General features: G+C 49.5%; 48 protein-coding genes, 2 tRNA genes, 3 rRNA genes, 1 other RNA gene and 1 pseudogene (2 of these 55 only partly in view). 34 read left to right on the top strand and 21 right to left on the bottom strand.

What is annotated here, in order from left to right; all coding sequences use genetic code 11:
- From topA to JTE88_RS08330, 14 genes are all read left to right on the top strand, one after another.
- Positions 1–1978 carry the 3' portion of a type I DNA topoisomerase gene (gene topA / locus JTE88_RS08395; protein ID WP_204424299.1) on the top strand. It extends 782 nt beyond the left edge of the window, so the window shows 1978 of its 2760 coding nt (coding positions 783–2760); its start codon lies off the left edge, out of view; the stop codon is at positions 1976–1978.
- 3 nt (positions 1979–1981) lie between these two features.
- The gene (gene tmk / locus JTE88_RS08390) at positions 1982–2650 is read left to right on the top strand and encodes a dTMP kinase (protein WP_204424297.1); all 669 of its coding nucleotides are present in this window, start codon (positions 1982–1984) and stop codon (positions 2648–2650) included.
- Positions 2647–3834, top strand: a complete 1188-nt coding sequence (locus JTE88_RS08385; RefSeq protein ID WP_204424295.1) for a DNA polymerase III subunit delta' — start codon at positions 2647–2649, stop codon at positions 3832–3834. Before tmk ends, JTE88_RS08385 begins: the two co-directional genes overlap by 4 nt.
- Before the next feature lie 27 nt (positions 3835–3861).
- The gene (locus tag JTE88_RS08380) at positions 3862–5436 is read left to right on the top strand and encodes an alpha/beta hydrolase (protein WP_204424293.1); all 1575 of its coding nucleotides are present in this window, start codon (positions 3862–3864) and stop codon (positions 5434–5436) included.
- 222 nt (positions 5437–5658) lie between these two features.
- Positions 5659–5731 (top strand) — tRNA-Thr (locus JTE88_RS08375).
- Positions 5732–6118: 387 nt separating this feature from the next.
- Entirely contained in the window at positions 6119–6340 is a 222-nt protein-coding gene (locus JTE88_RS08370) for a helix-turn-helix domain-containing protein (protein WP_204424291.1), read from the top strand.
- Positions 6341–6342: 2 nt separating this feature from the next.
- Positions 6343–7320, top strand: coding sequence for a hypothetical protein (locus JTE88_RS08365; protein ID WP_204424289.1), 978 nt, complete (start codon positions 6343–6345; stop codon positions 7318–7320).
- Positions 7320–8060: a hypothetical protein gene (locus tag JTE88_RS08360; RefSeq protein ID WP_204424287.1), complete on the top strand. Its 741-nt coding sequence runs from the start codon at positions 7320–7322 to the stop codon at positions 8058–8060. Before JTE88_RS08365 ends, JTE88_RS08360 begins: the two co-directional genes overlap by 1 nt.
- A 181-nt stretch (positions 8061–8241) precedes the next feature.
- Entirely contained in the window at positions 8242–8439 is a 198-nt protein-coding gene (locus JTE88_RS08355) for a hypothetical protein (RefSeq protein WP_204424285.1), read from the top strand.
- A gap of 10 nt (positions 8440–8449) precedes the next feature.
- Positions 8450–8815 carry a PrgI family protein gene (locus JTE88_RS08350; RefSeq protein ID WP_168918438.1) on the top strand — a complete coding sequence of 122 codons (366 nt, stop codon included), beginning with the start codon at positions 8450–8452 and terminating at the stop codon, positions 8813–8815.
- Positions 8763–11165 carry a VirB4-like conjugal transfer ATPase, CD1110 family gene (locus tag JTE88_RS08345; protein ID WP_204424284.1) on the top strand — a complete coding sequence of 801 codons (2403 nt, stop codon included), beginning with the start codon at positions 8763–8765 and terminating at the stop codon, positions 11163–11165. Before JTE88_RS08350 ends, JTE88_RS08345 begins: the two co-directional genes overlap by 53 nt.
- 54 nt (positions 11166–11219) lie before the next feature.
- Positions 11220–12863: a lytic transglycosylase domain-containing protein gene (locus tag JTE88_RS08340; RefSeq protein WP_204424282.1), complete on the top strand. Its 1644-nt coding sequence runs from the start codon at positions 11220–11222 to the stop codon at positions 12861–12863.
- A gap of 4 nt (positions 12864–12867) precedes the next feature.
- The gene (locus JTE88_RS08335; protein ID WP_204424280.1) at positions 12868–13680 is read left to right on the top strand and encodes a VirB6/TrbL-like conjugal transfer protein, CD1112 family; all 813 of its coding nucleotides are present in this window, start codon (positions 12868–12870) and stop codon (positions 13678–13680) included.
- A 39-nt stretch (positions 13681–13719) separates the two neighbouring features.
- On the top strand, positions 13720–14781 hold the full coding sequence (locus JTE88_RS08330) for a hypothetical protein (RefSeq protein ID WP_204424278.1): 1062 nt from the start codon (positions 13720–13722) through the stop codon (positions 14779–14781).
- A gap of 73 nt (positions 14782–14854) precedes the next feature.
- Here JTE88_RS08330 and JTE88_RS08325 read toward each other — a convergent pair whose 3' ends face one another.
- Genes JTE88_RS08325 through JTE88_RS08295 form a run of 7 tightly spaced genes read right to left on the bottom strand, consistent with a single transcriptional unit; the run spans position 14855 to position 20338 of the window.
- Positions 14855–16534, bottom strand: coding sequence for a VirD4-like conjugal transfer protein, CD1115 family (locus JTE88_RS08325; RefSeq protein WP_204424276.1), 1680 nt, complete (start codon positions 16532–16534; stop codon positions 14855–14857).
- Entirely contained in the window at positions 16531–17001 is a 471-nt protein-coding gene (locus JTE88_RS08320) for a hypothetical protein (RefSeq protein ID WP_204424274.1), read from the bottom strand. The genes JTE88_RS08325 and JTE88_RS08320 overlap by 4 nt, the downstream gene beginning before the upstream one ends.
- A gap of 9 nt (positions 17002–17010) precedes the next feature.
- Positions 17011–17259 carry a hypothetical protein gene (locus JTE88_RS08315; RefSeq protein WP_204424272.1) on the bottom strand — a complete coding sequence of 83 codons (249 nt, stop codon included), beginning with the start codon at positions 17257–17259 and terminating at the stop codon, positions 17011–17013.
- Complete coding sequence (locus JTE88_RS08310) at positions 17247–18101, bottom strand: MuF-C-terminal domain-containing protein (protein WP_204424270.1); 855 nt, start codon at positions 18099–18101, stop codon at positions 17247–17249. The genes JTE88_RS08315 and JTE88_RS08310 overlap by 13 nt, the downstream gene beginning before the upstream one ends.
- A 26-nt stretch (positions 18102–18127) precedes the next feature.
- Positions 18128–18676, bottom strand: coding sequence for a PcfB family protein (locus JTE88_RS08305; protein WP_204424268.1), 549 nt, complete (start codon positions 18674–18676; stop codon positions 18128–18130).
- On the bottom strand, positions 18676–20043 hold the full coding sequence (locus tag JTE88_RS08300; protein WP_204424266.1) for a relaxase/mobilization nuclease domain-containing protein: 1368 nt from the start codon (positions 20041–20043) through the stop codon (positions 18676–18678). Before JTE88_RS08300 ends, JTE88_RS08305 begins: the two co-directional genes overlap by 1 nt.
- Positions 20000–20338 carry a plasmid mobilization protein gene (locus tag JTE88_RS08295; protein WP_204424264.1) on the bottom strand — a complete coding sequence of 113 codons (339 nt, stop codon included), beginning with the start codon at positions 20336–20338 and terminating at the stop codon, positions 20000–20002. The genes JTE88_RS08300 and JTE88_RS08295 overlap by 44 nt, the downstream gene beginning before the upstream one ends.
- Positions 20339–20637: 299 nt before the next feature.
- Here JTE88_RS08295 and JTE88_RS08290 point away from each other — a divergent pair, with 299 nt between their 5' ends.
- Entirely contained in the window at positions 20638–20952 is a 315-nt protein-coding gene (locus tag JTE88_RS08290) for a hypothetical protein (protein WP_204424262.1), read from the top strand.
- 213 nt (positions 20953–21165) lie between these two features.
- Here the strand turns inward: JTE88_RS08290 and JTE88_RS08285 are convergent, their stop codons facing one another.
- Both JTE88_RS08285 and JTE88_RS08280 read right to left on the bottom strand, forming a co-directional pair.
- Complete coding sequence (locus JTE88_RS08285) at positions 21166–21660, bottom strand: hypothetical protein (protein ID WP_204424260.1); 495 nt, start codon at positions 21658–21660, stop codon at positions 21166–21168.
- A 1198-nt stretch (positions 21661–22858) separates the two neighbouring features.
- Positions 22859–23248: a hypothetical protein gene (locus JTE88_RS08280; RefSeq protein WP_204424259.1), complete on the bottom strand. Its 390-nt coding sequence runs from the start codon at positions 23246–23248 to the stop codon at positions 22859–22861.
- Positions 23249–23787: 539 nt separating this feature from the next.
- Here JTE88_RS08280 and JTE88_RS08275 point away from each other — a divergent pair.
- On the top strand, positions 23788–24018 hold the full coding sequence (locus JTE88_RS08275; RefSeq protein WP_204424257.1) for a hypothetical protein: 231 nt from the start codon (positions 23788–23790) through the stop codon (positions 24016–24018).
- 42 nt (positions 24019–24060) lie between these two features.
- Here the strand turns inward: JTE88_RS08275 and JTE88_RS08270 are convergent, their stop codons facing one another.
- From JTE88_RS08270 to JTE88_RS08255, 4 genes are all read right to left on the bottom strand, one after another.
- The gene (locus tag JTE88_RS08270) at positions 24061–24402 is read right to left on the bottom strand and encodes a hypothetical protein (protein WP_204424255.1); all 342 of its coding nucleotides are present in this window, start codon (positions 24400–24402) and stop codon (positions 24061–24063) included.
- A 29-nt stretch (positions 24403–24431) separates the two neighbouring features.
- Positions 24432–25208, bottom strand: a complete 777-nt coding sequence (locus JTE88_RS08265; RefSeq protein WP_204424253.1) for a ParA family protein — start codon at positions 25206–25208, stop codon at positions 24432–24434.
- A 2-nt stretch (positions 25209–25210) separates the two neighbouring features.
- Positions 25211–26041: a tyrosine-type recombinase/integrase gene (locus tag JTE88_RS08260; RefSeq protein WP_204424252.1), complete on the bottom strand. Its 831-nt coding sequence runs from the start codon at positions 26039–26041 to the stop codon at positions 25211–25213.
- A 315-nt stretch (positions 26042–26356) separates the two neighbouring features.
- Positions 26357–26536 carry a hypothetical protein gene (locus JTE88_RS08255; RefSeq protein WP_204424250.1) on the bottom strand — a complete coding sequence of 60 codons (180 nt, stop codon included), beginning with the start codon at positions 26534–26536 and terminating at the stop codon, positions 26357–26359.
- A gap of 85 nt (positions 26537–26621) precedes the next feature.
- Here JTE88_RS08255 and JTE88_RS08250 point away from each other — a divergent pair.
- From JTE88_RS08250 to rrf, 4 genes and pseudogenes are all read left to right on the top strand, one after another.
- Positions 26622–27928, top strand: a pseudogene (locus tag JTE88_RS08250) (ISL3 family transposase).
- Between the two features lie 1178 nt (positions 27929–29106).
- Positions 29107–30632 (top strand): 16S ribosomal RNA (locus JTE88_RS08240).
- Positions 30633–30894: 262 nt separating this feature from the next.
- A 23S ribosomal RNA gene (locus tag JTE88_RS08235) occupies positions 30895–33987 on the top strand.
- Positions 33988–34088: 101 nt separating this feature from the next.
- Positions 34089–34206: ribosomal RNA gene (gene rrf, locus JTE88_RS08230) — 5S ribosomal RNA — on the top strand.
- Together the 16S, 23S and 5S rRNA genes form the textbook arrangement of a ribosomal RNA operon.
- Positions 34207–34672: 466 nt before the next feature.
- Here rrf and JTE88_RS08225 read toward each other — a convergent pair.
- The gene (locus tag JTE88_RS08225; protein WP_204424247.1) at positions 34673–36559 is read right to left on the bottom strand and encodes a solute carrier family 23 protein; all 1887 of its coding nucleotides are present in this window, start codon (positions 36557–36559) and stop codon (positions 34673–34675) included.
- A gap of 244 nt (positions 36560–36803) precedes the next feature.
- Between JTE88_RS08225 and JTE88_RS08220 the strand changes: the two genes are divergently transcribed.
- Positions 36804–38270, top strand: a complete 1467-nt coding sequence (locus JTE88_RS08220) for a purine-cytosine permease family protein (protein WP_204424245.1) — start codon at positions 36804–36806, stop codon at positions 38268–38270.
- Between the two features lie 114 nt (positions 38271–38384).
- On the opposite strand, the gene JTE88_RS08215 is transcribed toward JTE88_RS08220, so the two are convergent.
- From JTE88_RS08215 to JTE88_RS08205, 3 genes are all read right to left on the bottom strand, one after another.
- Positions 38385–38639: a metal-sensitive transcriptional regulator gene (locus tag JTE88_RS08215; RefSeq protein ID WP_204424244.1), complete on the bottom strand. Its 255-nt coding sequence runs from the start codon at positions 38637–38639 to the stop codon at positions 38385–38387.
- A 30-nt stretch (positions 38640–38669) separates the two neighbouring features.
- Positions 38670–40292: an FAD-dependent oxidoreductase gene (locus JTE88_RS08210; RefSeq protein WP_204424243.1), complete on the bottom strand. Its 1623-nt coding sequence runs from the start codon at positions 40290–40292 to the stop codon at positions 38670–38672.
- A 321-nt stretch (positions 40293–40613) separates the two neighbouring features.
- Positions 40614–41024 carry a YccF domain-containing protein gene (locus JTE88_RS08205; RefSeq protein ID WP_204424242.1) on the bottom strand — a complete coding sequence of 137 codons (411 nt, stop codon included), beginning with the start codon at positions 41022–41024 and terminating at the stop codon, positions 40614–40616.
- Positions 41025–41177: 153 nt separating this feature from the next.
- On the opposite strand from JTE88_RS08205, the gene JTE88_RS08200 reads away from it, so the two are divergent.
- The 4 genes from JTE88_RS08200 (at position 41178) to ispF (ending at position 43901) form a co-directional block, all read left to right on the top strand.
- On the top strand, positions 41178–41918 hold the full coding sequence (locus tag JTE88_RS08200; RefSeq protein ID WP_204424241.1) for a phosphoglyceromutase: 741 nt from the start codon (positions 41178–41180) through the stop codon (positions 41916–41918).
- Positions 41919–42105: 187 nt separating this feature from the next.
- On the top strand, positions 42106–42651 hold the full coding sequence (locus JTE88_RS08195; protein ID WP_204424240.1) for a CarD family transcriptional regulator: 546 nt from the start codon (positions 42106–42108) through the stop codon (positions 42649–42651).
- Positions 42652–42714: 63 nt separating this feature from the next.
- Entirely contained in the window at positions 42715–43419 is a 705-nt protein-coding gene (ispD, locus tag JTE88_RS08190) for a 2-C-methyl-D-erythritol 4-phosphate cytidylyltransferase (protein WP_204424239.1), read from the top strand.
- Entirely contained in the window at positions 43419–43901 is a 483-nt protein-coding gene (ispF, locus tag JTE88_RS08185; protein WP_204424237.1) for a 2-C-methyl-D-erythritol 2,4-cyclodiphosphate synthase, read from the top strand. Before ispD ends, ispF begins: the two co-directional genes overlap by 1 nt.
- Before the next feature lie 97 nt (positions 43902–43998).
- Here ispF and JTE88_RS08180 read toward each other — a convergent pair whose 3' ends face one another.
- Positions 43999–45414, bottom strand: a complete 1416-nt coding sequence (locus JTE88_RS08180; protein WP_204424235.1) for an MFS transporter — start codon at positions 45412–45414, stop codon at positions 43999–44001.
- A 201-nt stretch (positions 45415–45615) separates the two neighbouring features.
- Between JTE88_RS08180 and cysS the strand changes: the two genes are divergently transcribed.
- The 5 genes from cysS (at position 45616) to JTE88_RS08155 (ending at position 51300) form a co-directional block, all read left to right on the top strand.
- Complete coding sequence (cysS, locus tag JTE88_RS08175) at positions 45616–47040, top strand: cysteine--tRNA ligase (protein ID WP_204424233.1); 1425 nt, start codon at positions 45616–45618, stop codon at positions 47038–47040.
- Entirely contained in the window at positions 47040–48023 is a 984-nt protein-coding gene (gene rlmB / locus JTE88_RS08170; RefSeq protein ID WP_204424232.1) for a 23S rRNA (guanosine(2251)-2'-O)-methyltransferase RlmB, read from the top strand. Before cysS ends, rlmB begins: the two co-directional genes overlap by 1 nt.
- A gap of 2 nt (positions 48024–48025) precedes the next feature.
- Positions 48026–49300 carry a hypothetical protein gene (locus tag JTE88_RS08165; RefSeq protein WP_204424231.1) on the top strand — a complete coding sequence of 425 codons (1275 nt, stop codon included), beginning with the start codon at positions 48026–48028 and terminating at the stop codon, positions 49298–49300.
- 8 nt (positions 49301–49308) lie between these two features.
- Positions 49309–49830, top strand: a complete 522-nt coding sequence (locus tag JTE88_RS08160) for an ASCH domain-containing protein (RefSeq protein ID WP_204424230.1) — start codon at positions 49309–49311, stop codon at positions 49828–49830.
- A gap of 99 nt (positions 49831–49929) precedes the next feature.
- Positions 49930–51300 carry a uracil-xanthine permease family protein gene (locus JTE88_RS08155; protein WP_204424229.1) on the top strand — a complete coding sequence of 457 codons (1371 nt, stop codon included), beginning with the start codon at positions 49930–49932 and terminating at the stop codon, positions 51298–51300.
- A 3-nt stretch (positions 51301–51303) separates the two neighbouring features.
- On the opposite strand, the gene JTE88_RS08150 is transcribed toward JTE88_RS08155, so the two are convergent.
- On the bottom strand, positions 51304–51876 hold the full coding sequence (locus tag JTE88_RS08150) for a LytR C-terminal domain-containing protein (RefSeq protein ID WP_204424228.1): 573 nt from the start codon (positions 51874–51876) through the stop codon (positions 51304–51306).
- A gap of 152 nt (positions 51877–52028) precedes the next feature.
- Here JTE88_RS08150 and JTE88_RS08145 point away from each other — a divergent pair, with 152 nt between their 5' ends.
- Entirely contained in the window at positions 52029–53333 is a 1305-nt protein-coding gene (locus JTE88_RS08145; RefSeq protein ID WP_204424227.1) for an MFS transporter, read from the top strand.
- Between the two features lie 151 nt (positions 53334–53484).
- On the opposite strand, the gene JTE88_RS08140 is transcribed toward JTE88_RS08145, so the two are convergent.
- Positions 53485–53572 (bottom strand) — tRNA-Ser (locus tag JTE88_RS08140).
- Positions 53573–53696: 124 nt separating this feature from the next.
- On the opposite strand from JTE88_RS08140, the gene ffs reads away from it, so the two are divergent.
- The 3 genes from ffs to recR all read left to right on the top strand — a co-directional run bounded on the left by ffs (position 53697) and on the right by recR (position 57254).
- An RNA gene (gene ffs / locus JTE88_RS08135) (signal recognition particle sRNA small type) lies at positions 53697–53792 on the top strand.
- A 130-nt stretch (positions 53793–53922) separates the two neighbouring features.
- Positions 53923–56640 (top strand): DNA polymerase III subunit gamma and tau, encoded by a 2718-nt coding sequence (locus JTE88_RS08130; protein WP_204424226.1) that lies wholly within the window; start codon positions 53923–53925, stop codon positions 56638–56640.
- Positions 56640–57254 (top strand): recombination mediator RecR, encoded by a 615-nt coding sequence (gene recR, locus JTE88_RS08125; RefSeq protein WP_204424225.1) that lies wholly within the window; start codon positions 56640–56642, stop codon positions 57252–57254. The genes JTE88_RS08130 and recR overlap by 1 nt, the downstream gene beginning before the upstream one ends.
- 87 nt (positions 57255–57341) lie before the next feature.
- Here recR and JTE88_RS08120 read toward each other — a convergent pair whose 3' ends face one another.
- On the bottom strand, positions 57342–57671 hold the 3' portion of the coding sequence (locus JTE88_RS08120) for a DUF4032 domain-containing protein (protein ID WP_204424224.1). The gene runs 921 nt beyond the window's last position; only the last 330 of its 1251 coding nucleotides appear in the window; its start codon lies off the right edge, out of view — the gene reads right to left on this strand; it ends in the stop codon at positions 57342–57344.

The following is a 57671-nucleotide window of genomic DNA, read 5'->3' as shown; positions in this document are numbered from 1 at the left end:
CTTGCTCAGTTCCGGGAACTCCACGGTTGTGAGCGTGGAGACGAAACCGTACCGCCGTCGTCCAGCTGCGCCGTTTACGACGTCGACCTTGCAACAGGAAGCATCGCGTAAACTTTCCATGAATTCGCGAGATACCATGCGAGTGGCACAGTCACTGTACGAAAACGGTTTCATTACCTATATGCGTACCGATTCGGTGAATCTGTCCAGCCAAGCTATTGCCGCTGCGCGCTCGCAGATCAAGGACATGTACGGCGCGCATTCCCTGCCGGATAAGCCGCGCATTTACTCGACTAAATCTAAAGGTGCACAAGAGGCTCACGAAGCTATTCGCCCAGCCGGTGATTCATTCCGTACTCCCGCGCAGGTGGCAAGTGAGCTCCGCGGGCGCGAATTTGCGCTGTATGAATTGATTTGGAAGCGTACGGTTGCCTCGCAGATGGCGGATGCAACCGGATCGACCGCCTCCATCCGGTTGACTGCATCGTTGGATAACGTCGTCGGAAGTGAAGCGCGTTTGGGTGTTTCCGGAACCATCATCACCTTCCCTGGCTTCATGGCCGCATACGAAGAAGGTAAAGATAAGAAGCGGTACGAAGAACAAGCCGAGTCCCAGTTGCCAGAACTAGCCGAAGGCGAGACGGTTACTAACGTTGAAGCTCAAGCAGGTGGCCACGAAACTGCGCCGCCGCCACGCTACACCGAAGCGTCGCTGGTTAAAACGATGGAAGAAAAAGGCATCGGTCGTCCTTCCACCTATGCTACAACGATTTCTACGATTACCGATCGCGGATATGTCGACCGCAAAGGCCAGGCGCTTGTTCCTACTTGGCTGGCGTTCGCTGTCATTCGTTTACTTGAAGAGAACCTGCCCGATCTGGTTGATTACGACTTCACAGCAGACATGGAAGAAGACCTCGATAAGATCGCTGCCGGTGAAGAAGACCCGGTGGAATACTTGGGCGGTTTCTACCGCGGTGCTGACGAGAAAAAGGGACTGCGTGACCAAGTCGATGGCCTCGGCGATATTGATGCGCGCGCGGTGAACACTATTGATATTGGTGACAATATCGCGGTTCGTGTTGGTCGATACGGGCCATACCTCGAAGAGACCAAGTCTGATGGTACGGCTGGCAAGCGTGCTTCGGTACCGCCAGAGGTTGCGCCAGATGAACTGACAGTTGCCAAAGCTCACGAGCTCCTTGATGCTGCCATGCAAGAAGATCGAGTTTTAGGTCAAAACGAAAAGGGCTGGGATGTCGTTGTCAAAGATGGCCGATTCGGGCCATACGTTTCCGAAGTCGTGCCTGACGATGCGGTACAGCTGACTCCGACTGGCAAGGTTTCCAAGGTCAAGCCGAAGCCGGCAACGGCTTCACTCTTCAAGTCAATGAATCCGGATACGGTTACGATTGAGCAGGCATTACAGTTGTTGTCGTTGCCGCGCGAACTCGGTGAAATTGACGAGGAGTTGGTGACGGTACACAACGGACGTTTCGGTCCGTACATGCGCAAGGGCTCCGATTCGAGATCGCTTGAATCTGAAGAACAAATCTTCACGATTACGCTCGACGAAGCAAAAGATATTTTTGCCCAGCCCAAGCAGCGCGGCAAGCGTCAAGCACAACCACCGCTGGCTGAACTCGGCAAAGATCCAGTTTCTGGCGGCACGATTTTACTCAAAGACGGTCGATTTGGATTGTACGTGACCGACGGCGAAACCAATGCTTCCCTGCCACGGTCAGAAGATCCTAACCAGATCACTGCCGAGCGTGCCCAAGATCTGTTGGTTCAGCGTCGGTTGAAGATTGCTGAGCAAGGCGGACCGAAGAAGCGCAATGCAACCAAGCGAACCGTGACGGGTGCTGGTAAGAAGAAGACAGCTGCCAAGAAGTCGACGACGAAGAAAACCACCGGGAAGAAGCCGGCTGCGAAGAAGGCTTCTGCTCCGGAGGCAGACGCTGCGAAGAAGGCATAACGTATGTCGGGTTTGTTTATCTCCTTTGAAGGAGGCGACGGTTCGGGAAAATCCACCCAAGTCCAACGCTTAGTCGCATGGCTGGAAGCTGAAGGCTACAGCGTCGTTGTCACCCGGGAACCTGGGGGAACCGAACTCGGTGGGCATATTCGCCACCTGCTACTTCATGGTGGTGAGGTAAGTCCGCGCGCAGAAGCCCTGCTTTATGCCGCCGATCGGGCACACCACATGGAGACGAAGATTCTGCCAGCTCTTGAGCGCGGAGAAATAGTGATCACTGATCGTTTTCTCGACTCCTCGGTTGCCTATCAAGGTGCGGCGCGGTCACTGGATAAGCAAGAAGTTCGCGATTTATCGCTATGGGCAGTCGATGGCCATATGCCGGCCATAACGTTCTTGCTAGACGTGCCGGTCGAGGTTGGGCGCGAGCGTGTTGGTGCCGAACAAGATCGCCTCGAAGCGGCCGGCATCGAATTCCATCAACGAGTCCGGGAAGAATTTTGCCAATTGGCGCAAGCCGATCCGCAACGCTGGCATACGATTGATGCCACTGCAACTATTCCGGCCATCGAACAGGAGATTCGAGCAGTAGTACAAAAGCGGCTCGCCACTGCGCACAGCATAGATCTCACTCGCCGAGTGGTGGAAGCTCCCGGTAGTCTTGACCTATGAGTATCTTTGACAATCTGATTGGACAAGAGGTTGCTGTTCACGAGTTACAGCGAGCAGCTGATGCTGCGCGTTCTGCCAATCAGCATAACGCTTCGGCAGTTTCTGCTCAGGCGATGAGTCAAGCGTGGTTGTTTACCGGCCCGCCCGGATCTGGGCGTTCTCTGGCCGCGTTGAGCTTGGCTGGAGCATTGCTGTGTACCGGGCCGACTCGAGGATGTGGGATCTGCCCACAATGTGTGTCGGTTTTAGAACGCAACCATCCTGACGTCACGCTCGTATCTACCGATCAAGTGACGATCACCGCTGAGCAAGTTCGTGAATATGTCGCCAGTTCGTACGTGGCACCAACAAGTGGTGCATGGCGGATTCTTATCATTGAAGACGCCGATCGGATGCTCACTCGGACCACTAACGTGTTGTTGAAAGCGATCGAAGAACCGGGTGCGCGCACGGTATGGATGCTATGTACTGCGGCTGCAGCAGATGTGTTGCCAACTATTCGTTCGCGTTGCCGGAATATCAATTTGGTGACTCCGCAGGCCCAACAAGTGGCTGATTTGTTGGTCAAGCGCGATGGGGTGGAGCCACATGCAGCCCTCGTTGCGGCCCGTGCAGCGCAGTCACATATCGGTTTAGCGCGGGCGCTTGCTACCGATCCGCATGCGGCTTCGATTCGTAGCAAAACGCTTAATATTCTAGCCAAGATTAAAGGCGTGGGTGATGCTGCCCTTGGTGCCCATTTGCTCGCGGATACCATTGCGATGCGAGGTGATGGGACAACAAAAAAGGAAGCCCTCGAAGAAGACAGCAAGGTGCTTGAAGAAAAGCGCATGGCTGCTTTAGGGCTAGATGCAACGTCGAAAGTACCGGCTGCCGTTCGAAGCCAAGTCAAAGAAAGTGCCGAAGCAGCTCGCCGTCGTCAAACCCGCCAAGAACGCGATGTCCTCGATCGGGAAATGGTCTATATGCTCTCGTTCTATCGTGATGTCTTGGTACAACAAATGGGTGGTAATGTCGAGCTGATTAATGTTGATTACGAGCAGGCGATCGATCGAATCGCCGCCTCGTCAACAACCCACGATACGTTAGAAAAACTTGATCGCATCAGTCAAGGTCGGGCGCGATTACGTGCTAATGTGCCAGCGCAATTAGTGATGGAAAGTGTTTTAGTTGGACTCCGATAGTCGGCGTCCTTAAAGGTAAGGAACCAGATGAAGAAACGTGCAATAGCAGCACTTGGTAGTGCAGTGCTTCTCTTAGGGAGTTGTGCCGGCACTGCTGAGGTGACGTCAGGTAAAGATTCGACGGAAGGGAAATCGTCGTCGGATACGATGGCGTCGATCGAAGCCAAAGCAATTGATGCACCGATGCCGGAAATTCCCGACGGGTTGGAACAGTTCTACACCCAGGAATTGAATTGGGAAGAGTGTGGAACGGGCCTGGATTGCACGACAATGACGGTTCCACTTAACTATGCTGATCCGCAGGGTGTCACGATCGAGTTGAAGATCAAGCGCCGGCATGCAGAAGGCGAGAAGATTGGTTCGTTGCTTGCTAACCCCGGCGGTCCTGGCGGTGGCGGTCAAGAAATGGCAGAAAGCGCTGCCCAGTTCTTTACTGATCGCATCACCAGTAGTTTTGACATTATCGGATTCGATCCGCGTGGTGTCGGGGAATCAACTCCGGTTGATTGTGTTTCTGACGCAGAACTAGACGACTATCTTGCCATGACTTACCCAGATACTCCGGAGGGGCGTGAGCAATCGCGTGCGGCCGAAGTTGAGTACGCAAACAAGTGTGCCCAAAATTCTGGCGAACTTGTGAAGTATTCCGGAACTGAAGAAGCAGCTCGCGATATGGATGTGATCCGCCATCTTGTTGGTGATCCGAAGCTCTACTATGTCGGTTTCTCTTACGGAACATCCCTGGGCGGTATGTATGCACAGCTATTCCCAGCTAATGTTGGCCGTGTCATTCTTGATGGTGCTGTCGATTCTGATGTTTCACAATATGAGCAGCAAAAAGCCCAAATGAAAGGCTTCGAGCTTGCTACTAACAATTTCATTGACGATTGCTTAGCCTCCGACAAGTGTCCGTTTACGGGAACTCGTGATGAGGCGCGCGATGAGATTCGTGCAATGTTTGACAAAGCTGGAAATCAGCCTATACCAACTGCTGATAAGGCGCGTCCATTGACTCAATCTGGTTTACTGTTGGGGTTCATCACTCCACTGTATGACGATAGTTCATGGCCATATCTCTCCCAAGCAATTGAAGAAGTTAAGAATGACGGAACCGGAAACCTATTCCAGCTCTTCTTCGATGCCTATACCGGACGTACGCCATCTGGTGAATTTAAAAATAACTCGATGGAAGCAAATACGGTTATTAACTGTGCAGATTCGATTATCGAAGGAACGCCAGCCGATTGGGATCGCCTGAGTGAAGAGCTCAAGAATGAATCTCCGCTCTTCGGTGACTTAATGGGGTTCTCGCAGGCAACCTGCCAGGCGATGCCAAAACCAGACCACGACATCATCAAGCGATTTACTGCACCGGGTTCGGATCCGATCGTCGTCGTAGGAACCGTTGGCGATCCGGCAACTCCATACGAGTGGGCAGTTGCCTTCGAAAAGGCATTCGATAATGCTGTTCTTGTAACCTGGGAAGGTGAAGGCCATACTGCTTACGGTCGCCCATCCGGTCCGTGCGTGAAGGATTCGCTCGACGCATACCTGCTCAACGGAACCGTTCCCGAAGACGGCCTGCGCTGCCCGGCGCAGTAGCACGCGAAGGTGAGCTAGCTAGGTAACTCAACGTAGATTGTTGTTAGCGCGAATTGTGGGAGTGGTACGGAAGTTTTCCGCACTACTCCCACAATTATATCCATGTGATTTACAGCGAAATGTCATGGAAGTATCTATGCCCGGTTGTGTTTGGCAGTGATATTCGGTTACATTGTTATAGCTGTAAAGCAAACGGCTCGAAAAGTTAAGTCATTTCGATCCGCCGCCTTAGCTCAGTCGGCAGAGCGTCTCACTCGTAATGAGAAGGTCGTGGGTTCGATTCCCACAGGCGGCTCTCATCCGAAGCCCCTGCGAAAGCGGGGGTTTTCGCATATCCACTAAATGGCGCAGGTAACCAGTTGCCGTTCTCATCTTTTGTGGGCATGAGATCATTTACCGAAATTTGAAAAAGCTCAGCAGTAGCTAAAAGGTCATCGGCTGTCCAATTTGCTTTTCCGTGGAGTCGTGAAGACACCGCTTGTCCAGTAACTCCGAGCGCATGGCCAAGTTCTGCACGCGTCATTCCTCGCGCAAATAGCTGTTGAGCTACTGTCATGCCAATCGCTTGATTGGATGTGCTGAATGTGTTCTGTCCGATGTTCATAAATAAAGTGTAACAGATGTAAGAAATCGCTTCAATCAAATGTTTTGTTTTTTATTGAAATAGTGTATTGTCTTTCGTGTGAAAGAAAAACTAACAGACGAAAGTAAGGCTGGCGAGCTACTGGCGGCGGATGATGCTGCTTTGTTGCTCCCTGAAACAACTCCTGCAACCTTGTATCGCTGGGCGCGTCAAGGGAAAATTCCGTTTGTTGAGCTGCCCAGTGGACGGAAGTTTTTTCGCCGTTCTGATATTGAGGCTATTTTGAAGCCGGTTGTTGTTGAGGAAGTTGACGAGGGCTAGTCATGGCTGGTGGAGATTTCTTTGTTGTACGCCGCGGGGCTACCGCGGTGCCGAACACGTTGGTTCACAACAAAGAGCTTTCTTATGCCGCTTTAGGGCTCATTGTTCTGTGTTTGTCGCTTCCTCCTGGGGTTAAGGTTGGTTACCGTGAACTTGCTGGCCGAGGTTTGGGTCAGAAGGCTACACGTGCGGCTTTGAAAGAATTAGAAGCGTTGAATTATAGGTTCCGTTTCCAACATCGTCGTGATGGTCAAATTCGCGAACTCACCATTATCTCTGATGTGCCTTTAACTCCAGCTGAGGCTTTCGAGGATGCTGAAAAGATGATGATCGGGCTTGGTTTTACAACGTCAGAGATTGTCTCGTGCCCATCCCATCCTGATTTTGCGATTCCTGGTAGGGAGTTGAAGCAAACTGTTATTGCTTCTCAAGTTTCTAAGGATCGTTCGTACCGGCGTGCAAGTTCGACCCCAGCTCCCGTTAGCGATTCTGAAGTTGTCGAAGTGAAGGAACCGAAGAAGGCGCATCCTTTACCTTCCGAAGAAGTGGCTGTTCCGGTTAAGGGTGGCAAGCTTGCCAATTGGAAGGTTATCAATGCGGCTATTCCTCCAGAACAACGTCGAGGTTTGATGGGCAAAGCAGCAATGCGCGTCTCTGGTCTTTTGGATGATTTGCTTGATTCTGGATGGAGCGTGTTGAAGATACGTGGGCGTCTTGCTGATAATCCATTACCGCCAAATGTGGTTAATCCGCCAGGATTATTGATTTCCCGTCTGAAAGATTTATGTGAGGTGCCGATAGGTTTTCCGGTGGAGGCGGATCGCTCTACTCGTAGCGATTCTCCGCCGCCTCCGCCGGACATTAGTCCAGAAGAGCGGCAAGCTGTCGTTCGATCAATGAAGAAGTGGAAAGAAGCATCCAATTTGTTTAGCCCTGCTAATAATCTCCAATCAAAGAAACGAAGCGAAGGGGAAGAATAATGAATGCGAATTCTCGTAAATGGATTGTCGGTCTGACTGGCGTAGTTGTCGTTGGCGTGGCGTTAGCGTGGTGGCGCACGCCGGACGCTGACGCTGAAGAGCTTGCTCGTTTGGTGCCAACTTTTAATGAGCAAGTGAAAGAATTTGATGACCTGCGTAGTCAGGCCAAGGATGTAGTGAGTCGGTGTGAGATTATTACTGGCTCGCGGGTTACTTGTGCTCCTGTAAGTCAAGCTTATAAAGATGCTGCTGCTTTTGATGCCAAGGTGATTGATCTTGACTCTGTGAGTGATGGCAGTGAAACTTTGGTGGCGCTTAAAAATGACCAGGTGCGGATAAAAGAGATCAGCGAAGATTTGCGCGCCGGTATGGATAAGGCGCAGCATTCAATGGATGTAAAATCTGGGTTCTTCAAGACTGAAGTGGCCAAGGAAGTTGAACGCACCGAAGCGTATCTAAGTGAGGCTAAAGCGGCTGTTGCTAGTTCAGCTGGCGCTGAGTCTGGGCTGATTGAGCTTGCTCAAAACGAGATTAACCACGTAGAAAAAGTCATTGCAAGTATTGGTAAACGTGGTGAAGCATTAAATGTCGCTGATGATCAAGGTCTTTTAGATGATCTGATTGCTTCAAAAGATAATCTGCGTGAAGCTACTAGAAAACTTAAAAATGGTATTGCGGCGTTGAATATTAATCCAGGTGCACCGCAGGCACTTGATCCAGATGATGCGCTCGATAATTAGGTCAAGTACGCCTAAGTAGAAAAGACAAATGCACATCACCTTGGACAAGTGCACCCAAAAACTTCATTCCGTTGGGTGGTTTAGGTAATTTGCGAAGTTTATATGCCTGGCGGGATGGAAGAGTTCGCATACAAGAGTGTGAACTCAGATCAGTAACCATATTTAGTGGAAGGAAAAGAAGATGCTGGCACAAGCTATTGCATTATTTACGAAGTTCGCCATTGTTGGTGGAGGTTTATGGTGCGTTTGGGGTGTGATCACTCTAGCGGGGGGCTTGAAGGATCATAACGGCCCCCAAACTCAAGCCGGTATGTGGCAGGCCATTGGTGGCGGCATGATTATTGCTGCTGCGGCACTGTTTTCACAGGTGCAGATCTAAGGAGGCTAGCGTGGCACTGGAAGTGCGTGTACCGCGTGAAGTTACTGCGTATCAGCCACGAGTGCTATTTGGCATGTCCTGGCGTCAGCTTGGTGTAGCTGCTTTGGCGGCACCTCTTATTGCTGGCAGTTTCGCAGTGTGCTACCTAGCAGGGTACGAAAATCTTGGCGTTGTTATAGTGACGCTACTTTCAGTGCCCGCTGTTGCTCTTGGATGGGTACGCCCGATGGGCGTTCCATTCGAAAAGTATTTCAGCTATGCGTGGGACTGGCGTCAAGGCAAAAAAGTATTCGTTTTTGAGCAGGACTTAATGGAGGAAGAAAATGGTCGGCAAAAGAATGGCCGCAAGAGCTGCCCGCCAGAAGCAGGCAACTGAAAGCAATGAGAATAATGAGCAACGTAAAGTCGCTCGTAAAGAAAAGAAAAATGCCCAGTCTCTGATTCACTATGAGGCAATTACGGAATCGGGTATTGCGTATCTCGGTGGAAATAAGTATTCAATTACTCTGCAATTGTCTGATATTGACTACCAGCTTGCTCCTAATGAGGTGCAAGAAGGCCTGGTTGAAAAGTATGCACGCTTCCTCAATGGACATTTAGCTGGGCATCACGTGCAAGTTTCTATTGTTAACCGAGTTCTTGATAAAGCCCAGTTGATGGAGAGTATTGAACTTTCATCTCAAGATGATGGTTTTGATTCGCAGCGCGATGAGTATAACCAGCTTATTTCGCGCAGGCTTGAGTCGGGTAGAAACAATACGGTTACTGAAAAATACGTGACGCTCCAAATTGAGGCTGAGTCGTTTGAAGAGGCAAAAATTGTCTTGTCTCGTATGGCAGCGGAGGATATTGCGGCATTACGTGAAGTTGGTGGTTGCCGTGCTGAGCAGATCAGCGGTGACCAGCGCGTAAGGTTGCTGCAGCAGATGTTACGTCCAGATGCTCCCAACGATTTCAGTTACGCGGATATGGTTGGACAGAAGAAGGCTAAGACGAAGGACTTTGTTGCTCCTTGGTCGATTGATCGGTCGGATTCTGATCGGCTGGTTCTTTACTCTGGGGAAGATCGTTATTGGCAGACAATGATCTTGCGTAAGATGCCTAATTGGATGAGTGATCGTGTTCTGAAAGAGCTAGCTGAAATTCCTGCAGATCTTACTGTGTCTATTCATTTTGATCCTCTTGATCAGGCAGAAGGTTTAGATCTCGTCAAGCGTCAAATTGCGGGTATGGATATCCAGATGGCGAATGAACGCCGTAAGTTGGCCAAGCAAAACATGGATATTGATCTGGTTCCTCATGAACTAGAAGCGTCCCATACTGAGGCTGTTGAGCTTCGTCAGCAGCTAGAGCAGTCGAATGAAAAACTGTTCACCACACGCATTATTATCGGAGTTTCTGCGGGCTCTCAAGAAGAGCTTGAAGAAGCGGTTAAACGCGTGCGACGTGTTGCTGGAAAGCATTCATGCTCGCTTGAAAATCTCAGATATATGCAGATTGACGGTCTCAACGCTTGCTTGCCGCTGGGATTATGCAAGATTCCGATGTATCGAACGCTTACTACTGCTGTTGGTGCGGTAATGATTCCATTTACTACGCAAGAACTGCTTGAACGCAGTGGAAATTTCTACGGAATCAATGCGCTATCGAAGAATGTGATCATGGCAGACCGTGCGAAAGGAATGAACTCTAACGGCTTCATCTTGGGTACAACTGGCTCTGGTAAATCGCAATTTGCCAAGTTTGAAATGAATCAAACGTTCCTGCGTCGGCCTAATGATGAGATTTTGATTATTGATCCTGAACGCGAATATCCAGCTCTAGCAAAAGAAATGAAAGCAACGACTGTGGTTATTTCAGCTGGATCAGAAGATGCCATTAATCCGATGGATTTGAGTAAAGAGTTTACGAATGTCTCTGACGGTGATCCGGTGCGCAACAAGTGCGGTTTTGTCCTTAGCTTGTGCGAAGTGTTGCTGGGTGGTGCAGACGGTCTAACCCCTGCAAAGCGCTCGATCATTGATCGAGTGGTGGCAAGTCTTTACAGCACATACTGGACGAGTGATATCCCAGCACCTACCCTCAAGGATCTTTACGAGGCCCTGCGCCACGAACCAGAAGCAGAAGCTCAAGAAGTAGCTACTGGATTAGAGATGTATGCGCGAGGAAGTGCGCAAGGATTTGCGCGACAAACCAACGTTGATGCATCCAATCGAGTCACTATTTATGACATTGCTGAGCTGTCGAAGGATCTTCAAACTTTCGGCATGATGGTGGTTTTGGAAGAGATCTGGGCACGGATCGTGCGAAATAAAGCCCGTGGTGTGCGTACCTGGGTTTACATCGATGAATTCCACTTACTTTTCAATAATGACTATGCGGGTGCTTATTGCCAATCGATGTTTAAACGAGTGCGTAAATACGGAGCAGCCGCTACCGGTATTACACAGAATATCGAAGAGCTACTGATTAATGAGCGTGCACGCCTGATGCTATCGAACTCAGATGGTCTCTTCCTACTGAATCAGCAATCTACAGATGCTGATGCATTAGCTAGCTTGCTGCACTTATCGAATCAACAACGTGGATATTTTACGAATGTTGAGCCAGGTAGAGGGCTAATGAAAGTTGGTAAGGCGGTTATTCCATTTGATAACACGATGGATTCGACTCAACGGATTTTCAAAGTATTCTCTACCAGATTTGAAGAAGTATCTAGCTTTTAGAAATGCCGGCACTGCCGTACATGCAGGCATGTACGGCAGGTTAGGAGTTTAGACATGGCACGATTTAGGGAAGTCGGTTCAGTAAACCTGGTATCCCAGCATGTGCGCCGGGACATTTCCCCGTTCCGTCAGCCGGAGTACTTATCAAAGGCATCAGCTATTAAAAACGCTAAGCGCGTTGGAAAGGCTGGGAAGGCGGTTGGTAAGACTGGAGTCTTTGTTGGTGGAAAAGCCTATGGTGGACTCAAAACAGGGGCTAAGTATTCTCACGTTCACATAAAAGACGGTCAGTCCACCACGGATGACGGTAGCGACACAATTAAGTCGATACTCTCTCAATTTGGTTCTCGTCGCGCGGCTGATGGTGTGCATCTTTCGACGTCTGCTTCAAAGTTTGTTGCTCGAACTGGTTGGAAAGGCGTGAAGAAAGCTGGATCAAGTGCGGGTCGGGCAATGAAGCGCAATATGCGTGTAGCTAAGCAGCAAGGGCGTAGAACTGCGGCAAATACGAGCGTGGGGAAAACTCGTGCATCATTTGTTAATCGCAGTGCTGAAGCCGTAACGAAAGTCACGATGGCTGTAATGCAACGTGTGGCTGCGGCCTTAGCGTCAGCCACTACGCCTATTATTATGGCGATTGTTTCAGTGGTTGTTTCACTTATGGCTCTGGTTTCAATTTTCCCATCGTGGATCACTGGAATGTATTTAGAAGAGCAAAAGAAATCTGAGCTGTCGGTTAATGTTCCGCCACAATATGCAAAATATGTTCTGGATGCAGGATCAATTTGTCCAGAAGTCACGCCGTCGATCATTGCTGCACAGATTGATACAGAATCGGGCTGGAATCCCAGAGCGCAGTCTCCAGTTGGTGCCCAAGGTATTAGTCAATTCATGCCAGGAACGTGGGCATCTGTCGGACGAGATGGGAACGGTGATGGTAAAGCTGATCCGTTTGATCCAGCCGATGCGATTATTTCGCAAGGTCACTACATGTGTGGCCAAGTTGATGCACTTAAACGCCACGGTTTGAGCGGGTCAATTGATCTAGCTTTAGCTGCTTATAATGCTGGTCTAGGAAACGTTTTGACGTTCCATGGAATCCCGCCATTTGCTGAGACTCAAAACTACGTCAAGCGGATCAAAGAACTTGCTGCCACTAAATATGCTGTCGTCTCAGCAGGATCGGTTGGTGGCGCAGGAGATGATTACCCGTGGAAAGATCTCGTGCGAGATGCGGCAGGTAACGTCACTGGTGTTTACAATACCCCTAACTACGAAACGCGTTACTACTTCGGAAATTGCACTGATTTTGTCTTCTGGAGAGTCAATCGAGATATGGGTGTGACCTATCAAGGTAAAGAGACTCAATGGCATTACACTTATCCATTTTTAACCCCAGCAGGCGGTAACGGTGGTCAATGGGGTGATCCAGGGAATATGCCTGGATGGGGAACCGTTCGAGCGCCGGAGCAAGCAAAGCCAGGAGATGTTATCTCTTTCAAGCCAGGAGCCTTTGGCAGTTCCGCTCAATTTGGTCATGTCGCATACGTTTCCTCAGTTGCGCCTGACGGCACGATCACCACAGAAAACTACGGCGGTGGCGAATATTTTGTTCGTGTTCTGCCTGAAAACCAGTTACGTCCAATGATGAACACTGGACGCGTAGTTATCCGTCATAATCCAGCTTTAGGAGGCTGAGAAGATGGAAGAATACATAAAGAAAATGCTCGAAGATATCCTGGGAAATGGATTCTTCAACCATACAGAAGGCCTCTATGATTCAGTCGCTGGTTATAGTGCGTCCGCATATCAAGTCGCGCTAACGGTCAACTCGACGGTTGTGAAGCCGGTGGCTGCGTCAGTCGTGGCCATCATCCTGGTGTTAGAGCTAGCACGAGTTTCGACGAAGTTTGAAGGCGATTCTAAGATGGGCGTGCAAGTCATTGGCACAATCATGATCAAGGCTGCACTTCTTATTGTCGCTATTCAAAATGTAGATCTAATTCTCAAAGCTATTAACGAAGCTGGCGAAACACTTATTAACGGATTGAAAAAGCATGCAACAGTCATACAGGCTAACCCCGTCAATATAGGTGATCTTGATATGGACACTCTAGATATGATCGGCGCAATGATCATTCTATTCTTGCCCTGGCTGATTTCAATGATCGGTGGCGTTGTCGTAAAAATCGTTGTTCTCTTGCGATTTGCTGAGATATACATACTTTCTGCTGGGGCAACTCTACCGTTAGCGTTCTTGGGTCATACCGAGACGAAGCAAATCTCGATCGGATACCTCAAGAAGTATGCAACGGCGATGCTTCACGGGTTTACGATCATCCTTGTCCTGATCATCTTTGCCAAATTCCAAGGAGCTGGTACAGATCTGGGGGAAAACCCAACAGTAGACGATGTCATGGCGAACTTCGTGAACCTCGTAGCGGTTCCTATCGGGTTTATATTCCTCGTGCTGTCCTCCGGAAAATTCGCTAAAGCGCTTGTAGGCGAAGCATAAAACCAAACCCAGTTAAAAATATTTGAAAGGAAAACCGTAATGGATCAGACTTACCCGCTAGATGCGTTTAGCAATATTATGGAGAGCAAGTATGTCTCTCATTTGAAGATATATTCTAATTATAGTTGGCATGGTCATACTCTGGATAAAGGCTACTGGAATCATATTGCTAAGCGTGGATGGGAAGAGCTTAGGGATTTTCCATGGCTAAAAGCAGCTATCCGTGTGGATAGCAGTTATATGCGCCAGTTTGAAGAAACGGGCGATGTTAGTGACTTTCCCAAACACCCTTTAAAGAGAGAGGTTGAGCACTCATGGGATCCCACCCTTTCCGGCGTCGTTGCCAAACCTACGGGTGATTCCGTATGGGTTCCAATCGAAATCGACATGTCTGCTTACCCAACGCTGGAGAGGAGTCCGGAAGAACTCTGGGAGTATGACATGGCCGAAACATTATTTGGGCGGGATGATGATTATATGTCTGAAGAAGATAGACTTTATAAAGATGTGTATATTCTTGCAGATGACGCTAGTTACCCAAATATTAAGGTACATGATTCATATGACTCGTTTGATGCGCTTAGGCATGATCCTCTTGCTTTTGATGAACGTACGCTTATCACTCCGGAGCGTGCCACTAATAAGTATTTGGTGATTTGTGCTGATCCTACTATGGCTCATCTTGATGGTGATAAAAACTATCCCGAACTCATCAAAGATTTTGAAATATATGACCTTCCGTATAGCGTAGTTAGCCCACTTTCCGTCAAAGGTAAAGAACTTATCGACGAAGGAAGGGGTGCCAGTATCTCTAAGTGTCCTATGGTGATGTATAGGCCTACTGGAGAGATTCTGGCACAGTGGGATCTCTCCAAATCAGGGTCACTATTTGACAATCAACAAAATTATTCAAAATTAGGTGACGCTCTAGACGGAGAATTTGTACTAAGGGATATAGAACAACATCGCCTTTCTACGCGTACAGATCTAGCAGAAAAGATCCAAGGTAAGGTCAACAAGGCAGTCGCCGTATCGTCCAAAGCTAACGATAGTCGCCACCCTGACATTGGACAGCGAAAGGGTAATGACTTAGGAAGATAAGAGGAGGAAAACAATCGGCTGTAAAGCTTCCAAGCTTTACAGCCGATTGTTTGTATTTCAGTAAGGTGTTGTTTCACATTTTGGGTGCTGGTAGCTTTTGTGAGAAGAAAGGTGGCAAGCCGCGTAATACATAGATGCATTTATGGCCGTCCATGCGCCCGACTTCATCGGGGGTTATGAGGTCACGGCCAAGGGTGCGATTTTGCAGTGTCCATGACCCGTTACGACCTTTTGACTCAGATGTGTCGGTAGATGCCAGTGTTTGTTTACCCACGAGCTTGGAAATGTATTCAGTGGTTGATTTCTCGTTACCACCGAGGAATAAAAGTGAGTCGCAGTTACCAACAATGGTTTCCCAATCATCTTTGTAGAGTGCTTTGCCCTGGGAGAAGTTCTGAATGATGATCGACGTCGATATGCCACGGCTCCGCATAACGGCAATTTTGCGTTCAAATGACGGCATTTTTCCGATGTTGGCAAACTCGTCCATGAAGCACTGGACAAGATAGGGCAGGCGTCGTTCTGGTGTGTGGTCGGCTATATAGATGGATTTTTCAAAGAATTGCTCATAGAAGATAGATACCAGGAACGTAAATGCTGCGTGTGTATCCGGAATGATCAGGAATAGAGCGGTCTTTTCTTGGCCAACGCGATCAAATTCTATTGTGTCTGTGGCTAGGAGCTTTCGTATCGGCGCCATGTGTAATGGCGCCATGCGTACTCCGAGGGAGATGATAACGCTTTTCTTTGTTTCTCCTGCGCCTTGGGTGTAGGTGTTGTACTGAGATGCTGCGAAACGTAGGCCGTTGAGTGCGTCTACAGCTTCTTGCCCCCACTGATCTTGTTCGTCATCGTTATCGTATTCATTGATTGTTTCAGTGATTGCATCGAAAATATAATCGACGTCAGATTTAAGATCTTCGTTGGATTCAGATGCTTGCATCTTCGCTAGAAGATCAACGACGTCGATCAGAGTGCCGTCCTTGCCTTTAGTGAAGTAGATGTAGGAAATGAGTGCATTGAGTAGTGCTCTTTCTGCTTTTTCCCAGAAATCGCCACCGGCGTTCTTTTTGCCTGTGGTGTTGGTGATGAAGTTTTCTGTCATGATCATCACGTCTACTTCTGGCTGTGCGTCGTTGAAGTAAGCCAATGGATTGTAGGTACATGATAGTCCAGGATCAATGAGGTTTAAGTAGCGGACTTTATAGCCTTGCTTCTCTAAATAGGGTGTTGTTTGAGCTGCAAGCTCCCCTTTAGGATCAGTGACTACAAACGACGTGTTGGCTTGATGGAGATTTGGTAAGACGAAATAGCGGGATTTACCTGAACCCGACGAGCCAATAACAAGCGCATTAAGGTTGCGCTGCGTTTTACGGGAATCGAGCGATAGTGACTCGCTGGCTGTGAAGAGAATGTTGTTAGAGCGCTTCTTGTCTTTGAACGGATTGATTTGAGACGGGCGCGCCCAGGAGGCTGATCCGTGTTCTTCACCTTGACGTCTCGTACCTTTACCAACACTGTTGTATGCCCATACCAGCCCAATAAGAGCGACTGTTCCTAACCCTGCTAGTAGATCAATTTTTTCTAGTGAGAGGTGGAATGGATTGTTGAGGTCTAGCCAGAATCTATCGAGTACTTGGGCTATTTCATATCCGGCGTCTAGGTCTGTTCGGATCTGGTAGGAGATTTTATCGCCCGCCCAAAACCCTCCGAAAGCGAGAATAAAGATGAAAACGATATGTGCGCTCGTCATGATTGGCTACTTTCGGTTTTAGGAGACAGTTCAATGTGCGGTTGGCGATTCCGTTGCTGGCCAAGTGGGTGTGTCTGATTATGGGCTTTTTGATTCTGAATAATGCGTAGCGCAAGTTCCATGCGTGTTTGTGGCCGCGGTCTAACAGTTTGGGAGATAGTTGTTTTCGTTCTTGTTGCCACGACGTCAGTTTGACCATCGACCTCTATTTCTACTTCTGGATCTGAATGAAGTAGCTTTCCGGACGTTAATGCCTTGATAAACAGTTCGTCGTCTTCCTGGCATACGAGAAGTAAGTGAGGATGATCGAAAATCAGTGTAGGTTCGATAGGCAGACCGCTTCGACGTAAATATCGTGAACTTTCATCTAGTCCTTCGCTTGAAATAGGCGCCAGGTGGCCAAGAGATGCGTCTAAGTCTGCGCGAGTTGACGTACCCAAAATTCGGATTCGAGCATCGGTTATCATTACGCTCCCCTAGATCACTGGTAGACCAACGTTGGTAGCTTCAATCACTATTGGTGTTGAAGCTTCATTGAGGGTTCCGGATATGAATACGTCTTGTCCGTCGGGGAAAATATCGGTGTTCTCGGTCAAGAACGATCCGACCTCGCCGCGGGCTTCAACTATTACTCGCAAATCCCCTACTCGCACACTGAAGCGTGCGCCGTCAGGAGTTTGTGTTATGGCTCCACCGATAGGTGCGCAGAGCATTATTCTGTCCATAGTTTAGGTCTTTCTGGAGATATGGATGGAGATACTTGGAATGGTGTGGAGTGATTCGAGCTACGTTCAGAGATTCGTGATGCAAGATCGTCCCTAGTTTGAGATTGAATAGCAGTGCGTAGTTGCGATATACTCTGATCAAGGCTCATATTCGAGCCGAGCAATTGTAGCTCGGGTATCGGTATGAGTCTTTTTAATATTTCTGGATTTATGTATCGAACAGTGTTCTCTTCGATATTTCGTTGTATGAATCGCACAATGTTGTTTCGGCCGTAAACGCTTAACGCAATAGCGTCATTAACGTATCGCCCTCGGTAGTATGCTCGACCGTCTGGCTGTAAAGCAACGAGTACGACTCGGCCAGCATTGTCTTTTGCATCCAAGAGCGCAGTGTACGCATTAGCTTTAGTGAGACTATTGAACACTGCTGCAGGCTTCTCTAATAACTCTGGTAGCTGCTTTAGTGTTTCGGCACTTAGACCGTGCCCTTGTGGCTCGGGTTCTACCTCTTTATGGATATGTTTTTGTGTATGGAAGATATTATTGCTGCTCCACCCCATATTTTTATAGATCAATGGGGTTCGGCAAACAAATACCGCATCGTATTCCGCATATGTGTAGGACAGAACGCGATCGACGCTGTGGCCGAAGGGTAGGTAATGGAAACACTTTTCTGCGTATTGATAGTACTTATCAAAGTCCAAAGGCTTGATTCCTTGGACGGGATTTTGTTGATCAAGATGATTGGTGCTACGCCATTGGGGTTGACCTGTTACTAATGTCCAGCGCTGCTCTTGGGGTCGCCTGATACTGTCTTCGTATCTGGCAATAATGCTGAGCACTCTCCTAACGCGTGATAGTTCTTGCCTCATCGTTTAGGTGCTTTCAACGTCTGCTTCGGAATTGCGGTAGGAGGCGTGAGTTTCTTTTCTTGCGCCTTAGCCTGGATATGGTTGGCGAGATCGGATCGTGTTTGTGGCCGCTTTGTCTGCTCAATACTGCCTTCTAGTCGTGTGCGTGCCTGAGATAATGCGTGCTTAATCGTGTCGGCGTCTTTACCGATAAAGTGGATGTATGTCTTTCCGTCTGCGCCTTTTTCTACTGCGAAATCAACTCCGCGCTTTTTTAAATCTTTCTTGAAGTCTTTAACGAGTTCGCTTGATACCTCTATCGGGTGTAAATCGCCTTTATTAACGAGTGCTTTGAACTTAGTTGAGCCATCTCCGATTTTATGTGTGCCAGCTTTGACTCCTTTTACGGCAAGCTGTGCAGACTTGACGCTAGCTAGGAGAGTTCCTTTCGTTAATGGTTTAGCTGTTGAATACGTTAAGCTAATACCTTTTGTTACTGCTCGTACAGTCATAGAGACGAACTGTTGGCCTGTTGCCACAGCTTCGCTAGCTTCGAGTAATGCCATTATCTATTCCTTTCTTTGTTTCTTTTTTCTAGTTGCTTTTGTAAGGTAAGAAGTGCACGTTGTTGCTCTTGTATTGCCGAGATTTTCTGATCTATCCCTTCCACAGTTTGGCCTTTATCAATGAGTTTCTGACGTTGTGCAATAAACAGATTTAGCCTGCGGTGTGCCTGGGTTAGCTTGCTTTCTATTGCTAACGGAATATCTTCTGGCTGAGTATCGCGTAGTATCTCGGCAAGTAATGATGTAGTAGCTGCGTCATCCTTAATCGATTCGATCTTTGAATCGAGATATGAAAAGTAACGTTTTTGCGCAGCACTCGTACCACGTTCAACACGCACATGAGGATGTTGAGACATGATAGGTGTTGGCCGAGTGAATGACTGGTATAGATCTTCAACGCTGAGTGGATGATCAATTTGGCCTCGATGGTTAAGGATGGTCAGTGAACCACTAGCAGGTAGATAGAGTCGCATTTGACGGCCGTGATCAATTATTCGTTGGTCTGAAACTACGAAGTATTGGGCGGGTTTCTTACCTGGAATTCGTACCTGCCAACGCTTATCATCAACGCGAGTAACGAGATTTTTAGCCACAATAAATTCACTCATTGCTTCGCGTCCAAGACGTGAATGAAGAGCTTGCTCGGTATAGTTTTCACCCAGTGTTTTTCCGCGAACGGCTCGGCCAACCTGTTCACAATCAAACAGGATATGTGCGCCTCTCGTCGATACGGTAACTCCCCACTCGGCTAACGTATCGACCATTGCTTGCCACGAATGAGAGTTTTGAACGGCATCGTCAATGGCAAATCGTAAAAACTCTTTGCCGTGCTGAGCGTAAGCATCTGCGTAGATTGACGACAGTTTTTGCCCGCGTCCCTCCGGTTCAATGACCGATAATCCATACTCTTTCACTAACTCATCGGAGATTTTACGAATCTTTTTCAGGTTAGAATTAGGGTTCCGATACCGTTTTCCCGTCACTCTATTTGCCGAGCAGAAAATAATATGGTTATGTATATGCCCTCGATCAACGTGTGTAGCAACGACTAGATCGTGTTCTCCGCCAGTGATTGTTTGAGCAAATTTCCAGCCAATCTCATGGGCGGTATTTGCATCAACTTCACCGGGTTTGAAGGATTGAATCACATGAAAAGCTAGAACTGAACCTGGTCTGCCGACCCCGCGTTTTACCTCAGCATCAGCTAAAGCCGAGCGCATGACAGCCGTAATATTGTCAGCATCCGATGGTACAACAGCGCAGTTAGACGAGCATAAAATGCCAGAGTTCGTCTTAGCGTCTTGCGTAATATACGCAATCGCCTTATGCAAAGTTTGACTTATCGGATGGATTTTCACCACGGCCACGAGCGCTCCCAAGTTCGGATCGAACTAACTTGCGAACCTCATCAAGAAGGTCAATAGCTACTAAAACCTGTTCATAGGTGGCAATATTTTCAGTATTCGCCTTGCGCGCAATCTGATTAATATTATTGCCAATAGCAGCAATTTCACGACTGATTCTTTCAGCTCCAGCACTCTTAGTGCTCGTGACAATGACTCCACTTGTGAGAGTTTGGCGGGCAAACTTGGAGAAATTTGTAAGCCCTTGGGAACGCATACGCTGCGCTATTTGATTCAATTCTTCTTCGGAAAAGTACACTATCCGAGCTCGTTTACGAGATCGATTAGGCGTGGAACTTGATTCCACGACTCCTCCTAAAAGGTTTGGATGGTACATCCATTTTAACACGTCAGTGGCAAATGTGTATATACATTTGCGTTGCTTGCTACCCGTACTACTACGACTAACGTCCTATACGTTCGGGTGTAGTTGTATCACTGAAAGAATGGGCGCTGCGCGCTGAATCTTTTCCTTTTACAAGGAAAATAAAATCCTCTAAACTAGGCGGTGGAGAATCGCTACGAGGATAATTTTTATATCGAAAGAAAGACATCCTCATGGCCGCATCGAAACCCAGTGTCAGTTCCGCCGCACGAAATTTTTTTGCCGATGAGCTAACTCAGATAGAAGAAAAAACACAGGCGCTCTTGGCTATCGAAGAAGCACTTAACGACGTCGAAAAAATCTATGACCGTGTTGCTATAGCACGGCAAAAACTTGAAGCGCTTGGAGTTAAACCACGCGAAGTTGAACGCGCTTTAGAATTATCTGGCACCGCTCAAAAAATCTTCCGCCAATCCACCCCGCCTAAACCAACTTTAGAATCAGAGGAACACCAAGACACACATCCAGAACATTTCAACAACTGGTAATAAATGGAATGGAGTGGAGTGGCACCGACCTAAAAATCCTCATGCACAAATGAAAAGACGGGAGGCGCGCCTACGGCGCGCCTCCCGCTTTTTCTCCAATCCAAACGCTTCAAAAAATCAGCGCTTGAAACGAATCCCGTAAAGGACTCAACTCCATTATAAGCGAAACAGGGGCGTGGGAACATTTAAAACTGTTCCCACGCCCCTACCGGCTTACTTCCACGGTGGAACAATGTCAAACATTAGAATGTTCATCATCAACACTGCCAATCGAAGAGAGCCATCAATTTCTAAGGCTTCATTAGCGAGCCGATTTGCTTCATCGTTGTCACCAACCCACCAATTCAGCATTGCCGATGCGGCCATTGCGTGAGGATTTTTACCCATGAAACTTAAACAGCAAATCACCCGTCGTGCCAAAGCCCAATCAGGTCGCTTTGAAAGCCGAATGAAATCAATTTCAGGGAACTGTCCCCAATGCTGACGAAAATCTTCATCGATTACGTAAACAATTATCGAGTCCCGAACAATCACTTTATCAACAGTTTCCCGCAGAACATTTTCCTGCCCTTGCGCGCACTCAGTGAACTGCTCAATGCTCATGGAGTCACTCTCAAAACCATCTTTAACTCGGTTAAGAAAAGCGAACCAGATATCCATTGCGTCAATCGCGGTTTCTACAACGTTAGTTTCTTGTTGAACTGTCATCAGCGTCTCCTTTGTGAGCGTTGTTTTGTGTCGTCCTGACACTGAAATGACAGCGCCGATCAAGGACTGGAATACAACCCTCTGTGGCTGGACTGTGCGTTCTGCGGTGGTCTAGCCCATAGCCTGCGGGTGTGGGCGAGACCAGGGTAAAGAACACGCAGGCTAGGTCGCTACGCGACTTGTATGAAAGGACGCGGCGCTACAATGGAAGAGTCAGGACGAACAAAAACATCTAGTAAACCTAGTGTGCCTCCGGCACTCAAAATGAAGGGTCAACCATGTGGTTGCTCTGATTCTAAGTCGCAATTTCCGGCATACTCATGATCCAGAAGATGGATAATGCGCTTGTCGGTTTTATTTATAGAGCACTCACTTAGCAAAGCAGGACGTTTGCGCCAAAAGTGTGAAAGTATAAGTGGCAAACTTGATCATTTTTCGAATTTGATGATCTATGCTACACGGAGTAGGGGGGCTTTAGCTCTTTCCCGGAGCTACATTTTTGTCTCTATCTGTATGATCAGCAATCCTGTCAAGTATACGAGGCGAGTAAAAAGTTAGGGAGAAATGACGTGTTTAGACATTTCTCCCTAACTTTTAGTTTTTCGCGAGGTTAATCACGTTTCTCTGTTCTGTGTTTTAGTAGCATTCTGCAACATTCGAGAGTGAAATATAGTCCTAGTGCTCCTATTGCTCCATCCATGAGATCCATATCGGAAAATATCGTTAAGAACGCCAGTATTGTTCCACTCAAGGCTGCGATAAATTGTGTTGTAATGATAATCTTCATCAAGATAGGCATTTCTCTTTCACATCCTTAATTCCAGCGATCTCTGATACCAATCCTCCGAGAGCGCCGCCTGCTGCCAATAGCTTCTCGAATTTAAAGCTTGCGCCCCACAGCGGATTTGGCTATATAGTCACAATAATAATACTTGATCCAAAATATGTGTTCAAGCGCACATATGTATGAATGTGTGATTGAACCCGTTTAGTGTCCTTCATGCATCTTTGACATGTTGCAAAATTGTCTCGCTCTTACTGTGTTGAAGAAGGGGGTGGGTTCGACGGAAAAGTTGGTATGCCTGCCGAAGAATTGGCATGATATGTGATTTAGTGGGGCACTAATATTTCGATATTTTGGAAGCTAAAAATCCCAAAAGTGACTATTCGGCATTTCTTAATGATACAGAATTCGCTGTTATGTGTTTAGCGTTTCGCGTCGGTTAATGAATGTGGCCCCATGTAGCGCCATGCTGACTGTGAAACATACGATCGCTCCGAACCATCCCCATGTAGTGTCGCCAGGAGTGTAGTGCTCAACAAGTTTTTCATAAACGAAATTGGCGTACATGAGAGAAAAAGTAGTGGCTAGCAGTGCAAAACCAATCTTCGTTGACTGCAAGACTAGGTTCGCAATCGCGATAAGAATTGCTACCGTCACTCCATACGCTGGGTGAAATCCTAAATCGTGCGACATATATACAGCCACAACAAAACCAACCAATGCCCCTTCGACAAAGACGATATAGCGCAGCAAGAAAATGAAGAACATGATTTGTAAGAAAACTACAAGCAAGATCAAGGCCATGACTTCACATCCTTTAGACGTATTGGAGACTTCAGTTCAATGATACGAGAAGCCTCCCACATAAAAAGACGCACAAAGAAAGTTATCCACAGATAAAACCTTGACCACCCTCCATGTCATGACAATTACCCACTGATTATTGCTAGGTGTCGCTAAAAGTAAGCGCCCTAATTCACCGTGAGGCAACAGCTGCCGCACGGTGAAATGAAACCTTAAAATCCCTATAAATAGCCACTTACTAAAATTGAGTAATTCATGTAGTGCTAGCGCATCACTCTTCAACTACTTTGGGTGTCGCTAAGATTATGTGTGAAAATACCGTGCGGCAACAGGTGCCTCACGGTCAAAAATACACTTTTTGTTGGGAGGTCAGGGAAAAGTAGGAGTTCTACCGTGCGTCGCTCCAGTGCGCCACGGTAGAGCGATGCACAATAAATATGAATTTATTACATATTTCTCGTGTTACTCGAAATCATTCCATCCAATCCAATGGAGTGAAGTGGAGTGATAGAATAAAAGGAGTAAGGGCGGTGATAATAATGAAAAATTCAAAGAAATGTTCCCTAGCAAGTTGGCTATTCATAGTTATTGTTTCTATTTGGGGATTTTTAACTTCTATCTGGCTCGCATTTAATCACCCAACTATCGACGCCATGTGTTTGCTCGAACTAGCTCTAGCCGGCTTGTGTTTATGGCTCTTGGCTATTCATGTGCGCTATCGTTCTATAGTCTTACCTGATGAGTTAGAAGAGAATTCCGGAAAACAATAAGGCACTGTAAGAATACAGTGCCTTATTCAATGATTCAGGATTCTAATTTAATCGACCGCGTGGAATAACTCCTGTATTTACTTCACGAAGAGGTGCTCCTTTCTGCTTCTCGACGGCATTTGCCTTGCCAAGTAGTGCATGTGTCGCCCAAGCAGAGAGCGATCCTTGGAAAATTCCTGAAGAAAGGTCGTGTAGATACGCTGCACGTATTATTCCCATATCAGATTGTTTGAGTCTGATTGTAAATTTTGTGCCAGCATTGCTGGCTTTGCTGGCGTGGCTGGCATTGCCAGCGGTGCCAGCCATAGGTGCGCCCGCTACTATTGGATCGTTGACAGGTGCTTTTTGCAAGGAATTCAAAGTTTCTAAGTTAGGCGTTTTCATAGTATTTTCCCTTATTTGTCATTGCCGGCTTAGCTGGCATTGCTGGCAATGGTAAATATGCTGGCAAGCTCTGTTAGTGCTTGATCTGCACGATCATCGACACCAGCTGGTATAGGTGAATGTGACGATGCTGCGCGGTTGATATATTCACGCTCTGGTAAAAACTTTTCGAGTAGATACGGTTCGTAGTAATCGCGTAGGTGTCTACGCCAGTTATCGCTATCAATTCGTTCGGGTCGGAAGGCGTTGAGGAATATGGCAGATAGAGTTAGTCGTGAATTGTAGTAGGAACGCACAGTTGCGATAGTTGACACCATTTCTGCTACGCCATCGACGCTTGTTTCTCGTGCTGTGGTGACAATTAATGCTGTATCGGCTGCAACGAGGGCGTTTGTCGTTAAAACTCCAAGCGATGGAGGACAATCGATAACGATATGCTCATAGTCGTCAATTACTGCTGTAAGTGCGGTGCGTAGTCTGCTTTCCCTTCCTAAAGAGCCGTCGTCGTTACGTGAAGCGAGTAAGCGATCTGCAGGTAGCACATCGATGTCACCCCAGTCTGATTGTGCGTGTGTGATCGCTTGATGGATGACGCTTGGGCTATTGCCAGAAGCTATTGCGGCCATAACGTCATTCAGAGTGAATGATTCACGAGTTACTTCAACTCCAAGTGATGTTGTTGAGTTGCCTTGTGGATCGGCATCAATAACCAGAACTGATCCTTGTCGTGAAAGGTGGTGTGCAAGATTGGTTGAGATGGTAGTTTTTCCTACCCCTCCCTTTTGATTACAAACGGCAATAATCATAGTTAATCCTTTCCTAAGAAAACGGGAAGCTTATTAGTTCCTTCTAATTGCTGAGTTCTAGCCACTCGCGTATAAAGAGCAGTGGTTTGAATGGATTCATGACGCATCAGCAGTTGGACGATTCGTAGATCAACATCGGCTGCAAGAAGTTCGGTTGCAAATGCGTGGCGTAGCTGATGTGAAACCATGTGAATGTTGTAGCGTCGAAAGGTGCGCACGATAGTGTCTCCGACTGATCTAGAACGCACGTGCCCGCCGTTCCGGCAGGGGAACCACCAGCCATGAGCTGGCATGGTGTTGAAGAATGGTTGAAGGCCGGAATTGACGGGGATGGTATTGCGTTTTCCGCCTTTCCCCTCGACGGTTAATAGCCCGGCTTGCCGGTCATAGTCTTGGCCACGTACTTTACATATTTCTCCCACTCGTAACCCACAATTAAATGCCAGGAGAATCATGCAGCGAGTTTTACGATAAAGTCGCTGATTGAGAACGTGCTCAATGACTTCGAGTGAGATTGGTCGTGGGTAGTACTTAGGTCGTCTGGGGGCTTTTAACCCAAGCAATGGATTATCGGTACGCCTTCTAGTTATTTCTAACCAAGTAAATAAAGCCTTGATGTGGGTAAAGTACGTCCATTTAGTTACTGCTGACGGCAGAAGTGAAACCCACTCGATAATCTGATCAGTAGTTATCGTTACTGGCGTTGCGTCAACGTATTCGCATAAGCAGTTAGAAACGCGAATGCGCTCATGAATGGTTAGAGGTGAAAGGGCTTGTGCTCGCATGGCTAAAGTCCAATCACTGAGGATTGTTTGTGTTGTTGTATTGTTCATGATTTACTTCATCAGAACTAATGAACAACCTGCTATTAAGACACGGTGACGGCAGTGCCGGCTTAGCTGGCGTTGCCGTATATGCTGGCAATAAAGTCAAAAAAATTGAACTCAGAGAATATATATAGGTAAAAAGAATCGCTATATCTAAGAAAACATAGTAATGAGAAGGTCGTGGGTTCGATTCCCACAGGCGGCTCCACTAGTTGCCCCCTGGTTCAACGAAAAGTTGGAACCAGGGGGTAACTTTTTAAGGATTCGTGGGATGTATATGGCTTATCGCTCGCTCATCCCCGACGTATGTTTTACCAGAGACTATAGTTGTTTCTCTTTGCGGTAGTTCAGGAATTGATTGCAACATTCAAGAAGGAAATACAGCGCCAGTGCTAGTACTGTTCCAGTGTGGAGATCCGTATCTGAAAATATTGTTACGGCTCCCAGAATGGCTGCAACCAAAGCTGCAATGAATTGTAGCGTAATAATAGTCGCTTTCATGGTATCCAACGATCCTTTCGGGGCTCTTCGCGTTTTAGCGGGGTGTGGGGATGCAGAAGTGGTGAAGGTAGTTCATGCTTAGAGTGTGAATCAAAAACCTGAAACTATCTTCACCGCTTATGATCCTACCGTAATTCTTGCTCGGCTTGTGAGTTTGAAAGATATTTGCGTCTTGGCGTATTACCGTTATGGCTCTCAACAGGAAATCGAAATTGAACAAGTCCTTAAGAGACCAACATGCCCGCGTTGTGAAAGTCTTGCACGCGTTAAAGAAAGGCCAAGAGTGCGGTATATAGATTTACCTGTCTATGGTCGGTCTATGAGCTTGTTATGGCGTAAGCACCGCTTGTATTGTCCAAACGTTGCATGTGATGTTGGTTCATGGACAAGTCAAGATAAACGTATTGCTGCTCAACGTTGCCAGATGACTACCAGGGCAGCTAAATGGGCGACCCGGCAAGTAGGCATGGGACGAACAATTAGCGAAGTCGCAGCTGATCTTGGGTGTTCTTGGCACACAGTCAATGATGCAGTAACTATGTATGGTCAAGTGTTACTACAAGCAGACCGTAAGCGTTTAAACAAGACTCACGCAATCGGGCTTGATGAAACAAGTTTCGTTCGCATACAAGGACACCGCACAAGTTATGTCACTACGGTATGTGACGTCGAGCATCATCAAATTATTGATATTATCCCAAGCTGTAACTACATAGACGTAGCCCGCTATTTAAAAGACCAGCCCAACGCTTGGAAAGCACGAATCCGCTATGCCACTTTAGACATGAGCCCAACATGCCGTGCTGTGTATAACGTGGTATTACCTCAGGCAACTCAAATAGCTGATCATTTCCATGTGATTACGTTAGCCAATCGTGTGTTAGATACTGTACGTAGACGCGTGCAAAATCAGACCTTGGGACACCGTGGGCATAAAAAAGATCCTTTATACAAGATTCGGCGTTTACTGACATATGGTAGTGAAAAACTACTGCCAGCAATGGTCCAGCGTCTAGAAAGCATGCTTGTGTTAGGAGATCCTCACGCTGAAGTAGCGATTGCGTATCGGATAAACGCTTACGAGAGTTTTATCAGCAAACAGATCTTGGTGTTGCGACCACCATGCTTGCAGAATTGATACAAACATGCCTGGATGTGGCTATGCCCCCAGAAATTCAGCAGCTAGGACGCACGCTACAACGATGGCAGCTTCAAATCTTGGCGTATCATCAAACGCATCTTTCTAATTCCATCACCGAGGCGTTAAACAATCTCATCAAACGTATTAAACGTATCGGATTTGGGTTCACGAATTTCAACAACTATCGCATTCGTGCATTACTGTATGCCGGTAAACCTAACTGGAGACTGCTGCATAATATCTTCGTGTAACCTGTTTACCAGTGAGAAGATCACAAGGCATTTTCTATCATCGAGTGTTCCACGCACTAACAGCAACGGGTTAACAAAGACAATGTATGTTGCTTACTTTTGTATAGTTATTCCGGGCCACTAAAAATCTCATCACCGCCACATTAACGACAACGAAAACACAGCTACTAACGTTAAAATCACTACACCAGCACCTGATACTAGGCCTGTAAACCCACCGAGTAACAACGTTTCACCCCGCTAAAACGCGAAGAGCCCCTTTCGGCTCTCTTGGAGTATTTAGTTTGTGACTCTGTTGTTGAGATCGCCATTCCGCTCAGACGGGGCGGAATAGTTAAATATTGAGTTTTTCCAATTATGTACAATAGTTATAAAATGTCCGCAATGTTTGCCCGAATTTTGGTCAGAGCTTTTGAAGTTCTGAACTCCGCTCTCTCCTTCCGGGTGACGTATTGGTTGGGCGTCTGAATAGCTAGGTGTCCACATGTGTGGTGGTGCTGGTTCGCGCGCGTTGGGGAAGCCCTGCCATTCAGAGACCAGTTTCTAGCCTCATGTAGATGACGAAGAGAACGCTGGGCCCACCGAGAAAAACTCCGGCTACTCTCCTGGTTGGTCTTATTCAGCTAAGTATGAGCCCCGTTGGGCTTTTACTTAATCTGGTGGTTATGTGTGGCGCTAGATCAAACTCGGCTGTTTATTGCCACGGGTTCTAGCGACGCTAGCAAAGCGTTACCATGAGCGCGGCCGGTTGCATTAAAAGTGCATGAATTAATGTGAAATGCGACGACGTCGATGGCCGAAAATCTCTATGTGGAAATTATGTGGCGGGCGTTACTTTCGTTTGGTTTGACGGTTGGTGGTTGGGGTGGGTATAGTTTTTATTCGTTGCGAAGGACTGGTTCGGTCTTCTGGACTGGTGGTTTTCGTAGCTTATCCTTCTTGATGGTTGCCTGGTTTTTCTGGGTGGTTGTTGGGTGTGGGTGTGTTGTTTGATATCTCAATAGTGTGTCAGCTTTTTATAATGATTGTTTTTGTTTGGATTGCATGCTGACTGTTTTTGGTTGGTGTGTTTTCTTTATTTTATTTTGGATGAGCTAGTTTTGGTTTGTCTGTTTTGTTGAGCCTGTTTTGGCTTTTCGGACTGTATTGATTGGATACCCTTTGGGGTGTTTGGTTTTTGTTTGGAGAGTTTGATCCTGGCTCAGGACGAACGCTGGCGGCGTGCTTAACACATGCAAGTCGAACGATGAAGCTCCAGCTTGCTGGGGTGGATTAGTGGCGAACGGGTGAGTAATACGTGAGTAACCTGCCCCCTTCTTCGGGATAAGCCTTGGAAACGGGGTCTAATACTGGATATTCTGCTCCTGCCGCATGGTGGGTGTTGGAAAGGGTTTCTGGTGGGGGATGGGCTCACGGCCTATCAGCTTGTTGGTGGGGTGATGGCCTACCAAGGCTTCGACGGGTAGCCGGCCTGAGAGGGTGACCGGCCACATTGGGACTGAGATACGGCCCAGACTCCTACGGGAGGCAGCAGTGGGGAATATTGCACAATGGACGCAAGTCTGATGCAGCGACGCCGCGTGGGGGATGAAGGCTTTCGGGTTGTAAACTCCTTTTAACACTGAACAAGGCGAAAGTTGAGGGTAGGTGTTGAATAAGCGCCGGCTAACTACGTGCCAGCAGCCGCGGTAATACGTAGGGCGCGAGCGTTGTCCGGAATTATTGGGCGTAAAGAGCTCGTAGGCGGTTTGTCGCGTCTGCTGTGAAAGACCGGGGCTTAACTCCGGGGCTGCAGTGGGTACGGGCAGACTAGAGTGCGGTAGGGGTAACTGGAATTCCTGGTGTAGCGGTGGAATGCGCAGATATCAGGAGGAACACCGATGGCGAAGGCAGGTTACTGGGCCGTTACTGACGCTGAGGAGCGAAAGCATGGGGAGCGAACAGGATTAGATACCCTGGTAGTCCATGCCGTAAACGTTGGGCACTAGGTGTGGGGCCTATTTCCATGGGTTCTGTACCGTAGCTAACGCATTAAGTGCCCCGCCTGGGGAGTACGGCCGCAAGGCTAAAACTCAAAGGAATTGACGGGGGCCCGCACAAGCGGCGGAGCATGCGGATTAATTCGATGCAACGCGAAGAACCTTACCAAGGCTTGACATGCACCGGAATCATGCAGAGATGTGTGCGTCTTCGGACTGGTGTACAGGTGGTGCATGGTTGTCGTCAGCTCGTGTCGTGAGATGTTGGGTTAAGTCCCGCAACGAGCGCAACCCTTGTCTTGTGTTGCCAGCACTTTTAGGTGGGGACTCACGAGAGACTGCCGGGGTTAACTCGGAGGAAGGTGGGGACGACGTCAAATCATCATGCCCCTTATGTCTTGGGCTTCACGCATGCTACAATGGCTGGTACAGAGGGTTGCGAGCTTGTGAGGGTGAGCGAATCCCTTAAAGCCAGTCTCAGTTCGGATTGGGGTCTGCAACTCGACCCCATGAAGTCGGAGTCGCTAGTAATCGCAGATCAGCAACGCTGCGGTGAATACGTTCCCGGGCCTTGTACACACCGCCCGTCACGTCACGAAAGTTGGTAACACCCGAAGCCCGTGGCCTAACCTTTTTGGGGGGAGCGGTCGAAGGTGGGATTGGCGATTGGGACGAAGTCGTAACAAGGTAGCCGTACCGGAAGGTGCGGCTGGATCACCTCCTTTCTAAGGAGCTACCTTCATGCCCTGTATTTTTCATGTTTGTTTATTTTGGGGTGTGGCTGGCATTGACCTGTTGTGGTTGGTGTTGGTTGTGGTGGTTTTTAGTGGAAAAATCGTTATGGATTGTCTGGCATGCTGTTGGGGTGTGGGGTAATACTCCGTGTACTGCCTGTGCTTTTGGGTGCTCATCGTGTTGGGTGTTCAGGGGTGTGGTGTTGGTGTGGTGGTTGAGAATTGTATAGTGGACGCGAGCATCTTTGGTTTTTTGTAAGTGTTCAAGAGCGTTCGGTGGATGCCTTGGCATACGGAGCCGATGAAGGACGTTGTAGCCTGCGATAAGCCTCGGGGAGTTGGCAAACGAGCTGTGATCCGGGGGTGTCCGAATGGGGGAACCTGGCTAGAGTTATTTCTAGTTACCAGCATCTGAATGTATAGGGTGTTTGGGGGTAACGCGGGGAAGTGAAACATCTTAGTACCCGCAGGAAAAGATATTCTGTGAGTAGTGGCGAGCGAAAGCGGATGAGGCTAAACCATGCGCGTGTGATAGCTGTCGGGCGTTGCGTGTGTGGTGTTGTTGGGGCCATGTTTGATCCCGCCGATGAGGGGTCGGGTAGTGATAAATGCTGGTGTGTAGACGAATCAGTTGGGAAGCTGGACCGTAGACGGTGAGAGTCCGGTAGTTGGAACATGTCAGTCTGCTTTATGTGGTGCCCGAGTAGCACGGGGCCCGTGAAATCCCGTGTGAATCTGCACAGACCACTGTGTAAGCCTAAATACTCCGTGTGACCGATAGTGGATGAGTACCGTGAGGGAATGGTGAAAAGTACCCCGGGAGGGGAGTGAAATAGTACCTGAAACCGGACGCTTACAATCCGTCAGAGCCTCCTTGGTAGGGGTGATGGCGTGCCTTTTGAAGAATGAGCCTGCGAGTTAGTGGCATGTAGCGAGGTTAACCCGTGTGGGGTAGCCGTAGCGAAAGCGAGTTTTAAAAAGCGATTTTTAGTTGCATGTTCTAGACCCGAAGCGGGGTGATCTACCCATGGGCAGGTTGAAGCACGTGTAAGAGCGTGTGGAGGACCGAACCCACTTCAGTTGAAAATGGAGGGGATGACCTGTGGGTAGGGGTGAAAGGCCAATCAAACTCCGTGATAGCTGGTTCTCCCCGAAATGCATTTAGGTGCAGCGTCGTGTGTTTCTTACCGGAGGTAGAGCGACTGGATGGCCGATGGCCCTTATCGGGGTACTGACGTCAGCCAAACTCCGAATGCCGGTAAGTGAGAGCACGGCAGTGAGACTGCGGGGGATAAGCTTCGTAGTCGAGAGGGAAACAGCCCAGACCGCCGGTTAAGGCCCCTAAGCGTGTGCTAAGTGGGAAAGGATGTGGAGTTGCTGTGACAACCAGGAGGTTGGCTTAGAAGCAGCCACCCTTGAAAGAGTGCGTAATAGCTCACTGGTCAAGTGATTCTGCGCCGACAATGTAGCGGGGCTAAGTACACCGCCGAAACCGCGGCAATAAAACTTTTGTTTTGTTGGGTAGGGGAGCGTCGTACGTGAGGTGAAGCAGCACAAGTGATTGGTTGTGGATTTCGTACGAGTGAGAATGCAGGCATGAGTAGCGAATGACGGGTGAGAATCCCGTCCGCCGAATGACTAAGGGTTCCAGGGCCAGGTTCGTCCGCCCTGGGTTAGTCGGGTCCTAAGGCGAGGCCGACAGGCGTAGTCGATGGGCAACCAGTTGATATTCTGGTACCGGCGAAAAACCGTCAATGTTGAATCATGGGATACTAACCATCCAAACCACCATCTTCTTCCTTCGGGTTGGGGTGTGTGGGGAGCGTGGGACCTGATCGTGTAGTAAGCAAGCGTGTTAACAGGGGTGACGCAGAGTGGTAGCTTCGCGTGGCTAATGGCTTGCCACGTTTAACAGCGCAGCCCGTTCCTCAGGCAAATCCGGGGGACATATAAGGGTGAGGCTGGATGATGACCCATTTATGTGGGGAAGTAGAGTGATCCTGTGCTGTCTAGAAAAGCCTCGACGTTAGGTTTTAGCCGCCCGTACCCTAAACCGACACAGGTAGTCGAGTAGAGAATACTAAGGCGAGCGAGTGAATCGTGGTTAAGGAACTCGGCAAAATGCCCCCGTAACTTCGGAAGAAGGGGGGCCTGATCCCTGAAGCCTTTTAACAGGCTAGGGGTGATGGCCGCAGAAACCAGGGAGAAGCGACTGTTTATCAAAAACACAGGTCCGTGCGAACACGTAAGTGGATGTATACGGACTGACGCCTGCCCGGTGCTGGAAGGTTAAGAGGAACGGTTAGAACATGTAAGTGTTCGAAGCTGTGAATTTAAGCCCCAGTAAACGGCGGTGGTAACTATAACCATCCTAAGGTAGCGAAATTCCTTGTCGGGTAAGTTCCGACCTGCACGAATGGCGTAACGACTTCTCCGCTGTCTCAACCGCGAACTCGGTGAAATTGCATTACGAGTAAAGATGCTCGTTACGCGCAGCAGGACGGAAAGACCCCGGGACCTTTACTATAGCTTGGTATTGGTGTTCGGTACGGCTTGTGTAGGATAGGTGGGAGACTATGAGACAGCCACGCCAGTGGTTGTGGAGTCATTGTTGAAATACCACTCTGGTCGTGCTGGATGTCTAACCTTGGACCATGATCTGGTTCAGGGACAGTGCCTGGTGGGTAGTTTAACTGGGGCGGTTGCCTCCTAAATGGTAACGGAGGCGCTCAAAGGTTCCCTCAGCCTGGTTGGCAATCAGGTGTTGAGTGTAAGTGTACAAGGGAGCTTGACTGTGAGACCGACAGGTCGAGCAGGTACGAAAGTAGGAACTAGTGATCCGGCGGTGGCTTGTGGAAGCGCCGTCGCTCAACGGATAAAAGGTACCCCGGGGATAACAGGCTGATCCTGCCCAAGAGTTCATATCGACGGCATGGTTTGGCACCTCGATGTCGGCTCGTCGCATCCTGGGGCTGGAGTAGGTCCCAAGGGTTGGGCTGTTCGCCCATTAAAGCGGCACGCGAGCTGGGTTCAGAACGTCGTGAGACAGTTCGGTCCCTATCCGCTGCGCGCGTAGGAAACTTGAAAAGGGCTGTCCCTAGTACGAGAGGACCGGGACGGACGAACCTCTGGTGTGCCAGTTGTACCGCCAGGTGCATGGCTGGTTGGCTACGTTCGGAAGGGATAACCGCTGAAAGCATCTAAGCGGGAAGCCTGCTTTGAGATAAGGTTTCCATAAACAATTTGTTTTGTAGGCCCCCTATAGACCATGGGGTTGATAGGCCAGACGTGGAAGCATCGTAAGGTGTGGAGCTGACTGGTACTAATGGCCAACCACTTAACAAAAACATTTTTCGAGTATGTTTCGCGTTCACTATACGATTCCCAACCCCCACACAACAATGGCAGTAGATAATTTAATACAGGATTATTGATCCCAAGATTTTTGACGGTGGTCATAGCGGTAGGGAAACGCCCGGCTCCATTCCGAACCCGGATAGCTAAGCCTTCCAGCGCCGATGGTACTGCACCCGAGGGGGTGTGGGAGAGTAGGACACCGCCGTCATTCAAACATCAATAAAGGGGAGGGCTGGTAAGAAACACTGTTTCCTACCAGCCCTCCCCTTAATCGTTAGTTCGACAGTATTTCCGGTCCGATATTACTGAGTGGAGTCAGTGCGTGCGAAGTCCACAGCCTATAGACTCCCGGACCTTAACCACTGTGAGTAGCCATTCGCCTACGAGTACAACGAGTTCAACCTTTATCATCGCCCACGTACTTTAGTGATTAGCTGCCCAAGTTGATCGGCAAGAAAGCGAACACGCAAGGCTGAACTTATACATCTTTGATGTTCATCAACTAGATTTGCACCCTTCCCGAACGGATGGCTGTCAAGCATACATTTCGTGCCTGCGATGCGTGGTGCAACGGTATAAACCAAGGGTGGGAGGACTCCTATGGAGTCCTCCCACCCTTGCGGTTGTATAAGGGGCAGTTACTGTATTATGCCGCCCAGCTTATCGGTGGTCATTTAGCTTTGGTATTCATGTGCGCGCTGATTTGCGCCACGCATTAAAATTCCCAGCCGGTCATTAGCAATCTCAACGATCTGCGTTAACGACACGACATTTTCTATTTCAGCAGTGTTGCTTAACCGGTGCTGCGCATCAGCCAAAATCGCCTCAATAGAAGCGTCAGTGCTTAAGAATGCAACATACGGCGCGCCGAACTTTTGCCGGTAGGACACGCACAGCTCGTTTAATTGTGCCAACTCTTCCTCACTAGCCGTGCCAAGAGCAAAGGACCCAATCACCTGAGAAGATTCGTCATCCTCATCAGCAGTTACGATCTCATACATATCTGGATAATCGGCAATAAGCGCTGTCTGTTCTTGGGCTTCGCCACGTAACACACCGACCAGCAAAGCATTTCGCAATTCCATGACTGATCCAAATGGTCGAGCCTGCCATGCCTTTTCTAGTGGCCACACTTCTGAATTAAATAAAGATCGGAATGTTTCAACGAACGTAACCTGATCCATTGCATTCACGTCGTCAAGGGACACACCTGAAGCAATCTGATTGTCGGTATTCTTTGACGAGTTCGGCATATGGAAGAACACAAGATTGAGCAAGATTGCGGTAATTGAACCAATTGACATACCCGAGGAGAAGAAAACCTGTGCCCAATGAGGGAACACCTGAGCCACCTCAGGGCGGAAAGTAACCAACATAGCTAATCCCAGGGACGTCGTCACAATTGCTGCGATGCGGAAATCATCAAGATCAGACTTAGCAATTGTCTGTAAACCAACCCATGCCACGTTCGCAAACAAAGCGAGTGAAGCGCCGCCGAGAACCGGAGACGGAATCGATGCGACAATCGCGCCAACCTTCGGTAGTAATCCTACGACGATCATCAGGCCACCAGCGCCAGCAGCAACCCAACGCGACTTGATCCCCGTAAGGCGAACCAGACCAACGTTTTGCGCAAACATTGTGTACGGGAAGGAATTGAGAATACCGCCCAGCGTCGTCGAGGCGCCGTCAGCACGGATCGCGGCCGCAACATCAGCCGAGGTAATCCGCTTGCCAACGATCTCACCAGTCGCGAAAACATCACCGGTCGTTTCTACCATCGTAATGAGCATAACGATGATCATCGAAATAATTGCAGTCAACGAGAACACTGGCCAACCGAAATAGAATGGCGTAGTGACACCCAGCGCGGGTGCGTTAACAACCGCATCGAGCTTCTCAGGCTGAATATGATCCATAACAAGGGCAATAGTAGTTCCACCAACCAACCCGATAAGCACCGAAATCGTGCTCAAGAATCCACGGAAGAAACGCTGAACCAAAACAATAGCAAGTAGCGTTCCAAAACCGTAAGCCAAGTCGCGAACTGCAGGAACACCGTCGGCATAATTAACGAAGTCATTCGCTGAAACGGCCAGCAACGAAGTACCCATAACGAGAAGAACTGTGCCGGTAACGTGGTGTGGGAAGAACCGGAGCAACTTGGCAAAGAATGGTGCTGCGAAGAATGTGAAAAGACCAGCGACGATAATCGAACCGTAAATAACCGGGAGGGACGCTTCGCCGCCAGCGCCGTCAGTAGCCGCCAAACCGATAGCAATAATCGGTGCAACAGCCGTTGTGGTGACGCCCTGAATGATAGGCAGACGTACACCGACCTTATTTGTTACACCTACGCTCTGAATAAGCGTAGCTAAACCGCAAGTGAAGAGATCGGCGTTAATCAAGTGAATCGTCGTCGCCGAGTCTAGGTTCAATGACGAAGCGATTAACAGAGGGACAATGACTGCACCCGCATAGAATGCGAGCAGATGTTGAAGGGACAGCAAGACTAACTTCGGTGCCTTTGGTACGGCGTCCACAGAATTTTTCTGGTTCATGAGAAAAGACTAGCGAGTGAGTAAACAATGAGGCAGTAATTGTTTATTATCTGAAATAAAGAAGCTCAAAATATGAAATGTCCCAGGTTGGCTTATTTTACGCTACGAATCAGGCAACGAACTAGATCCGAATCGAGATTATCAAACAATATGGTTTTCGGATTTTCCCACGCGCTCGCCGAACTTCAGGCATACTTAAACCTAGCCAAAAAAGTAGCGAGAAGAGAAAGACGGTTCGCAGTCAATGATAGATAACGCTAGTAATTCCAAAGGATCTACAGCTTTAACAATTGAAAGCAATGGTATCGACATCATTGCCGAGAATGAACGTACTGCCAAACCCAGCGATCTTTTCTGGCCGTGGTTCGCAGCGAATGTATCAGTTTTTGGTATTTCATACGCCTCGTTCGTCTACGGTTTTGGAGTCTCGTTTATCCAAGCGCTCATAGTGACTGTGATCGGTGTGACAATCTCATTTGGATTGTGTGGGGTGGTAGCTATTGCTGGTAAACGAGGTTCAGCGCCGACTATGGTGCTGTCTCGTGCAGCATTCGGTGTCTATGGCCAGCGGGTTCCAGGCGTGTTTTCGTGGCTGATTTCGATCGGTTGGGAGACGTTTCTTGCCATCATGGCCACATTGGCAACGGCTACTGTACTCGCCCAAATGGGTTGGAGCGGTGGAACGGCTACTAAAATTATCGCTTGTCTAGTCATCGCTGCGATGATCGTTTCGGCGTCAGTAGCTGGCTATCACGTGATTATGAAGGTGCAATCTATATTGACTTGGCTTACTGGAGCGCTGACCATCGTCTATGTTGTCCTTACCTTGCCACAGGTGGACTTTTCTGTAGTTATGGATCGTCCGGCAGGGTCGACGACGGCGGTTATCGGTGCGCTCGTCATGCTGATGACTGGATTCGGATTGGGCTGGATTAATATTGCAGCGGATTGGTCGCGTTATCAATCGCGCGACGCCTCGGCGGCGAAGATTGTTGCATGGAATACGTTCGGTGGAGCGCTCTCCCCAGTTTTGTTGGTGATTGCCGGACTGCTGATCGTGGGGTCAAATCCGGAGTTGGATGCGGGTATTGCTAGTGATCCGATTGGCACGTTGGCAACGATTTTGCCGACGTGGGTGCTGTTGCCGTTCTTGATTACCGCAGTGTTGAGCCTTGTTTCGGGTGCTGTGCTCGGTATTTATTCGTCTGGTCTGACGTTATTGAGCTTGGGCGTGAAGATTCCACGTCCGGCTGCTGCAGGTATTGACGGATTGATTTTGACGTCGGGCACGATTTGGGTTGTGTTTTTTGCCCAAGATTTCTTAGGTCCGTTCCAGTCGTTTTTGATTACGCTGGGTGTGCCGATTGCGTCGTGGGCTGGTTTGATGATTGCCGATATTGCGTTGCGCCGCAAAGAGTATGACGAGAAGGCGTTGTTTGATCCGCAGGGTGTTTATGGCTCGTGGGACTGGACGTCACTGGCAACGATGGTTGTGGCTTCCTTTGTTGGCTGGGGTTTAGTTATTAATAATTTTGCTGAAGAGGCTGCTTGGAATAACTGGCAGGGTTATCTGCTTGGTCCGCTCGGTTTGGGTGGCCGTGATGGTGAATGGGCGTGGGCAAATCTTGGTGTTTTGTTTGCACTCGTGCTCTCGTTTGCTGCCGGTTACGTATTGCGCTCGCGGAAGGTAGCTCGGCAGGAAAATCGTTGAAGTGTGACTCTGGCGATATGAACCTTGAGGATGGTCGGTACGTAATCGTACCGACCATCCTCAAGGTTTAGGTTGTGAAACTTAGCGTGTGAAGAGCTTGGCTATATTTGATGCTTAGGCTAACGAGAGGAACATTTTTTCTAGGTGTTCGTCCTCAACGTCGTGACCATCTTTGTAGCATTTCTTCATTCCTGTAGAAATAACGAGGTAGCCTGCACGATCGATTGCTTTCGCTACCGCGGCTAGTTGCGGGATTATGTCGTGGCAGTCTTGTTCGTTTTCCAGAGCGGCTATCACGGCGTCAAGTTGCCCGCGCGCTCGCTTGAGGCGGGTAATAGCAGGTTTGACGTCTTCGGCGGGTAGTTGCATGAGATTCAGTCCTTTTGTGATGCGCAGGGGTTATGAGCGTGTTGCTTGCCCAAACTTCCATGTGATGTAACCACCGTCGAGGTTCGCACATTCGATCCCGTTGTTGGATAGCAGAGTACATGCAATATGCCCGCGCAATCCGACCTGGCAGTGGACGAGGACTTTCTTTCCATCAAGTTCGGATAGGCGATCGCGAAGTTCGTCGACCGGAATGTTGATGGCGTTGGGAATGCTCCCACGATCGTATTCACTTGGTGTTCGCACATCGACAAGGGTCCAACCTTCTTGGAGTGTGGTATCGAGTTCATGCCACTGGACGGTTCGTTCTCCACGAATTATGTTGTCGTTAATAAAGCCGAGCATATTGATGGGATCTTTTGCTGAGCCAAACTGTGGGGCGTAAGCCAATTCGAGATCAGCAAGGTCGCTCGCTTTCAGGCGTGCACGCATAGCGGTGGCGATGATGTCGATGCGTTTATCGACGCCGTCGTGGCCAATCGCTTGTGCGCCGAGGATTGAATCATCTTCGGCGTCCACGATGAGCTTAAGGTTCAAACTGGTTGCGCCCGGGTAGTAGCCGGCGTGATTGGCTGGATGGGAGTGGATGACTCGAACGTTTTTGTCTTCAGCGCGTGCCCGGCGTTCGTTCCATCCGGTGGTGGCGATTGCTAAGCCGAAGAGCCCAATAATTGCGGTTCCGAGAACTGGTTGTGCTTCAGTGTTGCGGCCGGTGATGATGTCGGCGACGAGGCGACCGTGGCGGTTGGCGGTTTGGGCCAGCGGAACCATTGTTGCGGTGCCGGAGATTGCATCAGTTTTCTGTGCCGCATCGCCAAGCGCGAAAATAGCCGGATCTGAGGTTTGCTGGCGGCTATTGACGACGATGCCGCCGTGTTCATTGAGCTCAAGACCGGCTTGCTGGGCGAGGTCAGAAGCGGGTTGGACGCCGAGTGCTGCGATGATGGTATCGGCCGGAATTTTACGTTCACCTGCGTGCACAACACCATCTTCAATGGCAGTGACTTGGGTGTTGGACAGAATAGTGACGCCGCTCTTCTCCAGGTGCGCAGTGACAATTGCTGCCATTTCGGCGTCGAGCGGAGCCATGATATGCGGTGCGCGTTCGACGATGGTGACGTCGATTCCTTGTTTGATAAGGTTTTCGGCTAGTTCAAGCCCAATGAATCCACCGCCAATGACTACTGCTTTTTTCGCCTCGGTTGTGCTGATTGTGTGGACGATACGATCGGTATCTTCGACGGTACGTAATGTGAATGCTTTGTCAATGCCTGGGATTGGTGGAGTTAGCGGACGTGCACCAGGGGATAGGACGAGGTTGTCATAGTTGAGCTCGTAGGTTCCTTCTGGTCCATCAACGGTGACTGTTTTCTCTGCTCGGTTGATGTGTGTAGCGGTGGAGCCGGTTCGCACATCAAGATTGAAGCGAGCCTTGAGAGATTGTGGTGTCTGCAAGAGAAGGTTTGATCTCTTAGTAATTTCCCCGCCGATAAAGTAGGGCAATCCACAGTTTGCAAACGATACATACCCGGAGGATTCGAGGACGATGATATTCATGTTTTCATCATTGCGCCGAAGCCGAGTGGCAGTAGACATTCCACCGGCGACACCGCCGATAATGACCGTAGTAGACATTATTTTCCTTGCGTTGTGGGGTTATTTATTACTAAAGCCAAGAAAGCTTAGCTGAAGAGTGAACGGAAGAAGCCGCCACCTTTTGCTTGGGCTTTTTGTTCTTCGGTGCAAGTGCACCACTGGCTAGCCGGCACCTTTGCTTTAACGGACGCAACATGTTGGCCACAGCCGCCCCAGGTTGTTTTTCCACAGTTTTTGCAGGTCACTGGATAACACATCGTAGTCTCCTTTGGTTATTGCTACGGGTGTAGCTACGATAATTTCACTATACCCCTGGGGGTATATGCTGGCAAGTGGCTACAGCTAGTTGCGCACCGGTTTCTAGCGCACGGTGACGACGACGTTGTGTGCGTTGGCTGCAGCTGCTGGCACGACCATCTTTCCGAATGGGAAGCATGAAACTGGAATTAGCTTGATGTGTGCGATAGCGAGTGGGATTCCGATAATCGTTAAAGTCAGCAGGGCTGCACTCACCAAGTGTCCGATTGAGTGCCAAAGCCCGCCAATGAGAAACCGCACGACGTTCATCAATGTTGAGCCAACGCCAGCTTGTGGTTTTCGCACAACGCTTTGCCCGAAAGGCCAGATGATAAATCCAGCAATGCGAAGTAATGCGATGCTCATCGGTAAAGTCACGATAAAAATCGCCGCTACGACGCCTGCAAGAATGTACCCCAAGAACATGGCAAAACCGCCGAATATCAGCCAAATAAAATTCAAAAGAGTTTTCATGAGCTTATTGTATGTATTGGCTCCGACATCTCTGAGTGAATGGAGAAACTGCGGGCACTATGACCTAGCAGAAGTGGTCGAAACAGAAGTAGACTAGGGGTAGTGCGCGCTCGCGCATCATAAAGTGTTACCGATCATGGAAGTAAAACACATATGACTTACAAACTCGTTCTCGTCCGTCACGGCGAAAGTGAATGGAATGCCAAGAACCTCTTCACCGGTTGGGTTGATGTCCCACTCTCGGAGAAGGGAACTGAAGAGGCAAAGCGTGCAGGTAAGCTTCTCAAGGATGCTAACGTGCTACCAGATCTTCTGTTCACTTCCTTGCTTCGTCGCGCAATTATGACCGCAAATCTTTCTCTCGATGCCGCTGATCGTCACTGGATTCCAGTCAAGCGCAACTGGCGTCTCAATGAGCGTCACTACGGCGCTCTACAGGGTAAGAACAAGAAGGAAATTCGTGATGAGTACGGTGAGGAACTGTTCATGCAGTGGCGCCGTTCTTACGATGTTCCACCACCGGCAATCGAAGCTGGCTCGGAGTTCTCCCAGGATTCCGATCCGCGCTACGCTGGTGAACCAATTCCAGCGACCGAGTGCTTGAAGGATGTTCTTGAGCGTCTGCTTCCATACTGGGAAGGTGAGATTGTTCCAGAGCTTAAGTCTGGTAAGACTGTCATGATTGCCGCACACGGTAACTCGTTGCGTGCAATTGTTAAGCATCTCGACGGCATCTCCGATGATGAAATCTCGGGTTTGAACATCCCAACCGCTATTCCGCTCTACTACGAATTGGATGAGGAAACACTCAAGCCAGTAACCAAGGGTGGTACCTACCTCGATCCAGAAGCTGCCAAGGCTGCAATCGAAGCTGTTGCAAACCAGGGCAAGTAACCTGTTGAGGTTAGCTCACTAGAGCATGTTTTTGTGTGGGGAGTGCGTGTATTGACGCACTCCCCACACTCGCACTAGAACGTCATGCGATGTACTCGTCACGCCATTAGCGTAGGGCCTGACGGGAGCGTGCCTATGTTTGGTAGAATATGGTTATTCATTGTTCGCGGAGATAGAGAGACACCATATGAGCTTCAAAGTCGGAGAGACGGTCGTTTACCCACATCACGGGGCTGCGTACATTGAAGACATTTCAGAAAAGATGATGCGTGGCGAAAAACGCCTATATCTTACCTTACGTATTATTCAAGGTGATATGGTCATTCAGGTTCCAGCAGATTCTATTGAACAAGTAGGCCTCCGCGATGTCTCTAATGATGAGCAGCTCGAGCAAGTTTTTGCTGTGTTGCGTGAAGAAAATGTTGAAGAACCAGCTAATTGGTCTCGTCGTTATAAAGCGAACGGCGAGAAGCTAACATCAGGGGACGTCAAGAAGGTTGCTGAAGTTGTTCGAGATTTGACTCGACGAAACAGTGATCGTGGCCTATCTGCCGGTGAAAAGCGTATGCTTGCGCAAGCACATGCCATTCTTGGATCTGAAGTAGCACTTGGCCGCGGCATCAGCGATGATGAAGCAGCTTCGCTACTTAATGAGATCTTGGGTGAGTTCGTACTCTCTCCAGATACCTCAGATAGCGCAGAGTCACCACAGTCCGCTGAGTCAGCTGAGTAAATAGTTTTGTGATGGTGGGTCGTACCGATAGGTGCGGCCCACTTGCATAGATAAGAGTGGGAAATGAAGTGGAGTGCAGTTATTGCCGCGGCCGGTTCCGGCTCGCGCCTAGGAGCTCAACAACCGAAAGCTCTCGTTGAGCTTGGTGGAAGAGCGCTTATTGTGCATGCTGTAACAAGCATGCAGGATGCCGGAGTTTCGGATTGTATCGTCACCGCACCAGCTGGCCATATCGCTCAATTTCAGCAAGTTTTTGAGGACGCCGGCTTACGTGTCACACTCGTTCCAGGTGGTGCAACTCGACAAGAATCTGTAGCACTCGGACTAGCACATGTTCAAACACCAGCCGTGTTAGTGCACGATGCAGCACGATGTCTCACCCCAGTGGCTATGATTCAACGAGTGCAGCAAGCTATCGAAAGCGGCTCGCGCAGTGCGATACCTGCCCTCCCGGTTGTCGATACGATCAAACGTGTTTCAGCCCGCAGTACCGTCAGCGAAACTTTGCAACGAAACGAATTGCGGGCGGTTCAAACCCCGCAAGGCTTCCTCACTGAAACATTACGGCAAGCACATGAATTCGGCGCCCAACTCAGCGCATCGGAAGCCAGCGCCGCTCCCGACGATGCTGCGCTCGTTGAACTAATGGGGATCGACGTCGTTGTCGTCGACGGCGAACCAGAAGCGTTGAAAATTACCACACCGTTTGATCTTGTTGTTGCCCAACAACTATATGCTCAGCGAACGACGTCGGAAAGGACTAACTGATGGTTAGCGATATGCGAGTAGGCACGGCAGTTGATATTCATGCCTTCTCCTCCGATCCAGAACGTAAACTTTTCCTAGCTTGCTTGGAATGGCCAGGTGAACAAGGACTCGAAGGGCATTCTGATGCTGACGTCGTTGCTCACGCTGGCGCTGATGCGCTCCTGATCGCCAGTGGAATTGGAGAATTAGGCACTGTTTTTGGTGTCGACCAACCACAATGGGCAGGTGCATCTGGAAAATCTCTCTTGGCCGAAGCGGTGCGGCTTGTCGGTGAAGCTGGATGGACAATTATGAACGTCAGTGTCCAACTTTTAGGCCAAAAACCGCGATTCGCACCACGTAAAGTAGATGCTGAGGAAGCGATGACCGTCGTCGTTGGTGCGCCAGTTTCGGTATCGGCGTCGACCTCAGACCATCTCGGATTTGTCGGGCGTAAAGAGGGACTGGCCGCGATTGCTACTGCGTTGGTTGTGCGCGACTAAAAAACGACACATTAAAACGATAAATGAAAGGGTGTTGAGCAGTTGCCAGCACCCTTTCGTGTCAATGGCTGCGATTGAAGCAGCACACTGTTCTAGATTATGAGTCTAGGCCGCGCTGGCGACGCTTAGCGTGACGTGCGACTGGGATGAAGGAAATCAAACCAACAATCAACACAGCGCTAATTCCCAAAATGCCGAAGTAAGCGGCATCTTGACGGGCGATGTCGAGGTACCAGGCTCCAGCCGAAATCGCACTCGCATAGAGCAGTGGTGCAATCGGTGAAGCTGCACGTCCGGTGGTGGCATATAGCCCGAAGATTTCTGCCTCCTCACCTTCTGGTGCCAAACGAGTCAAATAGGTGCGTGAGGCGGACTGTGTTGGGCCAACGAAAACCGTCAGTGCTAATCCGAAAATCCAGTAGATGTCGTGGCCAGAAATGCCAAATATTCCGTCATGGAATAGGAAAACGCCGGTGCCTAATAGCACCATAGAGCCAACCGAGAAAATGATGACTTTTGCGGCGCCAATTCGATCTTCAAGCCAACCAAATCCGATGGTGAAAATGCCGGCTACGACGTTAGCGGAAATTCCAAATAGAATAACTTCTGACGTCGAAAAGCCGAAGGCGACGCCGGCAATGATAGCGCCAAAAGAGAACACGCCAGCTAGACCATCGCGGTAGATAGCCGATGAGACTAAGAACCACAAGACGATGCGGTCGTTACGCCAGAGGTCAGCAATCGAGCGGAATAGTTCGCGGTAGGCTTCGAAGAATCCTTCCACTGCAGAGTCTTCAGCTTTTGGTTTGTTCTTCAACGTCAGTAGTAATGGAAGAGAGAATCCGGCAAACCATAATCCAGCAAGAAGCATGGAAACGCGAACGTTGAGACCATCTTGGCTGGTGACGCCGAAGAGTCCGACGTCGGGATTGATGAAACCGAAGAATAAGATCAGTAGCAAAACGATACCGCCGAGGTATCCTAATCCCCAGCCGAATCCGGAGATTCGGCCGTAGTTTTCGCGTTCGGTGAGATCGGCGAGCAGGGAGTTGTAGACGACTGAACCGGTCTCGAACAAGATGTTTCCGGTTGCCACGAGCGCGAGGCCAAGGGTGAGGTATTGCTGTTCGGGGCGAACGAAGAACAGTAACCCGATGATGCTTGCTGTTCCAAGCGTTGTGATTGCGAGGACGGTGGCGCGTTTGCCAGATCGGTCAACCGCTTGGCCGAGCGCGGGGGCGATCAGTGCGATGACTATCCCAGCAATCCCCAAAGCCCATCCGAGGTTTGCATTAGCTTGGTCTCCGAAAAAATCCGGGTTGGAAATATAAACTGCGAAGATGAACGTGGTGACAATTGCGTTGAACGCGGCTGATCCCCAGTCCCATAAACCCCAGTAAATGATGGCCTTGTTAAACAGGCTTGCTTTTTCCGGCACGTCGTTAGAAGGGTCGATCTGAGTCGGAAAAGGGAGCGCATCGTTGCTGGGGAGCGACGTTGGTTCTAGTTTCATGCTTTTAATCTATCGCTATTTAGTCAGTCGTAGGTGAATTTCCCGTGGGGTCACGGGTGTGATTCATTGCATTCTGAAGAATATTTATCGATATTCGACTTAATAGCGTAGCCGGTTACCGTCAGTTGCGGATAAAAGGTGTTTTCCACGGGCAGCCACGTGCGCGCAAGATATGTGGGACTTTCCGTGTAAAATTGAACCATGGCACTACATATTTATGACTCAGCAACGCGCTCGATGCGCGAGTTCACTTCCCTGCTCCCGGGCAAAGTTGGTATTTATCTTTGTGGTGCCACGGTTCAGGGGTCGCCGCATATTGGTCATATGCGCTCAGCATTGGCGTTCGACGTCCTGGTACGGTGGCTGCGTCGTCGTGGATTTGAGACGACGATGGTACGTAACGTTACCGATATCGATGACAAGATCTTGGCGAAATCCGCTGAAGCTGGTCGCGAGTTCTGGGCTCACGCATATATTTACGAAAATGAATTTACCAAGGCTTACGATGCGCTTGGCGTATTACGGCCAACGTATGAGCCACGCGCAACTGGCCACATTCCAGAGATGATCGCTTTTATTGAACGATTGATTGATCAAGGTCATGCCTATCCTGGAGATTCAGGTAACGTCTATTTCGATGTTGCATCCTTGCCTGACTATGGCTCGCTTACCCGCCAAACGCTAGATGATTTTTCTGACGACGATGTCGAACCTGACAAACGCAACCCGCGTGACTTTGCCTTGTGGAAGGCTGAGAAGCCAGGGGAGCCGGGAACGGCCGCTTGGGATACCCCGTGGGGAAGAGGCCGGCCGGGTTGGCATTTGGAATGTTCAGCTATGGCCGGAAAGTACTTGGGTGAAGAATTTGATATTCACGCAGGCGGAATTGATTTACGATTCCCGCACCACGAGAACGAACAGGCACAATCTCATGGTGCCGGCTACGGCTTTGCGCAGTATTGGATGCATAACGCTTGGGTTACTATCGACGGCGAGAAGATGAGTAAATCATTAGGTAACTCGTTGATCGTTGCCAATATTCTTGCTGAGCACCCCGCTGTAATAGTGCGTTTGGCTTTGGGGACTGTTCATTATCGGTCTACTGTCGCTTATTCGGAGCGCACGTTGGCGGAAGCCGGTGCGGTGTGGGATCGACTTGCCGGATTCGTGCAACGCTCAGTCGATGCTGTCGGTGAAGTGCCAGCAGACGAGGTGGCCTCGCTGCCGTTATCGCAGATTCCTGCAGAATTCGTTGCTGCTATGGATGATGATCTCAATGTTTCAGTGGCGCTCGCGGTTATTCATGAACATGTTACAGCTGGAAATAATGCTTTGGTGGCTGAAGAAGACGTCGACATTCGACGCGAACAGCTCCTTGTTCGTGTTATGCTCGACGTTCTTGGTTTGGATCCGTGTGCATCACCGTGGCGCGATGAGTCAGCAGTAGGATCGAATTATCACGATGCGCTGGATGCACTTGTGCATACAATTCTTGATGAACGGGCAGCTGCCCGGGCAGCGAAAGATTGGGTACGAGCAGATTCTTTGAGAGATGCTCTGCTAGCTGCAGGAATCCACGTCGAGGATTCGGCGTCAGGAGCGCGCTGGAAGATCGGAGAAAAGTAATGGCAGGTCACTTTGGGCGCCCGGGAGCAATCCGCAAGGGTCCGAAAAAAGGGACAAAAGTAGGTTCGGGCGGGCAACGCCGGCGCGGTCTTGAAGGTAAAGGACCAACTCCAAAAGCCGAAGATCGCACCTATCATCCAGCGTATAAGAAGAAGGTGGCACGAGAGGCCGCTGCAGAAAAAGCTGCCGGTCCTAAGCTACGCGGTCACTTGCATACCCCGGAAGGGTACGAGCTAGTTAGTGGTCGTAACCCGGTTGTGGAGATTGTTTCGTCAGGCATCCCGTTTTCTCGAGTGTTTGTTGTTGGGTCACTTGCTAACGATGAGCGAGTAGCAACTGTTTTGCGTGCAGCGACTGAATCTGGTGCAGATCTGATCGAAGTGACTCGCCAAGAACTCGACAAAATGACCGAAGGTCAAGTTCACCAAGGTATTGCTCTTGAAGTTCCGCCATATGAATACGTAGATCTTGATGAGTTGATCGTTCGTGGCCGAGACCATGTGGAACCAGGGCTCATAGTGGCTCTTGATTCGGTAACCGATCCGCACAACCTCGGGGCCGCAATGCGGTCGGCGTCGGCATTTCGGGCGGATGGTGTGCTGATTCCCGAGCGTCGAAGCGCAGGAGTTAACGCCACAGTCTGGAAAGTTTCTGCGGGTGCGGCTGCTCGAGTTCCAGTAGCTCGCGAAACTAACTTAGTGCGTGCACTTGAAGAGCTTAAAGAAGAGGGCTACTTTGTCATCGGCCTTGATGGTGGTGGGCAAGAATCTGTTGATACGTTAGATATGGCAGACGTCCCTCTGGTTGTTGTCACTGGTTCTGAAGGCAAGGGGCTATCTCGTCTTGTGCGTGAGACATGCGATGTGATCGCATCAATTCCGATTGCATCTGACATGGAGTCGCTCAATGCAGCCGTTGCGACAGGAATCGCACTATATCAACTTGATGTTAATCGACGGAAATTTCATCAGAAGAAGGCATAATCATGACATCATGGAGATCAGTTCGCGGGCACATCGATATTTTTGACCCGCAGCTTACTACTGTCGAACGGATAGCTGAGTTTTTTGCCGACCAGCAAATTTTGGGACGTGGGCAAGCTGTAGACGGCGGCTACGAATTTGAAGTTGCGATTAGCGGTCGACGTCGACGAGTAGCGATGCTTGATGACGCAGGCACGGTCATCCGTGGGCTTAGCGTTAGTGATCTCTTAGTGGAAATGCAAGAAAAGCTTCGTAAAGTTGCAGTAGAACTTGATGGTGAAGTCGTCCATGGTCCCCTTGATATCGGGGCCGTCGACGTCGAGGCCGATATCGACGATGATCCTGCAGAACAGGATAATGAAAATCAGGATCTAGATTTCGGTGTCTTTGGTGCGAAGTTCCCAGAATTTGATGAAGGTCCGATGATGTTGCTGACCGATATGGCGATATCGGAAGTTCCATCGATGGCCAGTGCGCAGCAAGCTCCGATCATGGTTTCTAAATTAGGAAACCTGAGGGTCTTGACATCGGAATACTCGTTAGCAAGCTACCGGAAGGTATTTCCACGGCCAAATTATGTCATGGCATTCGCAGTAAACATCCATGGCCAATTCCATCCCACCTTATTGGTGCGTCGCGACAATGTGCGTTTAGTGTGGGATTGGACAGGCGAGTTGCCTATTTTTAGGTGGATTGAAGATGGCTCAATTGCTCATGAGTTCGTCACCGACGAACTCGGTGCCGGTGCAATAGCACGGTTAGCCACTGCAGACATTGTCAACGTCACGTTCCACGATATGCGCCGTGCGCTACTTGTCGAGCCGCAGGCGGCTGTACGCACGCTTGTGCGCGTCTTAGGGTTACCGCGCGAACTAGCCGATGCGCTCAACAGCGAGGGGAGTTTGTCAAATATTCCTGCTGCGAAGCTAATATCGCCAACAGACTGGTCCTTTGAAGATGTCCTGGCGTGGGAGTTAGCTGGTGAAGGCATATTGGAACCGTCGATGATGAAAGTGCTGAGCACCATTTATTTGGATCGGCCGTGGCTAGTCGCTATTGGTTCTGCGGCTCAGTCAGCACTTGCCGGGGCGTTAATCGCAACCGCGTTCCATCGCCAGCGCCGAGGAATCGGTGGAAGAACCCTCGGCGTTATCGGAGCTGGGGTATTAGTGAGTGCCTTCACCCGAATCGGTACTACAACGTACGTTCGAGATATTCTCGATCGGAAACAGCCAGATATTGAAACATGGCGTAACATGCGAAACTGGCAAGGTTAGGAATAAATATGTATGTCGAAGAACCAAGTCCAGAAGACCTCACTGCGTTTTGGACGCGTGCAAAAGTCCGGTCAAAACTAGCTGAAGTACCCGGTGTCATGGGCGTTACGGACGTCGTATCGATGGAACCCCCAGCATTCTCTTTGGGGGACGGGACGAGAAGCTGTGCAAGTAAGCTCGCGTTGCTTGCGGTTCACGGAGATAAGACGGCTACCTCTAGCTATGCTCCAGCATACGATGCGGCCAACGAACAATATCCACAGGTCGGCGACCTCGCAATTTTACTCGACGGGGATGCGAACCCGGTTGCGTTGATCCGTAATCGTCAAGTAGACCTCATACCCTTCAATGAAATATCTGAAGACGTTGCCCAAGCCGAAGGTGAGGGCGATCTTGAACATTGGAGAGAGGAACATACCCGAGTTTTTACTGAGGATGCTCACGCGGCCGGCATAGAGTTCGATGAAACTGCGAACGTTGTGGTTGAGTATTTCGATGTGATGTACCGCGTGGATACCGACATTGCATAGGTCACATTTAGGGTGACGTGGTTGCCTGACTTGCAGTTGTTGCTATGTGTTCCGTATAGTTCTGGTCGTTTATGTAGATTATTACGGTAGGAGAACCGAATGTCGCAACTGTTCACATGGAAACTTCATGGTGATGGTACCAAGATTGCTCCGGGAGAAATTGTTCCCCCACACGAACGCCTTTCATGGCCTATCACCATCGGGGTTGGCGCCCAACATATGGTGGCCATGTTTGGGGCGACATTCCTTGTTCCACTTATTACTGGTTTCGATCCGGCAACGACGTTGTTCTTCACCGGAGTCGGAACCATTCTTTTTATCTTGATCACCTCGGGACGTATTCCGTCCTACCTCGGTTCATCCTTCGCGTTCTTGGCACCAATTGGAGCAGTGACCGGCTATGTGGCCAACGGGGGCCAGCCACTCGATGATCGTTTGGCTTCGCTGGCTCAGGGCGGAATCATTATGACCGGTGGTCTACTGGCGCTGATCGGTATTGCAGCCCATTTTGCTGGCACTCGCTGGATTGATGTGCTGATGCCACCAGTGGTGACCGGAGCAATCGTTTCACTCATCGGGTTCAACCTGGCACCTGCAGCCTGGAACAATGTTCAGGCTGCGCCGGTGACGGCAACGGTGACAATTGTTGCAATCTTGCTCTCTACCGTGGTGTTCAAAGGTATTATGGGCCGGTTATCGATTCTGCTCGGCGTCATCATTGGCTATGTTACTGCAATGATTCGCGGAGAAGTGAACTTCGATGCCGTTGCCTCCGCGGATATTGTCGGCTTCCCGCACTTCCGTGCACCAAGCTTTGACTTCTCACTCTTTGCGCTGTTCATTCCAGTGGTCTTAGTGTTGGTCGCGGAAAATGTTGGACACGTGAAATCAGTGGCTGCAATGACCGGCGAAAACCTCGATAACTACACGGGTCGTGCACTGTTTGCAGATGGTCTTGCAACGATGGTTGCCGGTTCTGGCGGCGGTTCAGCTACGACTACGTATGCCGAGAATATCGGTGTTATGGCAGCTACTCGTATCTATTCAACTGTCGCATACCTCGTCGCAGCTGGATTTGCGCTGTGCCTATCGATATTGCCAAAGTTCGGCGCTGCTATTGCTACTATCCCAGCAGGTGTTTTAGGTGGTGCTGCCACAGTTCTCTACGGCATGATCGGTATGCTTGGCATTCGCATTTGGGTGCAGAACAAGGTTGATTTCTCAGATCCGGTCAATCTCAATACGGCTGCTGTTGCAATGGTTATGGCAATCGCGAACTACACACTGTTCGTTGGCGACTTAGAGTTTTCCGGTATCGCGTTAGGTTCGTTCGGCGCGATTATCATTTACCATGTGATGCGCGCGATTTCGCGGTGGCGCGGGACGACTATTGAGCCAGCAACACCTGCCTCGGCACCAGCAGGTGCGGAACTCGAAAAGGGTGCGTTACAGCGCGAACCTCAGCTGTAACTTTTACTTCACTGGTTTACAACCGTCGATCGGCTCTAGCGCGGTGGCAATATCTGCCTCGCTAGGGCCGGTTTGCGTCCCATCAAAATCTTTACCGATGACGACGTCGAGGATCTCAGAATTATTGGTTTCGTCAAAGTGGATCACAGATCCAGGTAGGTATGCTCGCAGAGTGTAAGCAGCATCAACGCCGTTTTTCCCGGTGATGATTCGGATGGGTTCTGGAAGTGGTTTGCCTGCCCAATTCGAGGTTTCCGTAACTGTGACTCCCAAAGTGGCTAGCTGTTGCCCGACTTCGCCAGCTTTACCATTGATGTTGGTTGAGTTGTAAATGCGAGCACTCAGAGTCGAAAGATCGCGTGCTTGAATATCGGTCGAAGGGCAAGGGATGAGGTAGGCAGGTTCGGCTTCTTTAGAAAATTCGCGGTTGAAAGGTGCTGGAATGACCCCGGTCCACACGAGCGTGCTGACAATAAGTAAAAATGCCATAACGGCAGAGATGGAACCAAAAATGACAGTCTGCCGTTGCTGAATGCGCTTGCGGTATTCGAGACGTGGATTATATTGGGTATTCACCTAATATAATTTAGCGCACGAGTGGGATGAGGTGCGAGTGCTTGCGGGTGTTTTTAGTAAAATATCGTGATATTGCACTGGAATTCGGCGTCTCATGGGATTAGGCGTGCCCGCTTAATTTCCTTAGGTTAGACTTTTATCGAGGTTGATATATGTCTAAGACTTTCCATTCGCTGTCCTATCCCAACTATCGTCTGTGGTTTGTTTCAAATTTGGTATCCGCAACCGCTGTGTGGATGCAACGAGTCTGCCAAATTTGGGTGGTTTTGACAGTATTGACAGATAATTCTGCAGTGGCTGTAGGCTTTGTTACCGCATTCCAATTTTTACCGCAGATGTTTCTTGGACCGGTTGGCGGAGTTCTCGCTGACTGGGTCAATCGCCGTAGATTAATTCAAATCACTCAAATCGCAGTGGCTACCATCGGCCTAGCCATGGGGGTTTTGTTGGTGACAAATACGGCTGAACTGTACCATGTTTACCTTGCAGCGGTATTCTCCGGGGTCGCAGACGCGCTCTCGTCAGCGGTTCGCAACACGTTTTTGTCAGAACTAGTGCCGACGAAATCGTTACCCAACGCTATTAGTCTAAATTCGACGTCGTTCAATATCGCTCGTCTTTTTGGTCCTGCGCTCGCGGGATTACTGATCGAACTTGTTGGCCCAGGATGGGTGTTCATTCTCAATTTCGCATTGTTCGCCGTTCCAGTGTTGGCGCTTGCTGTTATGAAGGAGAAGTATTTCTTCGAGCGTAAAGTGGTTGAACGGCATAAGGGAATGTTACGTGAGGGTTTCGCTTATGTGCGGACGCGCTCCGATATAGTAGCGATTTTAGTTATGATCGCTGTGGTCTCTGGCTTAGGCCTCAATTTCCAGGTTACCCAAGCGCTGATGGCTACCGAAGTCTATGGTGAGGGCGCTGGTTCATATGGCTTGCTGGGCTCGATGCTGGCGATTGGTTCCCTCTCGGGCGCGTTGCTTTCTGCTCGCCGCAAGGCTCCACGTTTTTCGAAGCTGTTGGTTTACGCAGTTGCTTTCGGTGTTGTTGCCATTGCGGCTTCGATGGCGCCCACCTATACGGTCTTCGCTATTTTGATGGTCCCTACTGGTTTCACGATGTTGACCTTCCTCATATCGGTCAATACGTTGGTTCAAATTAGTACGCCACCGGAACTCCGTGGTCGCGTTCTGGCCATTTATTTCGCAGTTAATTTGGGGATCACGCCAATTGGTTCGCCGTTGGTGGGCTGGATTGGGCAAGTGTGGGGTCCGCGATGGTCGATTGCGGTAGGTGGTATCGGTTCGATTTTGATTGCGCTGATCATCTTCATGTGGGCGAAGATCTCGTGGGATGTGGAGTTGCATCATCTCAAGCGTTGGCCGTTTGTCAACATCCACGGGCCGCGTGAGCGCCATTTGAATAATAATTTCCGAGATATCGACGACGGGATGCGGTAAGTTCCTCGACTATGGATTGTTGGATTCGCGTTGATATGTGGCGGACGGGTATTCAATATCGCTAGGTGTATCGGTGCTGTGATGATTGCTAAACGCAGAAGACCGGTATGTATAACGAAAGCCCCGAGCTATCATCGATAGCTCGGGGCTTTGGCGGAGGATGGGGGATTCGAACCCCCGAGGGCTTGCACCCAACACGCTTTCCAAGCGTGCGCCATAGGCCACTAGGCGAATCCTCCTGGCGTGCATTGCCATTGGCAACGTACCAGTTAATGGTATATGAAAACTGGAATGTGCGCGAATCGGTTGGGTGTTACCTAGGCAATAGATTCGCGTATTGGAGAAATTTCGCGTACACTAAAAGTCGACTCCTCACGTGGCGTCATCTTAGGTTAATTCCCCAGGGCAGGAATGCAGCAAGGAGACCGGGCTCTGGCGGGTGCGTGAGGAGTCCTTTTATATTCTCTGTAGGAACATATTGGGCTTCATGCCGTGCCAAGTTTGGAAAGTTTCTGTGGATAACTGGCATTATTCATAGCATGCGTATACGACGAGTCAGGTGTGGGAGCTGTCGAGTAAGATAGTTATCGTGAGTGTAGCCATGTATCGCCGTTATCGGCCTCAGTCGTTCCAAGAAGTTATTGGGCAAGACCACGTTGTCGCGCCGTTAAAAGCGGCGCTGGCAGCGGGGAGAACAACCCATGCTTACCTGTTTTCCGGTCCGCGCGGTTGTGGGAAAACCACATCGGCTCGTATTCTGGCGCGCTGTTTGAACTGTGCCCAGTATCCAACCGATACGCCGTGTGGGGAATGTGAATCATGCCGAGACTTAGCTCGTGATGGTGCAGGTTCGCTCGATGTAGTGGAGATGGACGCGGCTTCGCATGGTGGTGTAGATGATGCTCGTGAATTGCGCGAGCAAGCCGGATTTGCACCGGTGCGTGACCGGTTCAAGATTTTCATTATCGACGAAGCTCACATGGTCTCTAATCAGGGTTTTAATGCGTTGTTGAAATTGGTTGAAGAGCCACCTGAGCATGTGAAATTTATTTTTGCGACGACTGAACCGGATAAGGTGATCGGCACGATTCGCTCGCGTACTCACCATTATCCATTCCGGCTTGTTCCACCACTTGATTTGGAAAAGTATTTGGCTCGGTTGTGTGCGATGGAGGGCGTAAGTGCATCGAAAGATGTGCTGAATCTTGTTATTCGTGCTGGTACCGGTTCGGTGCGTGATACGCTTTCGGTTCTCGACCAAATCATTGGTGGCTCAGATTCCCATTCGTTAGATTACGAGCGTGCGGTCGCTTTGCTTGGTTATACCTCGGCTCATTTATTGGACGACGCAGTTAGTGCGGTTGCGATACGAGACGGTGCGGCATTGTTCTCGGTCGTTGATTCAGTTGTTAAGTCAGGACACGATCCGCGTCGTTTTGTCGAGGATTTGCTTCAGCGTTTACGTGATGTTGTGATTATTGCGTTGACTGGGGAATCTTCGCGCGATGTTTTTGTTTCCGTGCCAGATGATCAGTATGAACGTATGAGCGAGCAAGCCCAAGCCCTTGGCACGGCACGTGCATCTCGCTGTGCAGATATTACGAATGAAGCTCTCAACATGATGGTGGGTGCAACCTCGCCTCGTTTGCAGTTGGAATTGCTGTGTGCACGTCTGGTTGTGGCTCAAGCTGAGGGAACGCATACTGGTAAGACTGGTGCCGGTTCGGCTGAAACTGAAGGGGGTCAAGTTTCTTCGCCACCACCGGCGTTAGCGAAGTGGAAGAAGCCAGCAACTCCCCAACTGGCACAGCCAACTGAACCGGCAGCCTCGGCGGCTATGCCAGCACACCCGGTAGTCGAGCAGCAACCTACTACTCCGGTAACGCCTCCTGCTGATCAGGTAGTAGCTGCAACAGCTCCAGCTGTAACACGGCCAGTTACATCAGCTGTGTCCCAGGCTGCGGCTGTAACATCTCCGGCCCCACAAGCCGAACGAGTCCCACAAGCCGAACGAGCTCCAGAAGTTCCGCGGGCTACTCCAGGTCCTGTTCCTGAGAACGAACCATATATACCGCCGAGGGCTCCACGAGATCTACCTGATTCTGCAACGGTTCAGGCACGTGTAGCAACTAGTGGCCCGGCATCGGCTCTGTTTGACAAAATTTCTGGAGCATGGGCTGATATCGTTTCTCACCCACATCTGGGTGGCCTAGTACGTAACCAGCTCAATGCTGGAGCTCGTCCGTTAAGCATTGAAGACAACACGTTGAAGATTGCGTTCGCTATGCCAGCGGTGGCACAGCGATTTAATCAACGTAACTCGGGTGAACACGTCGCTGATGTGTTGCGCGAAGTACTCAATATTGAGGTTGCTGTCATTGCTGTGCCGGATGAGGGGGTAGCATACCCAAAAGCTGAGGCCGCTCTTGAACAGACTCCGTCAACAGTTCAAGAGTATGCGGCCGATATCGAAAATGACGATGAAAATGAAGCGACAGCAGGTGTGGAAAATCCGCCAACAGAATTGTCGGCAGTCGAAGATAGTGCGGCCGAGCTAGATGTCGACCCCGCAGGAGTTTTATCCACTATCCTTGATCGAACAGTGCATATGCTCGGGGATGACCACATCGCTGCGCATCGCACGAGTGCCGAGGGTGATATATTGAGCCCGGCCGGGCAGGTGCAGGGGCAGTCGAAAACGACAACCGAAAAAGCTCAGCCAGAGCCAGTCCCTGCACAACAGGTTCCGCATGCTCCAGTTTCGCCCGCACCAATGTCGCCGGTGCCAAAAGCAACACCAGAAGAGCCCCCAAAAGGTCAATCTCCAGCTGAAAACGATTTCCGTAGTAATGTCAACTCGGATATTCCATTCTTTGCTGAGTCTATGCCGGAGATTCCGCCACTGGAATACCCGGGTGATGATTATATACCTGCACCTGCCCCCAATACTGACGTGAGTACATCGTGGATGCAACATTCGACCGCTGCGCCAGCGATCGGTCGAGACATAAATAACCAGCCAGATCCGGCTGAGCTAGAGCAGGATTTCCCTGGAGTGTCGCCAACTTACGCAGATCCTGCGTCAGCGTCAGCGCAAAACTCGGCAGGCGCTACAACCAAACATGACCAGTCTTGGGAAATACATCCCCCACAAAAGCCTCAAACAGAAACAGTCCCGGATTGGGAAGAAGTTTCTGATGACGATCCAGATATCAGCGAATCGACCTTAGTGGGAATACGAGTGCTGATGGATACGTTCAACGCAAAAGTAATAGATGAAATACCAGATTCTCATGGAGGTATGTGATGGCCGGCGTCTATGATGGTGCTGTTCAATCTCTTATTGATGAGCTTGGTCGGCTTCCCGGTGTGGGACCCAAAAGTGCCCAACGCATCGCATTCCATCTTCTTGAAGCTGACGATGACGACGTCGTCGCACTTATCGAATCGTTACAAGCTGTTAAATCCAAAGTTCAATTTTGTCGTGTGTGTGGAAACATTGCTGAAGGTGAACTGTGCCGTATTTGCGCTGATCTGCGGCGAATCGATTCAACGATCTGTGTCGTAGAAGAAGCGAAAGACATCGTTGCCATTGAACGCTCACGAGAATACCGCGGAAAGTACCACGTCCTTGGGGGAGCAATCGATCCTATCGGGGGTGTTGGGCCAGATAATCTTCGAATTCGAGAACTCTATGCTCGGTTGCAGGCTGGTGGGGTTGAAGAAGTCATTTTGGCGATGGATCCCAACGTTGAAGGTGAAGCAACCGCAACTTATCTTGCGATTAACCTGGCACATATGGGCGTGGTGGTTTCGCGTCTAGCCTCTGGCCTGCCAGTCGGCGGCGATCTTGAATATGCCGACGAGGTTACGATCTCACGGGCACTTGAAGGCCGCCAACGTGTTCACACGCCTGCATAAGTGCTGGGGTTGCACTCACCACCCTAGCTTTGTTCGCCCACTGAAAAGCAGAGGGCTGTGGTATGACGTAAGAAATGAGTATCTGATTTACAAATAATATTCGTCTGTTTCGTGCCCAGCTACGCGCTCTAAAATCGCAGCCTCTTCACGGTGAGAGGGCAAGACATGGTGGATATAGGATTGGACCGCGTCGAGCAACGGAATATCGTGTCCGGCATGCTCTGCAATATACCAACGATGCTCAAGAATTTCGTGGAACAACTGGGCCGGTTGAAGCTTGCCGCGTAAGTCATATGGAACAGCGTTAACGGCCGGTTCGTAAACGTTTGCCATCCACTCGTGCGCGACGATGGATTCGTCAACATTACATAAACTATTCATTGCTCGATATCCGTCGATATCATTCATCATACGGCG

The sequence above is a fragment of the Arcanobacterium phocisimile genome, assembly GCF_016904675.1.
Lineage (GTDB): Bacteria > Actinomycetota > Actinomycetes > Actinomycetales > Actinomycetaceae > Arcanobacterium > Arcanobacterium phocisimile.
This window is presented reverse-complemented; position numbering and strand designations above follow the sequence as displayed.

Excerpts from the sequence above, each read along its gene's own strand:
- tmk (WP_204424297.1), top strand. The coding sequence starts at position 1,982 with ATGTCGGGTTTGTTTATCTCCTTTGAAGGAGGCGACGGTTCGGGAAAA.
- JTE88_RS08385 (WP_204424295.1), top strand. The coding sequence starts at position 2,647 with ATGAGTATCTTTGACAATCTGATTGGACAAGAGGTTGCTGTTCACGAG.
- JTE88_RS08380 (WP_204424293.1), top strand. The coding sequence starts at position 3,862 with ATGAAGAAACGTGCAATAGCAGCACTTGGTAGTGCAGTGCTTCTCTTA.
- JTE88_RS08365 (WP_204424289.1), top strand. The coding sequence starts at position 6,343 with ATGGCTGGTGGAGATTTCTTTGTTGTACGCCGCGGGGCTACCGCGGTG.
- JTE88_RS08360 (WP_204424287.1), top strand. The coding sequence starts at position 7,320 with ATGAATGCGAATTCTCGTAAATGGATTGTCGGTCTGACTGGCGTAGTT.
- JTE88_RS08355 (WP_204424285.1), top strand. The coding sequence starts at position 8,242 with ATGCTGGCACAAGCTATTGCATTATTTACGAAGTTCGCCATTGTTGGT.
- JTE88_RS08345 (WP_204424284.1), top strand. The coding sequence starts at position 8,763 with ATGGTCGGCAAAAGAATGGCCGCAAGAGCTGCCCGCCAGAAGCAGGCA.
- JTE88_RS08340 (WP_204424282.1), top strand. The coding sequence starts at position 11,220 with ATGGCACGATTTAGGGAAGTCGGTTCAGTAAACCTGGTATCCCAGCAT.
- JTE88_RS08335 (WP_204424280.1), top strand. The coding sequence starts at position 12,868 with ATGGAAGAATACATAAAGAAAATGCTCGAAGATATCCTGGGAAATGGA.
- JTE88_RS08330 (WP_204424278.1), top strand. The coding sequence starts at position 13,720 with ATGGATCAGACTTACCCGCTAGATGCGTTTAGCAATATTATGGAGAGC.
- JTE88_RS08325 (WP_204424276.1), bottom strand. The coding sequence starts at position 16,534 with ATGACGAGCGCACATATCGTTTTCATCTTTATTCTCGCTTTCGGAGGG.
- JTE88_RS08320 (WP_204424274.1), bottom strand. The coding sequence starts at position 17,001 with ATGATAACCGATGCTCGAATCCGAATTTTGGGTACGTCAACTCGCGCA.
- JTE88_RS08315 (WP_204424272.1), bottom strand. The coding sequence starts at position 17,259 with ATGGACAGAATAATGCTCTGCGCACCTATCGGTGGAGCCATAACACAA.
- JTE88_RS08305 (WP_204424268.1), bottom strand. The coding sequence starts at position 18,676 with ATGGCATTACTCGAAGCTAGCGAAGCTGTGGCAACAGGCCAACAGTTC.
- JTE88_RS08290 (WP_204424262.1), top strand. The coding sequence starts at position 20,638 with ATGGCCGCATCGAAACCCAGTGTCAGTTCCGCCGCACGAAATTTTTTT.
- JTE88_RS08285 (WP_204424260.1), bottom strand. The coding sequence starts at position 21,660 with ATGACAGTTCAACAAGAAACTAACGTTGTAGAAACCGCGATTGACGCA.
- JTE88_RS08280 (WP_204424259.1), bottom strand. The coding sequence starts at position 23,248 with ATGGCCTTGATCTTGCTTGTAGTTTTCTTACAAATCATGTTCTTCATT.
- JTE88_RS08275 (WP_204424257.1), top strand. The coding sequence starts at position 23,788 with ATGAAAAATTCAAAGAAATGTTCCCTAGCAAGTTGGCTATTCATAGTT.
- JTE88_RS08270 (WP_204424255.1), bottom strand. The coding sequence starts at position 24,402 with ATGAAAACGCCTAACTTAGAAACTTTGAATTCCTTGCAAAAAGCACCT.
- JTE88_RS08265 (WP_204424253.1), bottom strand. The coding sequence starts at position 25,208 with ATGATTATTGCCGTTTGTAATCAAAAGGGAGGGGTAGGAAAAACTACC.
- JTE88_RS08260 (WP_204424252.1), bottom strand. The coding sequence starts at position 26,041 with ATGAACAATACAACAACACAAACAATCCTCAGTGATTGGACTTTAGCC.
- JTE88_RS08255 (WP_204424250.1), bottom strand. The coding sequence starts at position 26,536 with ATGAAAGCGACTATTATTACGCTACAATTCATTGCAGCTTTGGTTGCA.
- JTE88_RS08225 (WP_204424247.1), bottom strand. The coding sequence starts at position 36,559 with ATGAACCAGAAAAATTCTGTGGACGCCGTACCAAAGGCACCGAAGTTA.
- JTE88_RS08220 (WP_204424245.1), top strand. The coding sequence starts at position 36,804 with ATGATAGATAACGCTAGTAATTCCAAAGGATCTACAGCTTTAACAATT.
- JTE88_RS08215 (WP_204424244.1), bottom strand. The coding sequence starts at position 38,639 with ATGCAACTACCCGCCGAAGACGTCAAACCTGCTATTACCCGCCTCAAG.
- JTE88_RS08210 (WP_204424243.1), bottom strand. The coding sequence starts at position 40,292 with ATGTCTACTACGGTCATTATCGGCGGTGTCGCCGGTGGAATGTCTACT.
- JTE88_RS08205 (WP_204424242.1), bottom strand. The coding sequence starts at position 41,024 with ATGAAAACTCTTTTGAATTTTATTTGGCTGATATTCGGCGGTTTTGCC.
- JTE88_RS08200 (WP_204424241.1), top strand. The coding sequence starts at position 41,178 with ATGACTTACAAACTCGTTCTCGTCCGTCACGGCGAAAGTGAATGGAAT.
- JTE88_RS08195 (WP_204424240.1), top strand. The coding sequence starts at position 42,106 with ATGAGCTTCAAAGTCGGAGAGACGGTCGTTTACCCACATCACGGGGCT.
- ispD (WP_204424239.1), top strand. The coding sequence starts at position 42,715 with ATGAAGTGGAGTGCAGTTATTGCCGCGGCCGGTTCCGGCTCGCGCCTA.
- ispF (WP_204424237.1), top strand. The coding sequence starts at position 43,419 with ATGGTTAGCGATATGCGAGTAGGCACGGCAGTTGATATTCATGCCTTC.
- JTE88_RS08180 (WP_204424235.1), bottom strand. The coding sequence starts at position 45,414 with ATGAAACTAGAACCAACGTCGCTCCCCAGCAACGATGCGCTCCCTTTT.
- cysS (WP_204424233.1), top strand. The coding sequence starts at position 45,616 with ATGGCACTACATATTTATGACTCAGCAACGCGCTCGATGCGCGAGTTC.
- rlmB (WP_204424232.1), top strand. The coding sequence starts at position 47,040 with ATGGCAGGTCACTTTGGGCGCCCGGGAGCAATCCGCAAGGGTCCGAAA.
- JTE88_RS08165 (WP_204424231.1), top strand. The coding sequence starts at position 48,026 with ATGACATCATGGAGATCAGTTCGCGGGCACATCGATATTTTTGACCCG.
- JTE88_RS08160 (WP_204424230.1), top strand. The coding sequence starts at position 49,309 with ATGTATGTCGAAGAACCAAGTCCAGAAGACCTCACTGCGTTTTGGACG.
- JTE88_RS08155 (WP_204424229.1), top strand. The coding sequence starts at position 49,930 with ATGTCGCAACTGTTCACATGGAAACTTCATGGTGATGGTACCAAGATT.
- JTE88_RS08145 (WP_204424227.1), top strand. The coding sequence starts at position 52,029 with ATGTCTAAGACTTTCCATTCGCTGTCCTATCCCAACTATCGTCTGTGG.
- recR (WP_204424225.1), top strand. The coding sequence starts at position 56,640 with ATGGCCGGCGTCTATGATGGTGCTGTTCAATCTCTTATTGATGAGCTT.